Source organism: Mesorhizobium sp. ZC-5 (assembly GCF_025753855.1).
Taxonomy (GTDB): domain Bacteria; phylum Pseudomonadota; class Alphaproteobacteria; order Rhizobiales; family Rhizobiaceae; genus Neomesorhizobium.
This window is the reverse complement of record NZ_JAOWPT010000021.1, coordinates 1-48,504: the sequence shown is the minus strand read 5'-3', so window position 1 is coordinate 48,504 and position 48,504 is coordinate 1. Positions and strand designations below refer to the sequence as shown.

Below are 48,504 nucleotides of genomic sequence, written 5' to 3'. Positions count from 1 at the left end.
CCAGGCGGAGGATCCTGCCAATCGGAGAAGGTTCGGATCGGAATGCTGCGCCGCAGCGCGGTGGACGCTGTACTGCGACGGCGTCTCGGCCCACCAGCGATGTCTCGAACCTCGCGAAGCGCGCGGTCGATCGTGGCCGCGCTCATCGCCAATAGCCGAGTGCGGATCTCGGCGGTTAGATGCAGATGCCCGTGACGCTCCATCGCCTCCACCAAAATCGGAATCAGCATCTTCAGACGCTTGCCGCAGATGCGATCTGAAGCTTCCCAGAGCACGATCAGCGCTTCGCGCACCGCGTCGTCATAAAGCCGGCGCTCCGGTCGCGGGCCCGAACGCTGCGCCGGTGGTCCATTCCGCAGCAACCGCATGGCATGCTTGCGGTGAAAGCCGCTTACCGCCGCAAATTCATCGAGAATGCGCGACTTATCTGCCCGATCGCCTCGGGCGTAGCGCTTTGCTACCACCTTCACCAGCTCATCCCGCGTCGCCATGCTTATCCGCCTCATCTGATTTGCTCCCGCCACCAAACTGCGGGGAGCAAATCAGATGAGGCAACGGCCCAACATCCGGGAGCAGTTCAGGCGATGCAATGCGCCTTAGAGCTTGATCGCCGCGCAGCCGGTTCCCGCCATGACGCGTGCAGCATTGCGGAAGGCCAGCTCGGGGCTTTCCTCGTAGGAGCCGAATGGGATGTCGACGATCAACAGCGCCTGTTCGAGGCCACGGCGCACGGCCTAGCCGTGCATGATCATCATCTCAAGCGTGCCCAGCGTCGACGGCAAGCCGTGGAGTACCATGCCGACGCTGTCGCCAACGAGAACAATGTCACTGCCGATCAACGAGCTTTGCGATCGGCGTAGTATAGGCCGTCAGGCAGACGAGTGCCACCCTTCCGGGAACGAATATCCGGCGGTGTGATCGCCCTCGTATTAGCAACCGCATTCAACAAGGGCTTCTCCCCCAACGTTACCAACCATGGGGTGCCGCGTTTGGCACACTTCTGGAGCCGACGATTATCCGTGGAGAACCAGATCAAGTCGGTTGAGCTGCGTTCTTAGCGGAGCTCTGCCCAATCAGTGCAAACAATCCGGCTCCACAGATCAGGGCTGCCCCCACGACGGTGGTGAATCTCGGCACTTCGTCGAAGAACAGAAACCCCCACAATGGCACCCATAGGATGGCGCTGTACTCGAAGACGGCGACGTTCCCCGCTGGCGCAAGCCGGTAAGCCTGCGCAAGCAATGTCATTCCGGCAGATGCGATTACGCCACAGCCGGCCATCAGCAACGTATCGTTGAGCGTTGGCCAGACCCATGGGCGCATAAGGAAGGCAAGACTCGGGTGACCAGCATCTTTGAGGGCGCTCGAACTCACGAGCGCGGCCAACACGGGCGCGCCAATGAGGAAGGCCAAATTCTGATAGAATGTGATAACTGCGGCGCTCTCGCTGTCGCCAAGTTTCCTCGCCAGGATCTGTGCCGACGAGTAGAGGGCTGCAGCCAAGAGGGTTAACGCAGATGCCCATTCGAAGGCCGCAAGACCCGGTTCCAACGTGATGATCACGCCGATCAAACCCACCACCAGAGCCATAAAGGTGGTCTGGTGAGGTCGCTCGCCGAGGAAAAGAATTCCGAGCCCTGCAATGATAAGTGGAGCGACAACATAGAGCGCGATAGCATCGGCCAAAGGCAGCGCTGCGATTGAAAGATAGTAGCAAAGGTATGCGCCTAGGAGGATCACTGCACGAATGGTCAGCAGCCCGGCACGCTTTGAAAGAAGGAACCGAATACTCCCGGTCGCGCGCACCAACACCACCAGTATGGGCAATGCGACAATTGATCGAACCGTTATCGCTTGGGTGACCGAATACGTGTCCGAGAGCCCTTTCATAATCGCGTCCTGCAGCGAGAAGATGAAAACGCCCAGGCACAGAAAGCCTGTAGCTGCCAGGGAATTCTTGTGCATGGGGTGCTCCGCGTGAGACGACGCAGCCAGCGCCGATTCGGTGGTCTCGATTGGGCTTGTACAACTGCACATGTAATCCACCAGTTTGCGCCACTCCCCGGCCGGGTATATTCTTCGGCGGACCGGTACGCCTCAAGGATTTCATTTCTACGCGTCTTCATTCGGGCGGTTCAGTGTGTAGACGCTATCATTTGCGCCGGGCCCGACAGTTGCGCAAAAAACTCATCTGCCGCATGACATTATTTCGACCTTCGGCTGACCTTGCCAAAGATGTAGTGGGTGGACACCGCAGTTTGAGCTCGCAACTTCGGTTGTCGACTTCGGGTAGCTACGCGGGCCGCAGTTCCAAGCGGGGTGGCCTACCGGTGAACCTCCTACCGGCAGGGCTTTTTGGACCCCGGAAAAGCTGATTGCACCACCACAACGATTTTTTCCCGTGTGAGATCGATCATCGGCATTTTGTGCTATGCTACCGCCGCCGCGTATCATGGCGCATCTAGCGCTATACTGCGATTATTCGTGGAATAGCGATCCTGTTTGAAAGGTTATTTTAATCCAAACTAGGTCCCGTTACCCGACGCCGGTTCCTTATTGCCGTGCCGTTGGCCGCGATGCAGGGACAGCGATTCTCCTTGCTGCGACCTGAACTCTTGAGGCGTCCGCAAGTAACGAGGGCGAAAGACGCGGCTCAGGTGCGAACCGTCGCAGAAGCCGCATTCCAGGGCGATGCTTGAAATCGACCTGTCGGTTCTCAGCAGAAGATGGCGAGCGTGATCGAGCCGTATCTGGGTGTAGACCGTCTGAGGCGAGGTATGGAGTTCCGATCGAAAGCGGCGCTCGACCAGTCGTTTGCTTATGTTGAGCTTGTCGGCTATCCGGCCGATAGTCAGCGGAACCTCAAGGTGGTGCTGCATCAGCAGCACTGCGCGTTTCAGGATTTCGTCCCGGACGACAACCTCAAGGCGCCCGGTCGGCTGCGCCGTCTCACCCTTTGCCGCCTCGTTGAACATCATAATCCGCAAACTCTTGGAGGCCAGGGCTTTGCCGAGGTGCCTGTCGACGAGGAAGGCTGCAAGATGCGCGGCGCTCGCGCCGCCCGAACAGGTCAGCCGGTCTCGATCGACAACGAAAATCTGGTCGGAAATGGCCTGAAGGCCCTCGAAAAGTCGCAGGAAATCCGAATTGTGGAACCAGCTGACGCAACACCTATAACCGTGCATCAGACCGGCACGGTGCAAGATGAACGAACCGGTACACAACCCCACGAGAGGCACGCCAGCCTCGGCAGCGACCCGCAAATGGTTGTCAAACCGGGTGTCGACAAGGAGGCTTTCCTCTTCGAGAACCCCGCCAACGACCACCAGGTAGTCAAAGCGGCGAAGATCTCCGATCCGTTCATGGGGAGAAATCGCAACGCCGCAGCTGGACAGGATCGGCGACATATCGGGCGATATGACACGCCATTGGCAGTGGATTGGGCGGCTTCGGTCCCCATCGTCGGCAGCAAGTCGCAGCACGTCTACGAAATTTGCGAACGCCCCAAGTGTAAAGCGGTGGAGGAGGAGAAACCCGACGGATAACGGGGCAGGCTCGCGCCCTGGCCTTTGAGCCTGATTTTTGGTGAAGAAATCACCGTGTCGCAAATATACCGCCATGTTGACGCAACTATCCTTTCGTGGATTTGCCCCTTCGATCAGATTATGGCGCGGGCGGGTTCTCGCCTGTCGCTCGAAGAACAAGGCGGAGAGTCTGATCATGGTCCATCACTGGTCCCACGGCGCCTGGGCGTCGGCTTCTGCCATTGAACCGATTACTGTCGCCCTCTACTTGGCACCTGGATTCGAACTTCTCGCCGTGTCGTCCGTCTTGGACGTCTTCCGCCTCACCAATAAAGTCGCCGGGCGTGAAGCCTTTCGCTGGCGTATTGTTTCCCACCTGGGTGGAACCGTGAGGGCCAACTGCGGCATCGTTTTCACGGCGGACGCCGACTTGGCACAGGAGCGCAGGTATTTGATGCAGCCTGAACGCCCGGTACTGGCTCTGGTCTTCGGTGATGAGCCTGATGGAGGACCTGAAACCAAGGTGCTGAGCGCATGGTTGCGCGAATGCCGGCAGCGCCGCATTGACACGGGCGCATTCGGGAGTGGTGTCGCTGCTTTGGCGAAAGCGGGTCTGCTGAATGACCGCAAGTGCGCCGTCCATTGGGAAGCATTGCCGGCCTTCAACGAGCGGTTCATGCGCGTCGAGGCTGCGGCGACCATCTACGAGGTCGACAACAACATCTGGAGTTGCGCCGGCGGCACGGCAGCCTTCGATATGATGGTCGAGCTTGTGAAATATCATTGCGGCGAACCTGTCGCGGTGAGTGTTGCGGAGTTGGCCGTTGCGGGCCGTGTGCGCACAGGCGAGGAGCGCCAGCGGCTGCCGCTTCTGCGTCAGCATGGCAGGCTCAACCCCACGGTCGTGAAACTCATCGAATTGATGCAGAGGAATTTGGCAGCCCCGCTGACCATGGCGGACCTTGCGGCGGCTGCAGGGCTGTCGCGGCGGCAGGTGGAACGCCTCTTCCGCAATGATATCGGTCGCTCTCCCTGCCGCTACTTCCGGGAATTGCGATTGGAACACGCGAAGCTCCTGCTTGCCCAGTCGGCGATGCCCGTTCTGGAAATCGCGGTATCCTGTGGCTTCGTGTCCGCCTCCCACTTTTCGAGGTGTTTCCGCCAGGCACATCAGATAGCGCCTCACAAAGCCAGAAATCTTCCGGCCGGAAGATTTCTCGGCGTGCCAACGGCAGCACAACCTGGCACCGTCCATACGCACCCTGATTTGGATCTGCACCAAAATAGGGCGTGATATTATGCCGATAAGTTCAATAGCCGGCTTCCCGGTTGAACAACGGAAAGACCTCAAGTCCGCGCTCAAGACGGCGCACGTTGGTGGCGATCACGGCTACGGCGCTCGATGCAAATGTGGCCCCCGACATATGCGGCGTGATGTACACCTGGGGGTGAGTCCAATAGCGATGCTCGGGAGGGAGCGGTTCCTGGGCAAATGCATCTAACGCGGCGCCGGCGAGATGGCCGCGGTCGAGCGCGTCAAGCAGGGACTCGTCGTGGACGACTGCGCCGCGGCTGATGTTGACAAAAAAGCTGCCCGGGGGCATGACCGCGAATATCTTCTCATCGAGAAAGTGCCGCGTCTTCGGGGATAGCGGAAGGGCGTTGATGACGACGTCGATGCGACTCAGGAAGTCTCGCAGGGTATCCGTTCCGGAAAAGCAGTCGACCCCCTCGATCTGTCGCGCGCTGCGGTCCCACCCGCTGACGGCGTAACCAAAATCGCGGATGCGGCTGGCGACTTCTGTGCCGATGCGACCCAAACCGAACACCCCCGCGCGAAACTCTTTCGTAGGGACGATCTGCTTACGATGCCAGATCCGGTCTTTCTGCTGGGAACGGTAGTCCGCGTAGCGCCGGTGGAACGTCAGCACCCAGTAAAGGGCATGGGCCGCCATGTCTCGGGCCACGGCCGGGTCGGCGAGGAGAATCACCGGGACGTCAGGCAGGCTTGTATCTGCCACGAAATGTTCGGCCCCGGCGCCGAGGGAGAAAATTGCCTTGAGATTCGGATAGCGGTTAAGATCACCTGCGGGGTGGTTCCAGACCATCGCATAGACGACTTCATCGGGATCAATCGGTTCACCGAACACTTTGACAGGCAATTCAGGAAGCTGGCGGCAGAGTTCCCTCCGCCAGCTTTCATTGTCGTAGCCATGATTATTCAACAGGATGGTCATCGGTTCGGGTGCCCCCGGCTGGAAGGAATTCGGCCCGCACGGAAGGGACGGCGGGTCGTTCGACCTCCGTGCGGGGCGTTGAAAAAATGTTGCCACAGGAACCCCGGCCAGTGTCTGCCGAGGATCAAGCTGTCAGTTTAATAGCGGTAAGAAGGATCGACCCGGTCGCATTGGCGCAACAGCGCAGGCCATTCATATTTACCGAGCGGGAAATCGTCATACTGCCGATGTGCTAGCCGCCAGATGTCTTCGCGGCTCTTGTCGAGCTTGAGGCCGGTAGAATAGGCATCGATCAGAACTCGGCACGCTCGGACCGTATAATATAGGTTCATGAAGGCTTCGCCGGCGTTGGCACCAACCGCGAGAAACCCGTGGTTCTTCATGATCAGGCATTTCTTGCCTTCGATGTTCTTGGCGAGACGATCCCGCTCCTCAAGGGTCAGCGACAGGCCTTCCCAGTCGTGGTAGCCGATGTCGCCCCAAAGCATCGAGCCGTCCTGTGTCAGGAATTCCAGGCCATCCTGTAGTGCTGTGATGGCCAGGCCTGCGGGCGCGTGGCTGTGGAAGACCACTTTCATGTCGTGATGGGTGTTGTGGATCGCTGAATGGATGACGAAACCCGCAGTATTGACGTCCGGCGGGCCGTACAGAACCTTGCCCTGTTCGTCGACCTTGATCAGGTTCGACGCTGTGACCTCGTTATAGAGTAGGCCGAAGCGGTTCAGGAGGAACTGGTGATCGGTACCTGGAACCCGCATCGTGATGTGGTTCCAGATCAGATCGTCGTAGCCGTACATGTTGGCGAGGCGATAGAGGGCCGCAAGGTCCACTCGCGCTTCCCATTCTTCCTTGGAGATGTTGGCGTGGCCGCCCTGGACGCTGAAGTCCTCGGCTTTCATCTCGTATGCCATTGGTAATCCTTTCGCTTATATCGTGTCAGGTGGAACGAAGGAATGTGCCGTTCTGCTCTTCCAGGAGCTTCACAGCCATGAGGTGGTTTTGATCGAAACCGTATTTGTCGACAGCTTTTTTGTAGACCGCCTCGACCTGCTCGCACATCGGCAGCGTGGCGCCGACAGATCCTGCGAGCTCCAGGGTCAGGGCCATATCTTTGTGTGCAAGCCCGAGTGCAAATCCCGGGTCATAGCTGCCGTCCAGAATCGCCGGGCCGTATCGATTGGCGACGTAGCTCGCCCCGGTACTGCCCTGGATGATCCCCAGCATGGTATCTGCGGGAACCCCGCCTTTGACCCCGAGCATGAGGGCCTCGCTGAGGGCCACGGAGTTGAGGTAGCATAGCACGACCTGTGCAATCTTGGCGACGTAGCCGGCTCCATGAGGCCCTAGGTGCATGACCCGGTTGCCGATCTTGTCGAGGACTGGCTTGCAGCGGGCAAAGACTTGGGCGTCTCCACCGACCATGATCATCAGCGTCCCGGCTGCGGCGCCTTCAATGCCGCCGGAGACCGGAGCATCAAGGAAATCGATCCCGCAAGCATCGGCGGCCGCGCGGATGCGACGCTCGCATTCGAGGTTGTTCGTTGAGAGATCGATCCATACCGCACCTTTCGGCAACGCGGCAACAATGCCCTTCTCTCCGAGCGCCGCAGACTCGATGATTTTTGGGTTAGGTAGGGAGGTGAACGCGATGTCGGCGCCAGAGGCGGCCTCGGCTGCAGTCGTGGCCGCTGAGATCGCCTGGTTGCCGGCTGCCGCTCCGGTTGATCGGACGGCATCGACCTTATTTGAATCGAGGTCGAAAAGCGCGAGTTCGTAGCCGCCGCGCGCCAAGTTGCTGGCCATAGGCCCGCCCATATTGCCCAACCCGATAAATGCAATCCGCATAGATGTCTCCGTTCAGGGGCAGCCGGCGCTTCGACCTCCGGGGGAGCCCGCCCAAATTTGGCATGTCTCCAGTTGGCGCTGTCATCACTGGATCCCGCAATCCACTCTTTCTCACCCGCATTGACGTGGCAAACGAATATAATTATCGAGTCATATCGAAGAATTCGATTTGAGGACGGCTTTGCGTTGAATATTGAGCACATTCGGGCATTCTTGGAGGTTGGCAGCACCGGCAGCTTCCAACACGCCGCCGATCAGTTGAACGTCACGCAGTCGACCATCAGCGCTCGAATCAAGTCCCTCGAGCGCCGGCTAAACCGCCAACTGTTTCACCGTAAGCGTAACGGAGTGGCTTTGACGACCGGCGGGCATCAGTTCCACTCCAGCGCCATCAATATCGTCCGGGCCTGGGAGCGCGGCCAGCAAGTCGCAACCCTGCCGGAGGGCCTGAATGCCTTCGTCACGCTCGGCGTCGAAGACAATCATTGGCCCCGCGTGGTGCCCGGCTGGCTGGAACGTATGGCCAAGGCCCTGCCGGATGGAGTCGCGAGCGCCATCGCCGAGCGCTCGGATACGCTTATGGAGAAACTCCGAGCGGGACTGCTCGACATTGCCGTGCTTTATGATCCGCGCCATTGCGCGGAGGCGCGCATCGAACCGCTCATCAGCGAAGAACTCGTGATGGTTTCGACAACACCGCGCGCGGTGGAGAGCGGGGTCGTTCCTGGCTACGTTTTCGTGGATTGGGGGGAAACGTTCCGGGCGCAGCATAGCATGCATTTTCCGGGCGTCTTCAGCCATAAACTCACGATCCGCAGCGCCGCGGTGGCCATGGATCACATCCTCGCTAGCGGTGGTTCGGGCTATTTCCTGGCCGAATCCGTGGCACCGCACGTCAAGTCCGGCCACCTGCATGTGGTCAAGGGTGCGCCGCGCTTTCAACGAACAGTCTTCGTAGCCGTTCGTATTGACGTCATTGCACCTGAATTTATGGAAACCGCTGTGAAGGCATTGCGTGAGGCGATCGCCTGAACCTCAACCTGCACAAAGGAATCTCATGAAAATCACCGCGTTGAAGACTCGACCGACAGACGTTCCTTTTGCTAAGCCGATCACAACTGCCATTCACAATATGCGTTCGGTCGGATGCCTGCTTGTCTATCTGGAGACCGATGTCGGGCTCGTGGGCCAGAGTTATATCTTCACGTTGAATGCCGTCCGGCTCAAAGCCTTCGACGAGATGGTCCGTGGCTTTTCGCATCGCATCGTGGGCCAGGACCCTCACTATGTGACGGCGATCAATTCAGCCATCTGGTCCGAAATCAATCCAACTGGCTATGCTGGCGTCACGATCTCGGCGCTTTCCGCGCTCGACACGGCCTGTTGGGATCTGGTCGGCAAAAGCGCGGATCGGCCACTGCATCACCTTTTCGGAGCGTGCCGAGATCGCATCCGCACATACGCCAGCGGCGGACTCTGGCTTTCCCAGAGCATCGACGAACTGGTTGATGAGGCGGCGATCTTTCTTAACCAGGGGTTCCGGGCGATGAAGGTGCGTGTCGGCAACAAAGACCCTAGAAAGGATCTCGAGCGCGTCAAGGCAGTCCGAGAGGCAGTCGGACCCTCCATCGAAATCCTCACGGACGCCAACCAGGCGCTCACTCCAAAGCAGGCGATCCGTCTTGGCAGGATGCTTGAGGACCTCGACATCGGCTGGCTGGAAGAGCCGGTATCTGTGCATGACCTCGTGGGCCAGGCCGAAGTTCGTAATGCGCTCGACATGGCGATTGCTTCGGGTGAGACGGAGTGGACACGCTTCGGCATCCGCAACACGATCGAGGCCCGCGCCGCCGATGTGTTGATGCCGGACCTCCAGCGGATTGGTGGACTTACCGAAATGCGCCGGGTGGCGGCTTTGGCGGAAGCGTACTGCCTGCCCATTTCCACCCATATTTTCACCGAGCACAGCCTGTGCATCGCAGGATCTGCCGCCAATTGCATCTCCGTGGAACACATGCCGTGGTATGCGCCGCTGTTCCGCGAACAGATGGAGATCGTGGATGGCGACATCCTCATACCCACCCGTCCCGGAGCCGGTTTCACGTTTGATGAAACTGCTGTGGAGCGCTTTGCGATCGACTGACGGCTCGTTTGGACATCGAAAAAGTCGATGTCAGGGTCGAATTATATTCGTTAGTTAAATGTTCGGCATTCCTATAATTCCTGATGTGGGGAACCGCTCCGGCGACTTCATAGCTGCTGGGGACATCGCCTGGAATTGGAATACCAACAGGAGAAAACAATGCTCTCACACTCGCTTAAACTCACCGCCGCAGCCTTTATCGCTACCATCGCCGCGACTGCGGCCGAAGCCAAATGCGGTGACGTCACCATCACGGAGATGAACTGGGCCTCGGGATCGATCGTCACCGCTGTCTCTAAGTTCCTGATGGAACAGGGCTACGGCTGTAAGGTCACGGTTGTTCCTTCGGCTACTGCTACTGCGGTGACATCGGTTGCAGAGACCGGCCGTCCCGACATCGTCACCGAACTCTGGCTTAACGGCGCGCCAGCATACCCAGCATTGGTGACCGCCGGCAAAGTTAAGACCTTGGGCCATATCCTGACCCCCGGCGGCATTGATGCATGGTGGGTCCCACAATACCTCGTTGACGAACATCCGGAACTTGCGAAGATTGATGGCATTCTGGCCCATCCCGACTGGGTCGGCGGCAAGTTTCATAATTGCCCCGAAGGCTGGGGTTGTAAAATCACGAACGACCATTTGGCTGAGGCTTTCGATCTGAAAGGCCACGGCATCGAAGTTTTCAATCACGGCTCCGGAGAGACGCTGGCCGCAGCGATCGCCGCTGCCAACGAGAACAAACAGCCTTGGTTCGGTTACTATTGGGGTCCAACATCCGTTCTAGGCAAGTACAAGATGGTCAAGGTCGACATTGGTCCATATGTCCCCGAAATCCATGCCTGCAATGCAGTGGAAACGTGCAAGACACCCGGCAAGTCGGCCTATCCGCCGGCAGAGGTGGTGACAGCAGCGACAACGGATTTCGAGAAGCGCGAGCCCGAGATTGCAGCGCTAATGTCCAAGGTGACGTTCACAACCGAGCAGATGAACGAAATACTGGCGTGGCAGGATGGCAAGAAGGCTTCGGCCGATGAGTCAGCGGTCCACTTCCTGACCACTTATAAAACGGTGTGGGCGGACTGGCTCAGCCCTGAGGCGAAAGAAAAGCTTTCGGCCGTCTTGAAGTGAGATCAACAAGCGCGCTCTCCGGGCACCACCCACGCTGTGTGTGGGTCTAGTGGTTGACTTGGCAAAATGCTTGGCGGCACCTCAAGCACATCGACAAGCACCTCTCGGTCAATTCTGGTGGCCGCGCCTTGACGGGCGTGGCTGCCGGATTGCGGCGATTTAAGGCTCGAAATGTCAGCTTACGAAAAAGCTTTTGACTCCTTGGGGCTGCGGTCCTGGTGCGACGCCGGCGCCATCGGCGGGCCGATGTCGATGGACGATCTACTCGCCAAGGCCGGCGCGGCGGGGACCGAGCAAACCGAATTTTTCCCGTTTCCGTCCCTGGATGTCCTTCACAAGGCGTGCGGCGCCTTCCCACGGACCCGCGACATGACGGCCGGATTGGAACGTCTGTTCCTGGACGTGAAAGACCCCGTCAAAGTCGTTCTGGACCCGGTGACGCAGCCCTTGAGCTGGGCGTTGCGCAACACCATCGATCTGATGCAGTCACTTCCTTGGTGGGCTGCTATCCTGATCCTGGTCGCCATCGCTCATTTCGCCGGGCGTCGCACCGGCGTGACGATCTTCGTGCTGGTGGTGTTCCTAGTCTTGGCGTTCATCGACCATTTTGGTTACGCCATGCAGACCCTCGCCATCATCATGGTCTGCACATTCATCTGTGTCCTGTTCGGCGTGCCGATCGGAATTGCGATGTCACGCAGCAACCGGTTGGAGCGGTGGCTGACGCCTTTTCTCGACCTGCTGCAGACGTTGCCCACTTTTGTCTATCTCATCCCGCTGATCTTCCTGTTCAGCGTCACGGAGCCGAAGCTGTACGGCATCGCGATCATTCTCTATGCGATCGTGCCGTCGATCAGGCTAACGAACCTCGGCATACGGCTAGTGGACAAAGACGTTCTCGAGGCCGGAGAGGCGTTTGGCATGACCTCCTGGCAAAAGCTCTATCGCGTCCAGCTGCCCCTCGCGCTGCCGAACATCATGGCCGGTATCAACCAGACAATCATGTTGTCGTTATCTATGGTCGTGATCGCTTCGCTGGTCTCCGCGCCTGGCCTTGGAACTCTTGTCCTTCGCGGCATCAACAAACTCGAACTCGGCGTCGGCCTTGTCGCGGGCCTCGGCATCGTGCTCCTGGCCATTGTTCTCGACCGAGTCAGCCGAGCAGCCCTCCAGCGCGTCAATAAGATGCATCAGTCGCGGACATGAGCATGACCGAGAGCTTCGTATCCATCCGCAACCTGTACAAGATCTTCGGCAACAACGCGCCGGCCATGGTGTCCTACGCGAAGGCCGGGATGCACAAGAAGGACATGCTGCAGGCCTACGGCCATGTACTTGGGCTGCGCGACATCAATGTGGAGATCAAACAAGGCGAGATCACGGTGATCATGGGCCTTTCGGGCTCCGGAAAATCGACCCTCATTCGACACCTCAACCGCCTCGTCGACCCCACGGCGGGTGAGGTCATAGTCAACGGGACGGACATCATGAAACTCGATCGGGCGAGGCTGCAGCAGCTACGCCGGACCCAGATGTCTATGGTTTTTCAAAAGTTTGCGCTGCTGCCCCATGAAACGGTCCTCCGCAACGCCGGCATGCCATGCTCTGTGCGTGGGGACGGGCGGGCCAAAACCGACGAGACGGCCCGCAAATGGCTCAGCAGAGTCGGCCTCGCGGGCTCGGAGGGGCTGTATCCTCACCAACTGTCGGGAGGCATGCAGCAGCGCGTCGGCCTTGCGCGGGCGCTAACTTCAAACTCCGAGCTCATGCTCATGGATGAAGCCTATTCGGCGCTTGACCCGCTTATCCGCTCAAGCATGCAGGACCTCCTCTTGGAATTACAGAAGGATCTCCAGAAGACCGTCGTCTTCATCACGCATGACCTAGATGAGGCCCTCAAGCTCGCCGACCATCTGGTGATCCTGAAGGACGGCGAAATCGTGCAGCAAGGGGAACCGCAATACATCCTCCTCAACCCGGCCGACCCTTACATCGAAGACTTCGTCAGCGATATCAACCGCGCCCGGGTGCTTCGCGTCCGATCCGTAATGGAAAAGACTATCGTCGAGGATGATGGCTATGAAGTCCTCGACGGGGACGAAACCCTGGAGCGAGCGATCCTGCGATCCCACGGTGCCGCCGACAAGTCATTTGCGGTGCACTCGAACGGGGCCCGGGTGGGCACTCTCAAGATGACTGACGTTTTGAAGGCGCTCGTACCCACGGCGACGACAGGACGGAACCACAGCAACGTTTAGGTTAGGACCACGACGATGGGTTTCCCTTGGCGCTCTTCAACCGAATGGACCTCGCTGTTGCCGAACAAATGCCGTAGGCCATGGCTGCGAGGATTTTTGCAAAGGCTTTTCAGGCGTCCCGGAAAGTGAATCCATGAGTCCTCTGATCACAGGTTACGGGGCTCCGGTTTTGGGCATTGTCTCAGAAGTCATCGGCTCATCTCTGTTGCCCAGAACACAGCAATTTACGAAGCTTGGACCCACTGCCGCTGCCATTTGGAACGACGAGGCCTATTCGGCACTTGACCGACTAATCCGGTCCAGCGTGCAGGACCTTTTGTTGGACCTGCAAAACGATCTTCATAAAACGGTCGTTTTTATCACCCACGATCTCGACGAAGCCTTGAAGCTCGCGGATCATCTCGTGATCCTGAAGGATGGCGAAGTCATCCAACAGGGTGAGCCCCAAGACATTCTACTGAACCCGGCGGACCCTTACATCGATAATTTCATGAGCGATATCAACAGGGCGCGCGTACTTCGCGTTCGATCCGTCATGCAAACGGGGCCCGTGTCGCACGACGCAGACGAGGTTATCAGTAGCGATCAGACGCTCGAGGCAGCTTGAAGGCCGGGGGAGCGGCCGACAAAGTTCTCTCGGTTGAGGTCGACGGTGAGCGTGGTGGGACACTTAGAATGACGGACGTGCTGAAAGCACTCGTGCCTAGGATTTCCAGTAAAGCGACTTAAAGTGCGTGGGAGGAATGCAGATGATGGATTGTCTTAACGGTAGGTCGGCGGGAAGGAACCCGGGACCACTAGTACCTCTTGTCACGCGTCCAGCCGCGGGATAGCCTTCAACGCAAACAGCCCACGGCTGTGGGCGCTTTTGATGGTTTCATACTATGGTTCGTCGCTACTATGACCTGCCGTCCTTGACCTCACTGGCGGTTTTCGAGGCGTCCGCGAGACATCTCTCGTTCAAGCTCGCCGCGTCAGAATTAAATGTCACGCCAGGCGCCGTCAGCCGACAAGTAAAGGCTGTCGAAGAGGAAATTGGCGTTCCCCTATTCCACCGTGTGCATACCGGTGTGATGCTCACTTCCGCCGGCGAGGAACTCTACTCGGTTTTGGCGAATGGTTTCACAAGAGCGTCGGAGGTTGTGAAGAGCGTCAAGCGCGGCGATCAGGCTAGTCAGCTAACGATCGCGTGCACCGACAATTTTGCATCGCTATGGCTGATGCCACGGATGCCCGACTTCTGGCAGCGATACCCCGACATCTCAGTCGACCATCTTGTGTCGGATGATCCTCGCGACTTCAGGAACGCGGAGGTTCAGCTGCGCGTTCGCTACGGGAATGGCTCATGGCAGGCGGAGCGTGCCGAGCATCTTTTCGACGATGGCATGTACCCGGTATGCGGACCGGGATTCGCGCAGCAACACTGCGATGTGACACCCAAGTCATTACCTGAGCTACCGCTTTTGCATTTCAGTTGGGTTGACTCCTATTGGACAGGGTGGGATGAGCTGTTCACGAAAGCAGCAATCCCACATGATACGCCTAGGGGTCGAAGGTTCGGGAAGTTTTCGGCGACGATGCAGGCTGCGCAAGCCGATCAAGGCGTCGCAATCGGATGGCATCGTCTCATTCACCCTCTGGTCACTGCGGGTAAGTTGGTCAGGCTTACCGATTTGCGTCTGCCCGCACCCGGAAACTTCTACCTGACGTGGAATGAGAACCGGAAGCTGTCAGGGGCAGCTCAGCTGTTCAGAGACTGGATGATGGAGCTCGCAGCGAAAGAGCCCGCGATCTAGGCTGCTGCATTCGTCACTATGACGACCCGCGTTATCCTGCCAGCAGCCGGGGGTATCTCCTTGTTCGCGGTGGAGGTTCTCGCAGAAAGGACGACCGTAGCTCTGCGATCGGGATATTCGCTCCAATCGCGGCGCGAAGGCGGACTCTCTATTTCCCTTGTCTGCTGCTCTCAAAGTTCTACATCGTGTCAGCATGATCCTCAGGACATGAGCCAGACGTGCCACGTGACGCATTAATAGGGAGCACTGAGTTCGTTCACCGATACTAACACCGTCTTCATCTCGGTGTAGTGCTGGATCGCAGCCTTTGAATTCTCTCGGCCAACGCCCGATAGCTTTGAGCCCCCGAACGGAGTTTCCGGCGGCGAAACGTTATATGTGTTGATGTAGCAAGTCCCGGACTCAAAGGCTTTTGCGACACGATGCGCCCGTGCGAGGTTGGCTGTGAAAACTCCCGCAGCCAGACCAAATTCCGTTGCATTGGCTCTTCCGATCACTTCTTCTTCCGTGTCGAAGTCCAAGACGGACATCACCGGACCGAATATCTCCTCACGCGCGATCGTCATCCGATCGTCGACTTCCGTGAAAACGGTTGGATACAGGTAATAACCGGCACGGTTGAGCTGGATACCGCCATGTACCAGGTTCGCCCCCTCACCTATACCCTTCTCGATATAAGACCTGACGATCTGTAGCTGTCGCTCGCTTATCAATGGACCAAAGTTCGTTTCGGGATCCATCGGATCACCGATCTTTGCCAATGAAAGCCGTTGCAGCAGACGTTCCGTGAAGGCAGTTTTTATGCCCTTCTGAACGAACACCCTCGTTCCATTGGAGCAGACTTGGCCGGATGAATAGAAGTTGCCGAGAATCGCGCCGCTGACCGCGGTCTCTAGATCTGCGTCGTCAAAAACAATAAGCGGTGATTTCCCACCGAGCTCCATAGTCACACGTTTCATACCCTCGGCTGCTGCGGCGTAGACCCTTTTGCCTGTGGCTACGGACCCCGTGAGCGAAACTTTCGCGACGCGAGGATCTGCTATCAGCGTAGCGCCGACCTCACCGTAACCCTGGACGACATTGAATACGCCGGGCGGGAGACCCGCTTGATGGAGTACCTCCGCCAGCTTAAGGGCCGTCAGCGGCGTGATCTCCGATGGTTTGAAAATCACGGTATTGCCGCATGCCAACGCGGGCGCCGCTTTCGCGCAAGCGATCTGCAGGGGATAGTTCCAGGCGCCGATTCCCACACAAAGCCCGACTGGCTCTGGCACTGTGTAGGCAAAGTCTCCGTTCGCCAGTGGGATGTAGTCGCCCGTAATGCTCGCCGCGACACTTCCAAAGTACTCCAGTAGGTCGGCGGCAGCGCCAGCATCCGCTACGATCGTCTCCTGTATGGGCTTTCCGGTGTTCTGCGTTTCGAGTTCAGCGAGTTCAGCTGCACGCTCGCGCAATATCCGCGAAGCTGCGCTCAACACACGGCTACGCTCGGCGCTGGTGGCCTCTCGCCAGATGACTTTCGCGGCGTCCCCTCCCCGCAGAGCCTCCTCAACGATGGTGTGCGTGGCCGAGTGGAGCGTCGCGATCACCTTACCGCTACCCGGATAGATGACCTCGATGGGCTTTCCAGACGTATCGTCGAGATACGCGCCATTGATGAAGTGGCTTGCCTCAGGTTGATATTTCATTCCGCGACGCCTTTTCACTCAATAGGTCACTGTGACTTCGCCGCACCGCTGCAAAAGCGCTCATCGATGACGTTTCGCGTGTTGCGATATCGGCAGCATTGGGAAGAAGTTGATGCTTTCTGGATCCGAGCTGTCTGCTGCTGGAGATCAGAATCGCCAGATACCATTCACCGCGTCGCAAAATCTGGGGCAACAAGGTGACTAACAGCTGTGTATCTCCCTGCGAGCAATTCGAGGAGTTGATAGATCATCGCGGCTGTCGGGGCGTGCAAGTGATGGTCGAAGAGAGGAAGTCTTATCAGATTGGCGCCGCCCCCCAGCTCGTCAGAAAACTGTGCTCCACGCTCACCAGTTACATCCGACAACTTAATCCGAAACATCTCTGTGACCTCTTCAGGATTGATGTTGAAGGCCGCGTCGGACAACACAACAAAAACCACGGGCGTGATCACGTAGCCAGATTGGCTGACGTAGACGTCAAGAGACCCTATCGCCTGCTCCTCGCGAAGCTTCAGACCGATTTCCTCATCACACTCACGAATGACCGTCTCTATAGGCATCTCGCCGTCATTTGCGCGCCCGCCGGGCAGAGCGTATTGGCCAGCATGCGATCTCATCTTCGAATTTCGCAGCGTTAATAGGAAAGCAGGTTCGCCAGACCCATCATCCGCCTCGATCAGAATGATGCCGACGGCTGCACGCTTCAAAGATTCGCCGCTCTCCGTCTTCCAAGGCGCTACCGCTTGGTACTGCGATCGAAGATCTGCGACCAATTCCGGCGTCAGCTTTGATACGTGCAAGTGCCGCCTCCGCTCCGTTTATTCAGTTCCCACTTGATGCCGGTCGCGCACCACAGGTTGCTGTGGTGCGCCGGTTGAGTTAGTCCAGACCCTTGTAGCGAGCTTGAGCGTGATCCAGAGCCGCGCGGAGGCCCTTCTCCACCGTCATGCGGGTGAGCTCCTCATACTCCGGAACCGGCTGCTGCCCGAGCACGGCGACGAGTTCGAGGTAGTAGTCGGTCGCGCTACGAAGTCCCTGCATCTCGTACAGACGGTTCAGGTACATCTTGTGCATCTGCTGCATGTGGCGCGGAATGCGCGCCATGAGCGTCGCCTTGCGCTTCGTAACTTCATGAAGCTGTTCAGGAGCGCAGACTTCCGAGATCAAACCAAGGGTCTTCGCCTCTTCGGCCGGAACTTCGCGACCTGTTAGAAGCAGGTCCTTCGCCGTCTTCATATTCACCAGCCAAGGCATGAATAGGCAGTGCGCGGACAAGCCATAACGCACTTCGCTGTACCCCATCTTCGTGTCCGACGTGGCGATCGTGTAGTCGCAGAACAGCGAGAACTCGAACGCCTTTCCGATCGCATACTTATGGATCGCGCAGATCACTGGCTTACTCAGGAGCCACGGCGTGATGAACTCTTCGAACTGCCTAATGTACTTTAGGCGGTATGGGTAGATGGAGGAGCGGTCATCCTGGCTGTCGCCATCCAGATCGTAGCCACCCGAAAAGCCCTTGCCGGCGCCACGCACTACAATCACGTGCACCGAGTCATCCTGGTCTGCACGCAGCAAGCCGGAGCGCAACTCAAGAATGAGCGCTTCGCTCATAGCATTGGCCTTCTCCGGGCGATTTAGCGTGATCCAGCAGATGTGCTCCGCATCCACTTCATAGAGGATATTCTCGTAATTTGTAGTCTCGCTGGTCATGTCCAATGGGTCCTCTGTCGGTAAAATCCATCTCGTCAGCCGTGTGCGCCTTGCGAGATCGTGAATCGGATATCAGCAATCCGCACTTCATGTGTCAGCAAAAAAGTAACCTGACCGGTGACTTTGCTTCCAAAAGCCCTCTCGTCAACATTAGCTGAAGTGTGCTAAGTATGTTGAGAGGCACACTGATGACGACGAGCAGTTATCTCCGGTCGCTCCCCTGATGATAGGCGCGCGAAGCCGCTATAATCGCTGCATTGCAGCAAACATTTATCTAGGTTGGAATATGTGTAATTGGTCGGGAACGAGATGAGATCTGAATTGTATCAGACTGGGTGAAACTGGATCGGTATCGTAACGATCTATGTAATTCGGCGAGATAAGCGCTTGCGAGATGCCCGCTTGATTTTGTCCAGGCAGTCGCTCGTGTTCGAGAGAACCAAGGAGATGGCCTGATACATCTCCCTGCCAGGCACCGTTAGCAAAACATCCGCATCGTGCGCAATAATCAGGCAAACGCCTAACTCATCTTCGATTACCTTCATCTTCTGCCTGATCTCGGATGCGCTCAGCCCGAGTTCTCTGGCAGCCGCGTTGATCGAGAGGTTTCTCGCCAGCGACTCAAACAGTTCCAAGGCATCCAGGCTCGGCAGGCTGTGGTAGCGATGTTCCATCGGGGTATCCAATCAGATCGACCATCGCGCTCGCATCGGGTGCCGATAACTGCACGACGCGGAGCCTCTGGCCTCGGCGCTGGCTTTTGCCGATGGCTCTAGATCAAAGTGCTGAAAAGAGACGACGTACACGGGCCGAATACGCAGTTGCCGTGGAATAGGACATTGGAAAAGCTCTCTCTTAGGTCCTGACAGAACGTATGGCCTGATTTGGCAAATTTCACAGCAGCTATCACCTGTCAGGTGAGCCGATCGAAGCGAAATAAAGTCATCCTCCGCATGACTTTATTTCGCGCTCTCGCGAACTGCGGCCATGTTAAGCGTTCATCAACGTTGGGCGAACAGGCCGCTTACCAGCCGACAATTCGAGATTGCTCAGCGCGGCCACGCGATCGGCCGGAAAAGAAACGTCACCGAATGATGTTCAGAGAGGAGAACGGAATGTCTAAAGATTACGACGTCACAAAAAGTTGGGAAGCCAATCGCCGCCGGTTCCTGCAGACGGCTGGAATGTTGGGCCTAGCAGCCGCAGGCGCCACTTCAGGTATTTTTGCCGCGCACGCGCAAACGGCACAGCCTAAGAAGGGCGGTCACTTCAAAATCGGCGTGGGTTCAGGCTCCACATCGGATTCGCTGGACCCAGGAACGTACGCTGAGACATTTATGTATATTCTTGGCCACGGGCTGCACAGCTACCTAACGGAAGTGGATGTGAACGGAAATCTGGTGGGTGAACTAGCCGAATCTTGGGAGCCGTCAAAAGACGCCAAGACATGGACTTTCAAGCTTCGCAGCGGCGTCGAGTTTCACAATGGCAAATCACTGACGGCCGCTGACGTCATCGCGTCTATCAATCACCATCGCGGAAAAGACTCCAAGTCTGCGGCAAAAGACATCTTGAAATCCGTGACAGATGTCAAAGCAGACGGAAATGAGACCGTTGTCGTGAACCTCACAGAGGGCAACGTCGATTTCCCTTACCTTATGGAGTATTATCAACTCCCGATCATGCCCGAGAAGGACGGCAAGGCTGATGCGTCTGGAGTAGGATGTGGCGGGTACGTGCTTGATACTATCGACTTCGGTGTAAAGGCATCAGCAAAGAAGTTTGCCAACTATTGGAAGCCGAACGCCGCGTGGTTCGACTCTATAGAAATCTTGGCTATTCGGGACGTTACCGCCCGAACGAATGCGCTCACGACGGGGCAAATCGATGCGATGGACCGTTGCGATCTTAAAACGATCCACCTGCTGGAACGTAACAAAATGCTGGAGATCGCATCGGTAAGCGGAACCCAGCACTACGTTTTCCCAATGCTGGTTGACGTGGCCCCATTTGACAACGTGGACGTTCGCCTTGCGCTGAAGTACGCTATCGATCGAGAACAAATACTCAAGACAATGCTCAGCGGGTATGGGCAGATTGGCAACGATCATCCAATCGCCTCGACCAATAGGTTTTTCGCGAAGGACCTGCCGCAGCGGGTGTATGATCCCGAGAAGGCAAAGTTCCATCTCAAAAAGGCGGGATTGGGCGACCTCAACATACAGCTCTCGGCCTCCGACGCTGCGTATACCGGTGCTGTGGATGCAGCCACGCTGTATCAACAGGAGGCCTCGAAGGCGGGTATATCGATTGATGTGGTGCGTGAGCCTGCGGACGGCTACTATGACAATGTCTGGATGAAGAAGCCCTTCTCCACCAACTACTGGGGCGGTCGCCCGACGGCGGATTGGATGTTCACCACTACCTACGCTGCGGAAGCTTCCTGGAATGAGACCCACTGGAAAAACCCGCGTTTCAACGAGTTGCTCGTGGCCGCCCGAAGTGAACTCGACGACGGAAAGCGGTTGGAAATGTATACGGAAATGCAGAAACTCTGCAGCGACGAAGGTGGTGCCGTCATCCCTGTCTTCGCGAATTACATCAATGCGCTTTCCAGGAATGTCGGTCACGACAAGATTGCCACCAATTGGGACCTGGACGGCTTCCGCTGCTTCGAGCGCTGGTGGCGAGCTGATAGCTAAGAGATACTTCAGCGAAACATGTACCAGATTGGTAAAATCATCGGTCAACGCGTCGCCCTCGGCGCGTTGACCCTATGGATCGTCTCGATCGTAATCTTCGCGGGAGTACAATTTCTTCCAGGTGACATCGCCACCGAAATTCTCGGACGATCCGCTACGCCGGAGGCGGTCGCAGCAATCCGGAAGAGCTTGGGGTTGGACGTGCCGGCGCACATCCGCTACTTCCAATGGCTGGGATCCATCCTTCAGGGAAATTTTGGCACGGCGCTCGCGAACGGCAGAGACATCGCCGAGCTTATTCGGCCGAGATTTATCAACACCCTGCTGCTTGCACTGAGCGCCGCGGTAATCTCGGTACCGCTTGCCTTGTTAGGGGGCATCGTTGCGGCGTTGTACCGTAATACGATCGTCGATCGTTCCATCAACATCGTCACTCTCGCCTCGATCTCGTTCCCAGAGTTTTTCGTAGGCTACGTGCTCATTCTTTTCTTGTCTGTGCAGGCAGGTATATTGCCGAGCATGTCGGACGTGGACTCGTCGACCGCTCTCGTTGATCGGCTGATCGCAATGGCCCTGCCCTCCCTGACGTTGGCGGTGGTCGTCCTCGCACACATGATGAGAATGACCAGGACCTCGATCATCAATGTGCTTGGGAACCAATACATCGAAACAGCTCGCCTCAAAGGCCTCCCGGAGCGGCGCGTTCTAGTTGGGCATGCTCTCCCCAATGCACTCGCCCCTATCGCGAACGTCATCGTGATGAACCTAGCGTATCTTATAACGGGCGTGGTCGTCGTTGAGGTCGTGTTCGTTTATCCAGGTCTCGGTCAGTTGATCGTCGACTCGGTACAGAAGCGCGATATCCCTGTCGTACAGGCGTGCAGCCTCATCTTCGCCGCAACATACGTCGTCCTGAATCTAATCGCGGACATCCTGTCCATCGTCACGAACCCCCGGCTTCTTCATCCAAAATAGAAGTCGGTCTCACTAGGCTACGTATCCGGCATACTTGGACTTAACTGACCATGATCAAGCTACGCGACATCCCGCTAAGCGCCAAATTCGGGATTATTGTGATCATCATGTACGTGCTGACGGCGATATTCGCGGCGCAACTCGCTCCCTATGGCGAAGCAGACATCGTTGCTACGCCCTTTGAAGCATGGAGCTCACAATTCTGGCTGGGGACCGACAATCTCGGGCGGGACATGTTCACGAGACTCCTTTTCGGAGCTCGCAACACCTTGGGCATAGCGTTTGTGACGACTGTGATCGCGTTCGCGCTGGGCGCGACCGGTGGCCTGGTAGCGGCGACTTTCGGTGGTTGGACAGACCAGATCCTGTCCCGCTTCGTGGACGTGCTTATGTCGATCCCGCAGCTGATCTTCGCATTATTGCTCCTCTCAATCTTTGGCATCTCCATCCCCTCTCTAATCCTCGTGATCGCGGTTCTAGATTCCACTCGCGTTTATCGCCTGACCCGCGCGGTGGCGATCAATGTTACGGTCTTCGACTATGTCGAAGCTTCGAGACTTCGAGGCGAAGGTGCTATTTGGATCATGACGCGGGAGATCCTGCCAAACATCGTTCCGACGCTGATCGCGGAATTCGGGTTGAGGTTCTGCTTCGTGTTTCTGCTGATAAGCGGACTTTCGTTTCTAGGCCTGGGTATCCAGCCCCCTACAGCCGATTGGGGATCCATGGTGCGCGACAGCGCGACGTTGATAACCTACGGCGACGTGACGCCACTCCTCCCGGCCGCTGCCATCGCGCTGCTGGCGGTTGCGATAAATCTGGTTGTGGACTGGTTTCTGCATCGGGCCAGCGGACTTAAAGACGACTGACGCATTCAAGTCTGCTCGAACCCCTACCCTTGGAAGCGAAGCCTTGTGGTGTCAGCACTAAACGGCTGCCACACTGACCACGTTGGAGGTTCCAATGTCCGAAAGAGGAAAGATGTCCACAGAGCAATGCGCTGGCATCGCTACGGCAGGCGAACTCCTGACCATCGAGAATTTGCGTATCGAGGCGCCGGCGTCAAACTCGGTCCGTGGCGGAGTTCCGTCCATCCTCGTAGACGACGTTTCGTTGAGCGTGCGACGCGGCCGGGTTATGGGCTTGATTGGCGAATCCGGCGCAGGGAAGTCAACCATCGGCCTCGCAAGCATGGGCTACGGGCGTGGTGGTATTAAAATCACAGGTGGATCGGTCGTTGTCAACGGTCGCGACATACGTAAGCTCAGTAAGGCCGGATTGAGAAAGCTGCGCGGCAAGGAAATATGCTATGTCGCCCAATCGGCGGCGGCAGCGTTCAATCCTGCCAAAAGGCTGATGGACCAGGTTGTCGAGGCTGCCCTGATGCACGGCGTTTCCAGCCGAGCGGACGCTGAAGCGCGCGCTGTCATCCTGTTCAAGAAGCTCGGGCTGCCGGATCCGGAGAAAATCGGCCGACGTTTTCCGCATCAAGTGTCAGGCGGTCAGCTTCAGCGCGTCATGACCGCAATGGCGCTGTGTTCGGAACCTGACCTCATCGTTTTTGACGAGCCTACTACCGCTCTCGACGTCACCACGCAGATCGATGTGCTGGCGGCGATACGCGACGCAATGCGGGAAACGTCGGTCGCGGCGATCTACATTACTCACGATCTGGCTGTGGTCGCCCAAGTTGCCGACGAGATCATGGTCCTGCGCGGCGGAAAAATGGTCGAACAGGGCACGACGCGTCAAATCATCCACCACCCCAGGCAGGACTACACAAAGGCGCTGGTCGCAGTTCACGACATCCAGCACCCTGAGAAACCAGCAGCCGCGTCGCCAATCCTTGCCATAGACAGGCTCACCGCCGGTTACGGAAACGGCACCATCAAGGTTCTAGAAGACGTCGCGTTAGTACTCGAGAAGGCTCACACCCTTGCGATAGTTGGCGAGTCTGGTTCGGGCAAATCGACACTGGCTCGTGTCATCACCGGGTTGCTCCCGCCTATGAGCGGCAGCTTGAAATTTGACGGGAAGGCACTCCCTGCGAGGCTGGCCGAACGGTCAAAGAATGAGCTTCGTCAGCTGCAGATGATCTACCAGATGGCCGATGTCGCTATGAATCCCCGGCAGACGGTCGCCACGATCATAGGACGGCCCATCGAATTCTACTTCGGTATCAAGGGTGACGAACGAGATCGTAGAGTTGCGAAACTGCTCGACCAGATCGAACTAGGCAAGGAGTTCGCAAATCGATATCCCTCGGAGCTTTCGGGAGGTCAGAAGCAGAGAATATGCATCGCGCGCGCTCTAGCAGCCAAGCCGCGCATCATCATCTGTGACGAGGTCACTTCCGCGCTGGATCCGCTGGTTTCCAACGGCATCTTGAAGCTCCTTCTCCAGCTGCAGAAGGAAGAGGAAATTGCGTACCTCTTCATTACTCATGACCTCGCGACCGTCAGCTCGATCGCGGACTCGGTAGTCGTTATGCACCGTGGTCGGGTCGTAAGATCAGGCGCGAAATCGCAGGTTCTAAATCCGCCGTTCGACCCGTACACGGAACTGCTGCTCTCTTCCGTTCCGCAGCTGAACGAGGGTTGGCTCGATGGAGCTATTGCCTCACGGCGTATGCAGCCCGCCGGAAACTAGCGGGGCAAAGCCGGCGCGTATAGGAGGTGCAGTATTGCGCGGAGGAAGGCGGGATGCCCTACTTCCTTTTGATGGCAATCTGTTTGCCAGCGCGAACAGGCCGCCCTCGCATGGAGTGGCGTGCCAACACCTGATCGAGCTCAAAAAAAATGTCGTCAGGAAAAGGAGCCACTCGCGGGCCCGTCAGGTCGATGTGGAGGCATAGCTGCTCGGAAGTTGCCGAGAGCCAACCATCAGCATGGTAAAGTTCCTGGAACAGGTGCAGTCTTTTCTGGTCGAAATCCAGAAGCTGGAGTGTTGCGAATACGTCGTCACCAAGGTGCAGTTCGCGAACATAACAAACATGAGCCTCTGCGGTGAAAGTCGTCAGCTTTCGCTCTGCGACATACCCACCCCCAAGCTTCATCTCTCTGAAGGCGAACTCCCCCGCTCGATCGAAGAGAACATTGTAATAAGCCATGTTCAGGTGGCCATTATAATCGATCCAGGACGCGTCCTCGACCTTCATAATGGGAGAAGAGAAAATATCTGACATGACTTACAATGCTGAAATGCGGAAACTGACAATTGTCAGGCTGCACGAAGGCGGTTGTCCCAGCGCTGGAGCAGCCTAGCCTTGGAGCGATTTAGGTAGCAAACCACCAACGCTCAGCGCAACGAAAGCCATCGAGATCGCGGCTCGATCCGATTTTCCCGTGTCCGATCTTTCGAGAAACGGCGTTGACGTAGTTTGCGAAGAGCGGAATTACAGAGCCTCCGTCGTCCCTGCAGATTGCCTGCATCTCCGTATACATCTCAGCTCGCTTTTTGACGTCGAGTTCCGGTCGAGCTGCCACCAGAAGCTTGTTGAAACGAGGATTTTTCCAGCGGGTCTCATTCAAGCTGACACCTGCAGCGTAGAATTGGGAGAACATCCAGTCCGCAGTCGGCCGCCCGCCCCAGTAGCTGAGGCACCAAGGCTTTTTCAGCCAGACGTTCTCCCAATATCCATCTGCGGGTTCTCGCACCACATTGATGGAAATTCCGGATTTCTGAGCGTTCTGCTGGTAGATGACCGCCGAATCCACTGCACCTGCGAAGGCAGCGTCTGACGCTGACAGGTCAACGCTGAGGCTCGACAGGCCAGCCTTGCTGAGATGGAATTTAGCCTTGTCCGGATCGTACTGGCGCTGAGGCAAGTCGACCGCGAAGTCACGTGTGCCCGGAGCAATCGGGTGGTCGTTGCCCAGTTGTCCATGCCCATAGAGGACAGTGTCGAGGAGTTGCTGGCGGTCGATGGAACATTTGAGAGCCAGCCGAACATCGACATTGTCGAAGGGAGCCACGTCCACCAGCATCGGCAGCGTGTAGTGCTGAGTTCCCGCCACAGAAGCGATTTCGACGCGCCGATCGCGTTCCAGCAGTCGAACCGTTTTCAGGTCGCATCGATCCATGGCGTGGATCTGGCCAGTTGTCAGCGCATTTGTCCGGGCGACCGTGTCGTGGATGGCCAGAGTTTCAACTGAATCGAACCAGGCGGAATTTGGCTTCCAGTAGTTCTCGAAACGCTTGGCAATTGCCTTCACGCCAAAATCGATGCCGTCGAGCTGATATCCGCCACAACCTACGCCGGACACGTCGACCTTGCCATCCTTCTGGGGAAGGATCGCCAGCGTGTAGTCTTCCATCATGAACGGAAAATCTGCGTTTCCTTCCTTGAGTTTGATGACGACAATGTGCGGGCCATCAGCGCGAATATCCTCAATGGCGTCGACGATACCCTTCGCACCTGACTGTGACTGATCTCCCCGGTGGTGATTTATCGAGGCGACGACGTCGTCCGCGTCCAAGGTCTTACCGTTGTGGAATACGACATCCTTGCGAAGCTTGAAATTCCAGGTCTTGGCGTCCGATGACGGCTCCCACTGCACGGCCAGTTCGCCAACCAACTCGCCCTCAGCGTTGATGTCCGCCAGGTAGCCATGAAGGCTGCGGCCAAGCGACATCATGAATGTGTCATGATACAGCGCCGGATCGAGGGAGTCCGTCGAGGAGCCAGAGCCGATCCCTATCCTGAAATGACCACCTCGCTTGGCGTCGGTTGTCTGGGCTCTCGCTACGTTTGGAAACCCTGATGAGCCGACCATCATAGCGCCTGCGGCAGCTACTCCCGTCAAGAATTGGCGACGGGTAGAATGAGGACCTGTTCGTGAAAAATCGTAGTTAGCCATGACACCCTCCCCTTAAGCGCTTCTAACAGCACCGGCGGCGCTTCTGCATTTGCAGTACAGCTACCGCTGCATGTGAATTATCACGGGACTGATGCTGAACCGTCTGAAAAAAACTCATCCCCGGCATGAGTTGTCAGCGTTCAAACGTGCGCCGATTTTCACGAGTTCGCGTAGGTACGGCCGTCAATGAGGGCCGATAAAGGCAGCCTGTCAGGACTTCGATGGTAACCGCTAAACCCCAGCCGCGAACGCTGCGGTTTAGCAGCGCTCGCGGCGCGGTCGAGGCCTTGGGAGCCATTACTTGAGTGGTAGTGGTGCTGAAATTTGGTCTGTCCTGCTCCTGGGACTGTTAGACTGGACCGAGTGCTCCCGTGCGCCGGAGATCTGCAATCTGGCCGTCGCCAAGTCCAAGCTGAGAAAGTATTTCGCCAGTGTGGGCGCCTCGCGCCGGCACCGAACGCAATTCGGGGGATTCAGTAACCGAGAATCTCGGAGCCGCGGTGGCCTGCAGTATGCCGTCTACGGTCCGGTACACGTCGCGTGCCTTCATGTGCGGGTGTTCAGCAGCTTCCGGCATCGTCAGCAGCGGAGCGAAGCATGTGTCAGTGCCCTCCAGGAGAGCACACCATTCATCCCTCGACTTCGTTTTGAACAGTGCTGCCATCTCCTCGCCGAGTGGCTTCCAAACGGCAGGATCGTCACGCCGCTCTTCTGCGAACCGCTCATCCCCGCCCAGCCCAAGTCGCTTCATGAGATCGATGTAGAACTGCGGCTCCATCGCCTGCAGGACAACCCACTCTCCGTCCGAGCAAAGGTACGTCCGGTCGAAATGCTTCTTCAATGCTCCGGGACGGGCATTCGCATAAACCATGTTGTAGTCGACAGGGAGGAACGAGACCAAGAGGTTCAGCAAGTGGGCTGAGCCGTCGACCATAGCGGCGTCGATGACCTGTCCGGTTCCTTCATTCTTGGCCCTTAGGATTCCTGCGAGAATGCCAATCGCAAGGTAGAGCGCTCCACCCGCCACATCGCCCAAGATCGTCGGGGGTGATTCAGGCGCGACATCAGGCTGAGTGGCAAAATAGAGAGCACCGGACAGAGCAAGGTAGTTGGCATCGTGCGCTGCTGCCTTAGCCAAAGGACCGTGCTGGCCCCACCCAGTCATACGCCCGTAGACAAGCGATGGACGACGGGCAAGACAGACATCTGGTCCAATTCCCAGCCGTTCCATCACTCCTGGCCTATTACCTTCGATTAGCGCGTCGGCTCCCTCGACTAGATCGAGAAATGTGGCGACGGCCTCGGGCTTTTTCATATCAAGCACGATTGAACGTTTGCCGCGGCTGCAGACGGACCATGGTCGTTCGGTTCCGATGTCTGCAGCCGGGCGCTCGACTGCGATCACATCCGCACCGAGATCTGCGAGCAACATCCCGCAAAACGGGCCGGGGCCCATTCCGACCATTTCAATGATCTTAACGCCGCTAAGTACGCCCATGGACGGTTCCCTGTGCTTGTCTCCGCGTGGCACCCCTATGCGGAGACGGGTGAATGAGGCCGATGTCGGTTACGCGATAGTTCAGCGCACATCTTCTGATGTTGTTGATTGAATGAGATTGGGCGGTTGGCCTACGCGCCGTGCGCTCGCATGAGCTCACGGCTAATTATGAAACGCTGGATTTCAGATGTGCCTTCCCATATGCGTTCCGCACGGGCATCTCGATAAATGCGTTCGAGGGGAAGATCGGTCATCAAGCCCATACCACCGCAAGTCTGGATTGCTTGGTCAGCAACACGCCCCAGCATCTCGGAGCACCAAACCTTTGCCATGGCGCAATCTTGCGCAACCGTTGGAGCTTTTTGATCAACTTTCCAAGCAGTATTCATAAGCAGTAGATCGCCCAGACGAATGTCCGTCGCCATATTCGCGAGTGGAAAACCTATGCCTTGAAAGTTGCCAATGGCTTGGCCGAATTGCTTCCGACGAGCGGCATACTCCACAGCCACTTCGAAAGCTCGCTCGGCACGAGCCTGACAGACGGCGGCAACTGAAAGCCGCCCTTCTCCCAGCCACTTTGTAACGACCTTAAAACCTTCTCCTTCTTCACCGACCATTTGCCAGCCACCGACTCGAACATTGTCGAAATGCAGAATGTCGTTGGAATGACCCCGGTGACCAAGCTGTTCGTAACCCTTGGCAACAGTCACGCCAGGTGCATCCAAATCGACCAAAAAGCACGAAATGCGCTTCTTAATGCCCTTTGGAGTGTGCTCTTCGCCAGTCACCGCGAATAAGATAACAAACTGGGACCGTTGAGCGTATCCGATGAAATGCTTGGTCCCGTTGATGATCCAGTCTGAACCGTCTTTGACCGCTTTAGTCTTCATGCTGCGCAGATCGGAGCCGGCGTCAGGCTCGGACATAGCGATACACTCACGCTTCTCACCTCGCATGACGGGCTCGAGGAAATGAGCTACCTGCTCCCCTTCACATGCGGCGAGGATATTATTCGGCCGCCGCACACACTCTGCCAACGCAGTTGACGCGCGGGAGAGGCCGCGCTCCACGAGAGTTAACGAGACGCAGTTCAACCCGCCTCCGCCCACGCTTTCTGGCAGATTGCAGGCATGAAGACCGATTGCCATGCCTTTCTTGCGTATCTCCAGATCCAGTTCAGGAGGGAGGACTCCAGTCCGTTCCAGCAGCTCCTCATGTTGGATAAGCTCTTTCTCGCAGAACTCTCTGGCAGTATTGTAAATTAATTTTTCTTCTTCGTTTAGTTCGAAGTCCATACCGATTTACCTCCCAATTCAAATGTAGAATGCTGGATGAACTGACCGCTGCTTAATTCTGAAAGCGGCCGTGGCTGCCTTCGGGTGCCGCGATCAGCGCGTAGGTCTGTGTTATCGCCCCTTCCACACGGGTTTCCGCTTTTCAGCGAAAGCAAGCAGACCTTCTCGCTCGTCTTCTGAGCCATTCACCCTTTGAACGATCGGTAGCTCCTTGAGCCGCTCTTCGTCTGGCTGTTTATCGAAAGACTGGAACATCATTTCCTTGCTCGCAGCCATCGCAAGCGGCCCATTTTCGAGGAGTACTTCGGCAAGCTTGATTGCGCCTTCCAGCGCCTTCCCGGGTTCCGTGATCTGATTGATCACGCCGAACCGCTCGAAGTACGGCGCTTCTTTGAATGCGCCCGTGAGCGCAATTTCCATTGCAAGGTGATACGGCATGCGTGTCGGAAGCCGGACAAGGCCGTTTGTCGCTACTAGGTTGTGGCGCACCTCAGGAAGCCCGAACTTCGCATCGCGCGCTGCAACGATTAGATCGCAAGAAAGCGCTGTCTCGAAACCACCAGCAAGAGCGTACCCTTCAACAGCCGCAATTAACGGCTTGCGTGGAGGACGACCCATTATGCCGAAATCACCACGCGCTAGCGGCGGCGGGATGCCATCCTTGGCAGCAGCCTTCAAATCCATACCCGAAGAGAACGTGCCGTTCGCACCGGTTAGAATTCCGACGAACAGGTCCTCTTCATTATCCAGCACGTCCATGGCCTTCTCCAGCGCCTTGGCCATGTCCAGATTGAAAGCGTTCCTGGTATGCGGGCGATTCAAAGTCGCAATCAGGATCGAGCCTCGGCGCTCGATCAGAACGCAGTTGGATTCTTCGCTCATTTCAATCTCCCACGAGTCACTGTTTTGCGCCAGGATCGCTGGCGCTTTGCGGTTACCAAGGAGATGCAGAGACTTCGTCACGCCACCGCTCAAGTCATTCGAGTGTGGCGGGGAAGAGCACTTCCTCGCTTGTATAAGAAGCGGCATATATGATTGGAGTGGACACCAAAATTCGAAATAAAATCATTCAGCTGGTGACTTTTTTACGCGCCGCCGTGTGTGTACGGCCATGGTAATGTCTGCAACTAAGGGCAGCGACCTCTCTCTCTAGCGGTCCGGTGAGAATTGTGATCGATCTTAAGATCGGGTAACGCATGCCAAAGCCCAACGGTCTGCCCGTCGCGAGAGAATGGTACCGCGTCGCAGCGGTGTCTGACGGTATAAGTCAGATCATCGAGAAACATGTCGTGCCGTGGATGCGCTGCAATATTTTTCTTATCCGCGGACGGTCAAGCAGCCTTCTTCTCGATAGCGGCATGGGCTTCCGACCGATCCGGAATGAGATCGAGGCCCTGAGAGACATTCATATCAAATGCGTCTGCACACACTGCCATTTCGACCACACCGGATGCGCGCACGAATTTGATGTGCGGCTCGGGCATGCATCGGAAGCGCAAATACATGCCGAACCAGATCCCGACAGCACATGCGCTCGTGCATGGCTCAGCGAGGAAATCATCACCGCCCTGCCAAATGACGGCTTCGAAATCGCCAACTATCGGCTCACGCCGGCGCCGCTCACAGGGTATCTCGACGAAGGCGATGTGATTGATCTTGGCGACCGTGCCTTCCAGGTGCTGCATCTGCCCGGGCATTCCCCCGGTTCGATCGCGCTGTACGAAAAATCGACAAAAACATTGTTCAGCGGGGACGCGATCTACGATGGCGATCTCGTCGACAACGCGTGGCATTCAGACGCTGAAGCTTTCCGCGAGTCTCTTCGCAGATTGCGGGAGCTTCCTGTCGAGACAATTCACGCGGGCCACTTTCCGTCGTTCGGAAGACAACGTCTGCTCGAACTCATAGATCTGTATCTCGCAGGCGCCATCAGCATCGGTGATGTACATGCGTGGAAAGCGGCCAAATCTGACACCTAGCTTTTGCTCCGACTCCTTTAGGAGGATCAGCGCCAGTCGTTAGAAGGCCGTGCTCACCGGCCCCTACCTGTTATGTTCGCGAACGGGATCTGCTTCCAGCCTGAGTTAGCTTCTGCGCAACTGGGAGGTTTGGACAATCAGCTAGGGCCAAGAGCGCCAGCAAGGCGGAGCTCTTGAATTTGCGCCGCGCCGACTCCCAGTTCAGCCAAAATCTCGGCTGTGTTCGCGCCACGGTGCGGGATGGAAGTCGGATTGGCAGATGGTGTTACCGAAAAACGTGGGGCAGGATTCGGCTGCAGCACGCCATCTACGTTGCTGAAAACGTTGCGGGCCATCATATGCGGGTGGACCGCTGCTTCCTCCATCGTGAGCACCGGTGTGAAACAGGTGTCCGTATTCTCCAAAAGTTCGCACCATTCCTTCCGCGTCTTGGACTTGAAGATTGCTGCGAGCTCTTGGCTGAGAGGTCCCCAGGACTTTGGATTGTGCCTGACTTCCTCGGAGAATCGCTCCTCCTGTTCCAGCCCGAGGCGATGCAACAATTCTGCGTAGAATTTCGGCTCTTCCGCCTGCACGACGACCCATAGTCCGTCCCCGCAGACATATGCGCGATCGTAATGCCGTCCGAGCGCGCCGGGTCGCGCATTGGCAGTCGAGTAGTTATAATCGCTGGCGAGGAACGACAGCAGAAGGCTCATGAGATGCGCGGAACCATCCACCATCGCGGCATCGATAACTTGGCCGACCCCGTCCTTTCTCGCTCGCAGAATGCCAGCAAGAATGCCAATCGCTAGGTAGAGTGCTCCCCCAGCCGAATCGCCGAGGATAGTCGGGGGCGCCTCTGGAGCTATTCCGGGTTGGGTAGCCAGCCAAAGCGCGCCGGAGAGTGCCACGTAATTCGCGTCGTGTCCCGCTGCATTCGACAGCGGTCCGAACTGCCCGTATCCAGTCATGCGCCCGTAGACGAGCGCTGGCCGCCTTGCGATACAGGCTTCAGGGCCGAGCCCAAGACGCTCCATCACGCCGGGCCTGTTCCCTTCGATGAGAGCGTCGGCACCGTCGAGCAGTTCCAGAAACAGATTGACCGCCCCTGGCTTTTTCAAATCGAGTACGATTGAGCGCTTTCCGCGATTCACCAACGACCAAGGCCGAGGTGCTCCATGGTCCGCACCTGGACGCTCAACGGCGATCACGTCGGCCCCTAAGTCTGCCAGGATCATTCCGCAGAATGGTGCTGGTCCTAGTCCAACCATCTCGATGATGCGGACACCGCTTAGAACGCCCATGTACCTATATCCTCACTTGCGGCGCCCCGGCACGCTGATGCGAGGAAGCCTTCACATTCTCAATTCGAAACGAGCGGGCCTAAGATCAGATACCCTGCTCGCGCATCAACTCACGGCTGATGATACGTCTTTGGATTTCCGAGGTGCCTTCCCAAATGCGCTCAGCGCGCGCGTCACGGTAGATGCGCTCTAGTGGCAGGTCGGTCATCAACCCCATGCCGCCGCAGGTCTGGATGGCTTGATCAGCCACTCGTCCAAGCATTTCAGAACACCACACTTTCGCCATTGCACAATCTTGTGCGACGGTCGGAGACTTTTGATCCACCTTCCAGGCGGTGTTCATCAACAGAAGGTCGCCGATGCGGATATCTGTGGCCATATCCGCAAGTGGAAACCCTATGCCTTGGAAATTACCGATCGGTTGCCCGAACTGCTTGCGCCGCGCAGCATATTCAGAAGCATACTCGAAAGCTCTTTCTGCACGCGCTTGACAGACAGCTGCTACTGAAAGGCGCCCCTCTCCAAGCCATTTCGACACGAGGGCAAACCCCTGCCCTTCCTCTCCAACTAACTGCCAGCCGCCGATCCGACAATTGTCGAAATGAAGAATACTGTTGGAGTGGCCGCGGTGACCCAACTGCTGATATCCCTTTGCGACCACGAGCCCAGGCGTGTCGAGGTCGATCAGGAAACAGGAAATCCGCTTCTTGACGCCTCGTGGTGTCTCGTCCTCTCCAGTGACCGCGAAAAGGATCACGAATTGGGACCTTTGCGCGCTCGAGATAAAATGTTTCGTGCCGTTGATGATCCAATCCGCACCGTCACGCACCGCTCGGGTTTTCATGCTCCGCAGGTCGGAGCCCACGTCGGGTTCAGACATTGCGATGCAGTCGCGTTTTTCACCACTCATAACCGGCTCGAGAAAGTGTGCGACTTGCTCCCCTTCGCACGCTGCCAGAATGTTGAAAGGCCTGCGAACCGCCTCAGCAAGAGCGGTCGAGGCGCGGGAAAGCCCTTTCTCAACCAAGGTGAGGGAAACGCAGTTCAGTCCACCGCCGCCAACACTCTCTGGCATGTTGCAGGCATGAAGTCCTACGGCGATGCCCTTCCGCCGGATTTCCAACTCTAATTCGATTGGAAATTCGCCTGTCCGCTCAAGCAATTCCTCGTGCGGCATAAGTTCCTTTTCGCAAAAATGTGTAGCGGTCTTGTAGATGAGGCTTTCGTCTTCCGAGAGAGCAAAGTCCATGTCTTCTTCCTATCTGTGTCTGGGTGCTAGGTGGGGCTTTCTCCCGGTTCGGCGGATTGCGCGTTCGGAGCGCAGCAATTCGCCAAACCGAGCGAGATCTCACTTCTAGGCTAGGCTAAAAGTTGTTCCCGTTGCGTCGGAGCGGCCTTTTTTGAAAGCCGGGTGACAGCATCTACCGCAACCACACCTTTCGGGCGGACGATCAACGGGTTGATCTCAGCTTCGACAAAGGCTTCACCTAACGAGATCGCCCAATCGGACATCTTTTTGATGGCCGAGACGGCTGCTTCGACATCGCCAGCGATACGCCCGCGCCATCCGGAGAGCAGTGGATAGAGCCGCAGGCTTTGAATGGCCTCGGAAATCGTGTCCGAGGACGCTGGCAGAAGCACCGTCTTCGTGTCTCGGAGCAACTCAGCCTCCGTTCCCCCGAAGCCGACAGTCAGCGCGAGGCCGATCCCGTCAACATGGCGGATGCCCACGAGCAGCTCACCGACGCCATCTCTTACCATTTCCTCGACCAGGAAGTGCTGGATGTCGATATGTGGAGCGGTTTGCTTGAGCTTCGCAGCCATCAGGCGAACAATCTGCCAAACTTCTTCTGCAGACTGGATCTTCAGGGCAACGCCACCGAGCTCGCTCTTGTGGGCGAGCTCGGAGCTGAGAGCTTTGACGACGACCGGGAACTGCAGCTCCTCCAGGGAAACACGGGTTTCCGGTTGGACAACGATGTTTCGCGGCACACTTACACCGTGTATTGCGAGTTCCGCCTTCGCTTCGGCCTCGTCGAGAGACATGGGCTCGACTTGGCCAGTAAGGCGTGGTTCAATCAGGATTTCGTCATCGGATTTGCGAGCCAATTCTTCCGCAAGTTCGGACGCCCGCATTGCGTTCGAAACCGCGCGAATGCCGTCTTCCAGGCTTTGAAGCGGAACCAGGCCGTCCGCAATCATCTTTTCTCGGTCCGCTTTTGGAAGCAGCTCGGGAACAGTGTTGACGAACGCTGCCGGTATCTCCCGTTCTGCGGCGGCCTTTGCGAATGCGGCAGTAGTGGTTTGCCACGTTATCGGATCCCAGCCCTTCTCCGGTGGGAAGCACATGACCATGAGCGCCATATCGGGCTGATCTGAAAGATACGCACGGTAAAGATCCAGATTGTGGTCATAGCCCTCATTCTGCGCGGAAGAGATGTCCAGAGGGTTTGCCGGGTGGATGAACGGCGGCAGATACTTTTCGGTCTCGGCTGCCGCTTCGGCTGACGGCGGCTGAAGGTCCAAGCCGTTGAACTCCGAAACGTCGCTACCGAGCACCGCATAGGTTCCAGAACTGGTTACATACGCCGTGCGACGCCCCTTCACAGACGGTGCGTAAACAAGCATTTTCAGCGTTTCCAACGCTTCAAGTGGTGTACCAACCTCGACGAATCCAAGACGACGGAAGAGGGCCGATGCGACAACATCATCGCCTGCAAGTGAGGCAGTATGTGACTGTGTGGCTCGTTGACCTGCAGTTGTCCTTCCACCCTTGATAACAACCACCGGGATGTTCTTGCGAGCTGCCTTCAGCGCTGCGGCGGAAAGAACGGAGACTTCCCTGATGCTTTCAAGATACAGATTGATGGCCTTAACGCGTGGATCATCGAGAACGACGTCCATCAAATCGGCGACACTCAACATCGCCTGATTGCCAAGCCCAATCGAATAGGCAATCGGAATAGAACGATCTGCACAGCCAAGGTCTGACAGATAGGAACCACCGTTGCTTATTAGAGCTACGCAACCACCGACGTCTTGATCGCCGAAGTGATCCATCATGAAGCACGCACGGTCGGCGAAGTTCGCTACGCCCGGGCAGTTGGGGCCAATGATCGGCATTTCTCCGGCCGCCTCGACCAGTTGCCTCTGAGACTCTTCGCCGCCATGCATTTCGGAGAACCCGGAGGTGTTGCAAATTGCACCACCGGCGCCGATGCTCGCCAGCTCCCTGACAACGCCGATTAGACCGTCTCTCGGAACGGCTAAGAAAGCGACGTCCGGGTCGATCGGGAGTTCGGAGATGGTGGGAACGCACTTCACCCCAGCCAACTCGTTCCGGCGTGGGTTCACGACAAAGATTTCACCCTGAAATCCCCGGGCACGGCAGTATTCAATCGCAGGAATCATTGCGGCCCCACCGATGAAAACGGCGCTTTTTGGGGACAGCATCCGCTTGATGCGCCCGCGTCTCAATTCTCGCGCGTCTTGGTCGCTCAACATTGTGCTCCATTGATCTGGTTTGCGGTGATACTACGGCCGCTTGATTAGCCTCCATATCGCAAGCGGGCTGCTCTAGAGATCCGAAATAAACTCATTCAGCTCGTTACTTTTTTACAGCGTGAGAAGAGCTAGGCTGCGCGCACGAGTAGCGGAATGCGAAGCTCGTCTTGTCGTCGATAGGTGCCAGGGCGCACAATGGTCGAAAACGCCAGAATGCTTGCAAACTAGCGGGAGAGCAGGCCGCGGGTGCGCTCGGTCGCCTGATGATATTCCGAAGCTATCTCAGCGATCAGCTCTGCTGCAGGACGTATCTTCTTGACTGCCGCGACCGTGTGACCCGCACTCCAGATATCGCGCCATCGTTTCGGGCCCTCGCCTGCCATGTCCGCGCTGAACCGCCTTCGCGCTTCCTCGACGCTCAGCGGAATGTCGAGCTCTGCGAGGTCGAGGCCGGTCTGCAGTATGGATCTGGTAAGATAGTTGGCATCGAAGCCATTGATCGCCTTTGTGAGACGTATCTCGTCTATGCCAGAGGCGACGACCATTTCCTTATGGCCGTCTGAAGCCATGCTTTCGTGCGTCGCTATGAACGGCGACCCCATCAACGAGAAATCGCAGCCCACCACCTGGGCCGCCCAAAGGGCGTGACCATCCGAGATGCCCCCGGCCAATCCGATTGGCCCATCATAGATCGCACGAACCGCTCGAGCGAACGATAGGCCGTTCAACCATCCGGTCTGACCACCTGCGCCGGCGCTTAAAAGAACGAGGCCATCTGCACCAACCTTGATCGCCTTTTCGGCGTGCCGCATAGAAGCGACGTCCGTCAAGACTGTGCATCCGATATCGTGCAGTTGGGGAATGATCGCTTCCGGCGACCCTACGCTTGCGAGGACGATTTTGACTCGATGCTTCACCAAGATATCGACCTCAGTCTGCAGGGCTTCCGCAGACCTTCTCATCACGATGTTCGGGCAGCAGGGAGCTGATGAAGGCTCGGCACACGCCTGACCGATGATCGTCAACCAGTAGTCGAGCTGCTCGGGCGTTCGAGCATTGAAGGTTGGGAAGGCGCCTATAACACCATTACGGCAGATGGTTGAGACGAGTTCTGGCCCGGACACGCCCTGCATTGGCGCTGCGATCAATGGGATCCGCATCCGCGAGGCAATGGAAATGGGCAAGCCCATGAAATGACACTCCACGAGTGCGCCTCGATCGGCAAATCGCTCAGATCCGTTCAGCGAGCTGCAGATCTTCGCGACAGAATTCGAGGGGGCATGCTCGAGCGCAACGTGACTAATTCTCACGTGCACGTCGAAAATTTTTCTGCCACTGAATTTGACAAGCGACAGCCTATCAACGCGGCACAGCTATCGTAGAGTGAATGCTGTCGTTGTTTAGCGTTTGTGCAGCGCGCCAAAGGCTTCTCTTATCGCTGCCGCCATACCCGATACTGCTTCGCTATCAGACCGAGCGTTCCGATGCAGTACCACGCGGGACGCATCGATCTGCTGGAACCCATCTTCCTCGGTCAGTTCCCTGGCCCCAGCCGGGATGTTGCTCCGAGAGAGAGGTGCCACCGCCAAGCCTGAAAGGACTGCGAGCTTGAGTCCGCTGCTCGTATCGCTGGTGTAGACCGTCCGGAATTTGACCTTTTTTTCTTTCAACGATCCGAGGGCGTATTCAGTGCACCAGCCGGAGTTGACGTACAGGGCAATCGGCAATGGAGAGCGCACATGCGTGTTATGCTCATCGGAGGTCGCCCAAACCGTAGGGTCGATCATCAGAAGTTCGCCGCCGGAGTCTTCCTGCCAATCGAATACCACCGCCAAGTCCAGTTCTCCGGATACCACACGGTTCAGGTTCTCGGAGGAGTGCCCGTATCTGGCTGTGCAATCCACATTCGGGTGGAGCTTCGAGAATGTGTTCAACGCACGGCCTACAACGATATGTCCGTACTCTTCCGGCAATCCTATGCGAACCAGCCCTCCGAGTTGCGGTGTCTGAAATGCTGCAACCGTCTGATCCAATAGAGCTACGACGCGACGAGCATTGACAAGCAACTCTGTTCCTGACCGGGTCAGCTCCACTCCGCGACCGCCACGAGTGAACAGAGGTTGCCCGAGTATTCCTTCGAGGCGCTTTATTTGAAGGCTTACCGCCGACTGAGTTCGGCCAACTGTGTCAGCCGCGCGCGTGAAGCTGCGGGTCTCATGAACCGCCAGAAACGTACGCAAAAGATCGCTGTCCAGAGCCGCACTCATAAAATTCACTCATTGCTGCCAGAAGTTATATTCGTTTGATTCATACCCATGGCACGTGCATCCTGGGTAGGCAACGAAAGAAAACTTGGATGTCATTCCTCTCCAGAACTCAGTCAATCGGATCAAGGTATCTCCAGCACTGGAATCTGGTCGGCCGAGACACCGCCTTGGACACAGTTCTTGCACGGCACGACGACAGGCTTCTAGCTGACGCTGGACTTACCCGCGAGGCGCTCGGATTTCCCGACGCCGGTTCGCGGTCGAAGTGGAATCGGTCGAACATACCCTGGCTACTCTAACGAGTACCCCACGCCGAGGTCCTAACTCAGACTTTTTGAAGTGGCTAGCCATTACTGTGTTTGCGTCTCCGGTGGCGCGACCTCGCTCTCCAGATCCCAGTGAACTTCATCCAGCCGGAAGGCTCTAACTCAGCGGACCGAAATGCAGAATCGAGTGTTGCTGGGGGTTGCGAGCCTTTGTCTAGGCGTCTTTGTGTTTTCCCTACAGGATCCATTGGTCAAGTCGGTATCGTCCGCGTACCCTGTTTCCGAAGTGATGGCGATAAGGGCCTTGGCCTCATTTCCGATCCTCGTGGTTCTTGTCCACCTCGACGTCGGACTGGGTGCGCTGCTTACAACAAGATACATAACTCTGACCATCCGAGGATTCACGCAGTTCTTTTCGTACGCGCTTTATTACCTAGCCATCGCAGCGTTGACGCTCGCCGATGCCGTATCTCTCTTCTTCATGGCTCCGCTTTTCATAATGGGGCTCGCAAGCCCATACTTGGGAGAGCGGATTTCCATCGGAACCTTGGCTGGCGTTCTGCTCGGTTTGGTGGGGGTTCTGATAATGCTCCGCCCTGGAGCAGGTTTGCTGGACTGGGCCGCGTTTCTCTCCCTTGGATCAGCACTTCTCTATGCATTTTCACAAGTGATCGCGCGTCATATCAGCGAAACCGAATCCGCGACTACGATGGGATTCTACCAGAACGTAGCGTATCTGGCAGGATCGATCGTGTTCGCGGTTGCGTTTCGCGTGGCAGGCTTCACGCATGCAGAACACCCCAGCCTGGCATTCTTGGTTAGGCCCTGGGTATGGCCAACATCGATCGATCTGCTGAAGATGACCGCATGCGGCGTAGTTGCTTCTGCAGGAATGGTGCTTCTCTCTCAAGCCTATCGTCTAGCGCCGGCAAACCGTGTTGCAACTTTCGAATACACTGGCATGATTTGGACTCCGCTGTGGGGATATGTGTTCTTCGCGGAGTTGCCGCGCGCCACGACCCTGGCAGGCGCTCTGATCATTATCGTGGCCGGCTTGTTCGCTCTCCACGGTTCGCAGCATGTTGAAAAACGTCGACATCGAGCCATTGTTCGAGCGAAGGCTTTGGAGTCTGGTTGTCGATGCCAGCTAGACCCGCCTTAACTGTCGCTTGGGAGACCCGCGCACGGTCGTTGACGATGCTTCTGACGTCGGGAAGCGATTTCGGCGAATCGAGGTCGGAGCAATGATGATGATTCGACTTGCATGTCCTGGCGCTGCCGGCGATCGAAATCAGCAGATCGTGTATGGCAGTTCGCCGCGTCGGTCGTGATCCACGGTAATCGTGCTCTTGAGCGGCGGAACGGCGCGTTGGATGCAGTTTATCCGCTCGCAAATGCGGCATGAAACGCCGATGGGCTCGAACGCTGAGCTGTTGGCAAAATCCAGCCGGTCCGCGTAGACGAAATCGCCGGCGTCGGAGATCTCGCATCCGAGCGCGATCGCATAGCGTCGATGAGGAGAACCGTATCCACCGTCTGCCTTGGTGATTTCTGTCGCGATACTGAGATAACACACGCCGTCTGGTGTCTCGGCCAACTGGCAATCCATGCGGCCTGGGGTTTCGAACGCTTGATGAGCGTTCCACAACGGGCAAGCTGCACCGTAGCGGGCGAATTGCAACTTCGCGGCGCTATGGCGCTTGGTGATGTTGCCGGCCCGGTCGATGCGCGCGAAGAAGACGGGCACGCCCTTCAACCGAGGCCTTTGCAAGGTCGACAGGCGATGCGCCACCTGCTCAAGGCTGGCGCCGAAGCGCATTGCGAGCAGGTGGAGGTCGTGCCTTAGTTCTTTTGCGGCGGCCAGGAAGGGACGGTATGGCAACATGAGCGAACCGGCAAAATAATTCTGGAGGCCGACCCTGCATATCTCTGCCGCTTCCGGGGTACGGAAGCCCGTGCGCTCGATGATCGCATCGATTTCCGCCCGCTGCTCCAAGGCGCCGATCTGGAGTGCCATCTGAAAACTGCGCGTCGATGCAGGCGAGTAAGAGTTCAAATACAGCACGCGCGCGGAGGCGTCGAAGCGCCTGATTACCCGCTCGCCACTGGCAGCACGCGCAATGCGAACGCGATGATGCTGTTCCAGATGATCCGCCAAAGCCGTACCGACATCTCGGTCCGGCAAGCCCAAGGCCTTCGCCAGGTGCTCGGCCGCGGCGTCGAGCTCGTCAATGTAGTTGTCGACAAAATGAAAGAAGTCCCGCACTTCCTCGTAGGGTGTCGGCCCGGCAAAGGCATTGGTTCGGATCAGCTGGTCGTCGAAGCTGGCAAGCTGCTCGCTGTTTCGTCGATATGCCTGGTGACAGGTGATCAGCGCATGAGCGAGAGACGGTGCGTTTTGGGCAACGAGCTTGAGTTCCTGAAATCCGGCTGAAACACCGCCGAACACCGGATCAGCAAGTGCCTCGCTCAGTGCCGAGAGCAGCCGGTCGGCCTCGCTGCCACCGATTGAAGCGATATCCACATGGAACTTTTCGGCGAGCGCAAGAAGCACTGCGGCTGACACCGGTCGTTGGTTGTTTTCAATCTGGTTCAGATAGCTGGTCGAGATCCCCAGCCGCTCGGCGAATGCCGCCTGGGTGGCCTTGTTGGCCTCGCGCAATTCGCGTACGCGGCGTCCAATGAAGAGCTTGCCGTTTGCCATTTGCAATTTCGCATGTTGCTGTTCGCAATTTCATACATTTTGCAAGCGCACACGGTCAAGCCTTTCCCGTCCATTGCTGGCGAACTAATGCAGCGTAATTCCAGTGAGGAGCTCATGCGATTGTCCAGCAAAGCAAACCCGCATTTGAAGCAAAGCCGGCTCGCCGCGACGCCATTGCCGACGGCTTTGAACTTTGCACCGAAGGCTGACCGCTGATGCGGGCCGTTCTCGAACAACTCGAGGTGCGTCGTGCGCAGGCCCGCCTGGGCGGCGGGCAGAAGCGTGTCGATGCCCAGCATGCCAAAGGGAAGCTGACCGCCCGCGAGCGCCTCGTGGTGCTCCTCGATGAAGGCTCCTTCGAAGAATACGACATGTATGTCACCCATCGTGCCACAGACTTCGGCATGGCTGACCAGAAGGTCGCTGGCGACGGCGTGGTCACGGGCTGGGGTACGATCAACGGCAGGCTTGTTTACGTCTTCTCTCAGGACTTCACGGTGCTCGGCGGATCTCTGTCTGAGACACACGCCCAGAAGATCTGCAAGATCATGGACATGGCGGTGCGCAACGGGGCGCCGGTCATTGGCCTCAACGATTCTGGCGGCGCGCGCATCCAGGAGGGTGTCGCCTCACTGGCCGGCTACGCCGATGTCTTCAAACGCAATGTCGATGCTTCCGGCGTCATTCCGCAGATTTCGGTGATCATGGGGCCCTGCGCCGGCGGTGCGGTCTACTCCCCGGCCATGACCGACTTCATCTTCATGGTTCGGGATTCCTCCTACATGTTCGTGACCGGCCCCGACGTGGTCAAGACGGTCACGAACGAGATCGTGACCGCGGAGGAACTAGGCGGCGCGGCAACGCACACGCAAAAGTCCTCTGTCGCCGACGGGGCTTTCGAAAACGATATCGAGGCCTTGGAAGAGGTCAGGCGCCTCTTTGACTTCCTGCCGCTGAACAATCGGGAAAAGCCGCCCGTGCGGCCATTTCATGACGATCCCGAGCGGATCGAGTTGCGTCTCGACACGCTGGCGCCGGACAGCGCCAACAAGCCCTACGACATGAAGGAACTGATCACGGCAATCGCCGATGAAGGCGACTTCTTCGAGCTTCAGGCCGCCTTCGCCCGCAACATCATCACCGGATTTGTTCGCATCGAGGGCAGGACGGTTGGCGTGGTGGCCAACCAGCCCATGGTGCTGGCCGGATGCCTCGACATTGATTCCTCCCGCAAGGCGGCACGTTTCGTTCGCTTCTGCGACGCCTTCGACATCCCGATCCTGACGCTCGTCGACGTGCCAGGTTTCCTGCCGGGCACCGCCCAGGAATTTGGCGGCGTCATCAAGCACGGCGCCAAGCTGCTGTTTGCCTATTCCCAGGCGACCGTGCCGATGGTCACGTTGATCACGCGCAAGGCTTATGGCGGCGCCTACGACGTGATGGCTTCCAAACATATCGGCGCCGACATCAACTACGCCTGGCCGACCGCCGAAATCGCGGTGATGGGCGCAAAGGGGGCGGCCGAGATCCTCTACCGGTCAGAACTCGGCAATCCCGAGAGGCTTGCTGCTCGCACCAGGGAATACGAGCAGCGTTTCGCCAACCCCTTCATTGCCGCCGAGCGGGGCTTCATCGACGAGGTGATCATGCCACATTCTTCACGCAGGCGGATTGCGCGTGCCTTTGCCGCTCTGCGCGGAAAAAGCGTCGAAACGCGCTGGAAGAAGCACGACACGATCCCACTTTGAGTACGCAAAAAATGTTCAAGAAGATCCTGATTGCCAATCGTGGCGAGATCGCGTGCCGGGTGATCAAGACGGCACAGAGGCTTGGCATAGCCACCGTCGCGGTCTATTCCGACGCTGACCGCGACGCCTTGCACGTCCGGCAGGCCGATGAGGCGGTCCATATCGGTCCCGCCGCCTCGGCCCAGTCCTATCTTCGCTTTGCAAACATCCTCGATGCCGTCACCGCTACGGGCGCTGATGCGGTTCATCCGGGCTACGGTTTCCTGTCCGAGAATTCGAATTTTGCCGAAGCGCTCAAAGCCAAGGGCATCGCCTTCATCGGCCCCTCGCCCGTCGCCATCGAGGCGATGGGCGACAAGATCACCTCAAAGAAGATCGCGGCATCCGCCGGTGTCTCCACCGTACCCGGCCATATGGGCCTGATTGAGGATGCCGAGGAAGCGGCGCGCATCTCCTCGGAGATCGGCTTTCCCGTCATGATCAAGGCATCCGCCGGCGGTGGCGGCAAGGGCATGCGCATTGCCTGGAACGAGATCGAGGCGCGCGAAGGATTTCAGTCCTCACGAAACGAAGCCAAGAACGCCTTTGGCGACGACCGCATCTTCATCGAGAAATTCGTCACCGAACCACGTCACATCGAAATCCAGGTACTCGGCGATCAGTACGGCAACATCGTCTACCTGGGCGAGCGGGAATGCTCGATCCAGCGCCGCAATCAGAAGATCATCGAGGAGGCCCCCTCCCCGTTCCTTGACGAAGCAACCCGGCAGGCGATGGGAAGGCAGGCCATCGCTCTTGCCAGGGCGGTCGGCTACCACTCGGCAGGTACGGTTGAATTCATCGTCGACCGCGACCGCAACTTTTACTTCCTCGAGATGAATACCCGGCTTCAGGTCGAGCATCCGGTCACCGAACTGGTAACCGGCATCGATCTGGTCGAGGAAATGATCCGCATCGCCGCCGGCCAAAAGCTGCGCTTTGCCCAAGAAGATGTGAAGCTGAACGGCTGGGCGATCGAAAGCCGACTCTACGCCGAAGACCCGTGTCGCAATTTCCTGCCCTCGATCGGTCGTCTGACACGTTACCGGCCGCCCATTGAGGGTGCACGTGCAGATGGTTCACTGATTCGCAACGATACTGGGGTGGTCGAAGGCTCGGACATCTCGATGCACTATGATCCTATGATAGCGAAGCTCTGCACCTGGGCGCCCGATCGGCTGGGCGCAATCAACGCCATGGCTGCTGCATTGGATGATTTCGAAGTGGAAGGCATCGGCAACAATCTGCCGTTTCTCTGCGCTGTCATGGACCATCCGCGGTTTCGCGAGGGGCGGCTGAGCACAGCCTTTATCCCCGAGGAGTTTCCGGACGGCTTCACAGGTGTGTCCCCAACCGACGCGGATGAGCGCAAGCTCGCTGCGGTCGCGGCGCATATCAACTGGAAACTTCAGCACCGCAATGTCCTGATCTCCGGCGCGATGGACAATCATCGTCGCAAAGTCCCTAGCGATTGGATCGTCACACTTGGCAGCCATGCCTTCGCAATCGCGGTGCGCGATCAGGAAGATGCTACCGCGGTTTCATTCGATGACGGCTCGGTTCTCAGTGTTGTCAGCGATTGGCTGCCGGGACGGCATATCGCGCACTTTCAAATTGGCACCGAGTCCGCGTCTATCAAGACGTCAAAGTCAGGAACCGGCTACCGACTGCGCTGTCGCGGAACGGATGTTGTCGCCCATGTACGCAGCCCACCTATCGCCGAGCTTGCGCGATTGATGCCGAAGAAACAGCCGCCGGACACCTCCAGGCTGCTGCTTTGCCCGATGCCTGGTGTGGTCACCGCGATCGCCGTGTCCGAAGGAGAACAGGTCGAGGCTGGACAGGTGCTCGCCACCGTCGAGGCCATGAAGATGGAGAACGTGCTTCGCGCCGAACGGCGGGCCGTTATCAAACGGATCGCCGCCAAGGCGGGCGCAAGCCTTGCCGTCGACGAACCCATTCTGGAGTTCGAATGATGGCCGACGCCAAACTCGCCGACTGGCGCGCTCTCGCCGAACGGGAGCTGAAGGCCTCCCCAGACGCCCTGGTCTGGCGCACACCCGAAGGCATCGACGTCAGGCCGCTCTATACGGCAGATGATCTTGATGGGGCCGACCACCTCACCACGCTGCCCGGCCTGAAGCCATTCGTCCGCGGACCGCGTGCCACGATGTATGCCGGCAGGCCGTGGACGATCCGGCAATATGCGGGCTTCTCGACGGCCGAGGAGTCGAACGCGTTCTACCGCAAGGCGCTCGCCGCCGGCCAGCAGGGTGTGTCGGTCGCTTTCGATCTTGCGACGCACCGCGGCTATGACAGCGATCATCCGCGTGCCGTCGGCGATGTCGGCAAGGCCGGCGTGGCCATCGATTCCGTCGAGGACATGAAGGTTCTGTTCGAGGGCATACCGCTCAAGGATATTTCCGTCTCCATGACGATGAATGGTGCGGTCATTCCGATTCTTGCCTGCTTCATTGTTGCCGGCGAGGAGCAGGGCTGCTCGTCGTCCGAGCTTTCCGGGACCATCCAGAACGACATCCTGAAGGAGTTCATGGTCCGCAACACCTACATCTATCCCCCCGAACCCTCGATGCGGATTGTCGCCGACATCATCGAGTACACCGCAAAGGAGATGCCGAAGTTCAACTCGATCTCGATCTCCGGCTATCACATGCAGGAGGCCGGCGCGACGCTGGTGCAGGAGCTCGCCTTTACCCTGGCCGATGGGCGCGAGTATGTCCGCGCGGCGCTGAAGAAAGGCCTCGATGTCGACGATTTTGCCGGAAGGCTCTCGTTCTTCTTTGCGATTGGAATGAATTTCTTCATGGAGGCCGCCAAGCTGCGGGCAGCGCGACTTCTGTGGTGGCGTATCATGGAAGAGTTCGAACCGAAGAAGCCTTCATCGCTGATGCTGCGCACGCACTGCCAGACATCGGGCGTGTCGCTGCAGGAGCAGGACCCCTACAACAACATCGTGCGCACCGCCTATGAGGCGTTGGCCGCAGTGCTTGGTGGCACGCAATCGCTCCACACCAACTCCTTCGATGAGGCGATCGCGCTGCCGACGGAGTTTTCGGCGCGGATCGCGCGCAACACCCAGCTTATTCTTCAGCACGAGACCGGCGTGACCAAGGTCGTCGATCCGCTGGCCGGCTCCTATTACGTCGAAAGCCTGACCGCCGAGCTTGCCGAGAAAGCGTGGGCGCTCATAGAGGACATCGAGGCCATCGGCGGCATGACTAAAGCCGTCATTGACGGTTTGCCAAAACGTCTGATCGAGACGGCGGCGACCCGCCGCCAGGCGGCGATCGATCTCGGCGATGAGGTGATCGTCGGCGTCAACAAATACCGGCTGGAGACCGAAGCCGCGATCGATGCCCTTGAGATCGACAATGCGGCGGTGCGAGAGGCGCAGATCCGCCGTCTCGAACAAACAAAGCGTCAGCGCGACCCCAAGCGCGTCGACGCAGCCCTTGCCGCGCTTGGCAAGACCGCGGCCAGCGGCAAGGGCAACATACTTCAGGCCGCGGTTAAAGCGGTGCGCGCTCGCGCGACGGTGGGGGAGATTTCCGACACTCTGCGTAGCGCCTTCGGCGATCACGTGGCCGTTCCTGAGGTGACCTCGGAGGTTTACGGCGCCGCCTTCCAGAATGAGCCGGAATACCAAACCCTAACGTCCCGCATCAGGGACGTTTCCATGTCGCTTGGCGGCCAGCCGAAGCTGATGGTGGCCAAGCTCGGCCAGGATGGCCATGACCGTGGCGCCAAAGTGATCGCATCGGCGTTTGGCGATCTCGGCTTCGATGTGGTCGCCGGCCCGCTCTTCCAAACGCCGGAAGAAGCGGCAAGCATGGCCGTGGCTTCTCACGTTCATGTCATCGGAGCGTCCTCGCTCGCGGCCGGACACAAGACACTACTGCCGCAGCTCGTCCAAGCGCTGAAGGCACAAGGCGGCGAAAACATCATCGTTGTGTGCGGTGGCGTGGTGCCGCGCCAGGATTATCAGTTCCTGATGGACCACGGGGTCGCCGCTATATTAGGCCCTGGAACACACATCTTGGATGCCGCGCGCGCGGTCATCGATCTCCTGGAAGGAAGGCGTCGTAATCAATGAAGGGCCCCGTCGTCAGCGACTGCAGAATCCGGTCAAGCTGCCCCATGCTTGCATGTTTGATGCGGCCATGTCGGTAAGGACCTTCGAAATTACTCGAGCGTCCAGGGCTCTGGTCGCGATAGCCAAACGCCCGAATAATCCCGGGCGCGCGTCAAATGTAACCAGTAGGCGATCGACGCAGGGCACCACGAATTCGCCATTCGCTCGCGCCCTCGACGCCGACACTGGAAAATCGATCAGAATGCCGAACGCCGGTCTGCTTAGGCACGATAGAGGGCAAACAATGGATCGGTTCGAAGAAGTCTCCCGCGACCGGCGTGCCGCCGCGCTGATTGTCGAACCGCTCGTGCTTGGCGCCGGCGGCATGCTGATGTACCCGGCCTGGGTTCTGGCCGAACTGAAGAAGATTGCCGAAGCCTCCGGCACGCTGCTGATCGCCGACGAAGTGATGACCGGTTGGGGACGAACCGGAACCATGTTCGCCTGCGAGCAGGCGGCCATCTCTACCGACATACTGTGCACCTCGAAGGGCCTGACCGGTGGCGCCATCCCGCTGGCGGCCACGCTCGCCACCGATGCCATCTTCCAGGCCCATTATTCCGAAGACCGTAAGAAGACCTTCTTTCATTCGAGCTCATACACCGCCAATCCGATTGCCTGCGCGGCAGCGCTCGCCAATGTCGAGATCTGGCGCGACGAACCAGTGGCCGAGCGGATCGCGGCCTTGAGCGGGATGCAGGCCGCCGGGCTTCAGCGCTTTCGCGACAATGCCAACTTCACCGACAGTCGGGTGACCGGCACGATCGCGGCCCTTGATCTGCACGCCGGCTCAGCCGGCTATCTGGCCGAGATCGGGCCAAAACTGCGCGCTTTTTTCCTCGAGCGCGGACTGCTGGTGCGTCCGCTCGGCAATGTGCTCTATCTTCTGCCGCC

Annotated in this window: 37 protein-coding genes and 4 pseudogenes; 19 read left to right on the top strand and 22 right to left on the bottom strand. The window is 57.7% G+C overall.

Annotated elements, in window-relative coordinates; all coding sequences use genetic code 11:
* The 4 genes and pseudogenes from OHD58_RS29260 to OHD58_RS29245 all read right to left on the bottom strand — a co-directional run.
* A pseudogene (locus OHD58_RS29260) lies at positions 1-506 on the bottom strand (transposase); the annotation flags it as partial.
* A 93-nt stretch (positions 507-599) separates the two neighbouring features.
* Positions 600-946, bottom strand: a pseudogene (locus OHD58_RS29255) (3-methyl-2-oxobutanoate hydroxymethyltransferase); the annotation flags it as partial.
* 86 nt (positions 947-1,032) lie between these two features.
* Complete coding sequence (locus OHD58_RS29250; protein WP_263807133.1) at positions 1,033-1,965, bottom strand: DMT family transporter; 933 nt, start codon at positions 1,963-1,965, stop codon at positions 1,033-1,035.
* 560 nt (positions 1,966-2,525) lie between these two features.
* Entirely contained in the window at positions 2,526-3,407 is an 882-nt protein-coding gene (locus OHD58_RS29245; protein ID WP_318528306.1) for a GlxA family transcriptional regulator, read from the bottom strand.
* 313 nt (positions 3,408-3,720) lie between these two features.
* On the opposite strand from OHD58_RS29245, the gene OHD58_RS29240 reads away from it, so the two are divergent.
* Positions 3,721-4,818, top strand: coding sequence for a GlxA family transcriptional regulator (locus OHD58_RS29240; RefSeq protein ID WP_263807132.1), 1,098 nt, complete (start codon positions 3,721-3,723; stop codon positions 4,816-4,818).
* Between the two features lie 16 nt (positions 4,819-4,834).
* Here the strand turns inward: OHD58_RS29240 and OHD58_RS29235 are convergent, their stop codons facing one another.
* The 3 genes from OHD58_RS29235 to OHD58_RS29225 all read right to left on the bottom strand — a co-directional run bounded on the left by OHD58_RS29235 (position 4,835) and on the right by OHD58_RS29225 (position 7,606).
* The gene (locus OHD58_RS29235) at positions 4,835-5,761 is read right to left on the bottom strand and encodes a 2-hydroxyacid dehydrogenase (RefSeq protein WP_263807131.1); all 927 of its coding nucleotides are present in this window, start codon (positions 5,759-5,761) and stop codon (positions 4,835-4,837) included.
* A 137-nt stretch (positions 5,762-5,898) separates the two neighbouring features.
* Positions 5,899-6,672 (bottom strand): class II aldolase/adducin family protein, encoded by a 774-nt coding sequence (locus OHD58_RS29230; RefSeq protein ID WP_263807130.1) that lies wholly within the window; start codon positions 6,670-6,672, stop codon positions 5,899-5,901.
* A 25-nt stretch (positions 6,673-6,697) separates the two neighbouring features.
* Positions 6,698-7,606 (bottom strand): NAD(P)-dependent oxidoreductase, encoded by a 909-nt coding sequence (locus OHD58_RS29225; protein ID WP_263807129.1) that lies wholly within the window; start codon positions 7,604-7,606, stop codon positions 6,698-6,700.
* Between the two features lie 186 nt (positions 7,607-7,792).
* Here OHD58_RS29225 and OHD58_RS29220 point away from each other — a divergent pair, with 186 nt between their 5' ends.
* The 7 genes and pseudogenes from OHD58_RS29220 to OHD58_RS29190 all read left to right on the top strand — a co-directional run bounded on the left by OHD58_RS29220 (position 7,793) and on the right by OHD58_RS29190 (position 14,934).
* Positions 7,793-8,638: a LysR family transcriptional regulator gene (locus tag OHD58_RS29220; RefSeq protein ID WP_263807128.1), complete on the top strand. Its 846-nt coding sequence runs from the start codon at positions 7,793-7,795 to the stop codon at positions 8,636-8,638.
* A 25-nt stretch (positions 8,639-8,663) separates the two neighbouring features.
* Positions 8,664-9,749, top strand: coding sequence for a mandelate racemase/muconate lactonizing enzyme family protein (locus OHD58_RS29215; RefSeq protein WP_263807127.1), 1,086 nt, complete (start codon positions 8,664-8,666; stop codon positions 9,747-9,749).
* A gap of 159 nt (positions 9,750-9,908) precedes the next feature.
* Entirely contained in the window at positions 9,909-10,880 is a 972-nt protein-coding gene (locus OHD58_RS29210; RefSeq protein WP_263807126.1) for an ABC transporter substrate-binding protein, read from the top strand.
* 246 nt (positions 10,881-11,126) lie between these two features.
* Positions 11,127-12,086, top strand: coding sequence for an ABC transporter permease (locus OHD58_RS29205; RefSeq protein ID WP_263807125.1), 960 nt, complete (start codon positions 11,127-11,129; stop codon positions 12,084-12,086).
* Complete coding sequence (locus tag OHD58_RS29200) at positions 12,083-13,138, top strand: quaternary amine ABC transporter ATP-binding protein (RefSeq protein ID WP_263807124.1); 1,056 nt, start codon at positions 12,083-12,085, stop codon at positions 13,136-13,138. Before OHD58_RS29205 ends, OHD58_RS29200 begins: the two co-directional genes overlap by 4 nt.
* 262 nt (positions 13,139-13,400) lie before the next feature.
* Positions 13,401-13,679: pseudogene (locus OHD58_RS29195) on the top strand (glycine betaine/L-proline ABC transporter ATP-binding protein); the annotation flags it as partial.
* A 343-nt stretch (positions 13,680-14,022) separates the two neighbouring features.
* Positions 14,023-14,934, top strand: a complete 912-nt coding sequence (locus OHD58_RS29190) for a LysR substrate-binding domain-containing protein (RefSeq protein ID WP_263807123.1) — start codon at positions 14,023-14,025, stop codon at positions 14,932-14,934.
* A 233-nt stretch (positions 14,935-15,167) separates the two neighbouring features.
* On the opposite strand, the gene betB is transcribed toward OHD58_RS29190, so the two are convergent.
* From betB to OHD58_RS29170, 4 genes are all read right to left on the bottom strand, one after another.
* The gene (gene betB, locus OHD58_RS29185) at positions 15,168-16,622 is read right to left on the bottom strand and encodes a betaine-aldehyde dehydrogenase (RefSeq protein ID WP_263807122.1); all 1,455 of its coding nucleotides are present in this window, start codon (positions 16,620-16,622) and stop codon (positions 15,168-15,170) included.
* A 167-nt stretch (positions 16,623-16,789) separates the two neighbouring features.
* Entirely contained in the window at positions 16,790-17,422 is a 633-nt protein-coding gene (locus tag OHD58_RS29180) for an NUDIX hydrolase (RefSeq protein ID WP_263807121.1), read from the bottom strand.
* A 79-nt stretch (positions 17,423-17,501) separates the two neighbouring features.
* Positions 17,502-18,335 carry an enoyl-CoA hydratase/isomerase family protein gene (locus OHD58_RS29175; protein WP_263807120.1) on the bottom strand — a complete coding sequence of 278 codons (834 nt, stop codon included), beginning with the start codon at positions 18,333-18,335 and terminating at the stop codon, positions 17,502-17,504.
* Positions 18,336-18,697: 362 nt separating this feature from the next.
* The gene (locus tag OHD58_RS29170) at positions 18,698-19,009 is read right to left on the bottom strand and encodes a LysR family transcriptional regulator (protein ID WP_263807119.1); all 312 of its coding nucleotides are present in this window, start codon (positions 19,007-19,009) and stop codon (positions 18,698-18,700) included.
* A 441-nt stretch (positions 19,010-19,450) separates the two neighbouring features.
* Between OHD58_RS29170 and OHD58_RS29165 the strand changes: the two genes are divergently transcribed.
* From OHD58_RS29165 to OHD58_RS29150, 4 genes are all read left to right on the top strand, one after another.
* On the top strand, positions 19,451-21,037 hold the full coding sequence (locus tag OHD58_RS29165) for an ABC transporter substrate-binding protein (protein WP_263807118.1): 1,587 nt from the start codon (positions 19,451-19,453) through the stop codon (positions 21,035-21,037).
* Positions 21,038-21,055: 18 nt separating this feature from the next.
* Positions 21,056-22,012 (top strand): ABC transporter permease, encoded by a 957-nt coding sequence (locus tag OHD58_RS29160; protein ID WP_263807117.1) that lies wholly within the window; start codon positions 21,056-21,058, stop codon positions 22,010-22,012.
* Between the two features lie 50 nt (positions 22,013-22,062).
* Positions 22,063-22,881, top strand: a complete 819-nt coding sequence (locus tag OHD58_RS29155; protein ID WP_263807116.1) for an ABC transporter permease — start codon at positions 22,063-22,065, stop codon at positions 22,879-22,881.
* 94 nt (positions 22,882-22,975) lie between these two features.
* Complete coding sequence (locus OHD58_RS29150) at positions 22,976-24,661, top strand: ABC transporter ATP-binding protein (RefSeq protein ID WP_263807115.1); 1,686 nt, start codon at positions 22,976-22,978, stop codon at positions 24,659-24,661.
* 58 nt (positions 24,662-24,719) lie between these two features.
* On the opposite strand, the gene OHD58_RS29145 is transcribed toward OHD58_RS29150, so the two are convergent.
* From OHD58_RS29145 to OHD58_RS29125, 5 genes are all read right to left on the bottom strand, one after another.
* Positions 24,720-25,196: a thioesterase family protein gene (locus tag OHD58_RS29145; RefSeq protein ID WP_263807114.1), complete on the bottom strand. Its 477-nt coding sequence runs from the start codon at positions 25,194-25,196 to the stop codon at positions 24,720-24,722.
* A gap of 91 nt (positions 25,197-25,287) precedes the next feature.
* Positions 25,288-26,871, bottom strand: a complete 1,584-nt coding sequence (locus OHD58_RS29140; protein ID WP_263807113.1) for an ABC transporter substrate-binding protein — start codon at positions 26,869-26,871, stop codon at positions 25,288-25,290.
* A gap of 349 nt (positions 26,872-27,220) precedes the next feature.
* The gene (locus OHD58_RS29135) at positions 27,221-28,369 is read right to left on the bottom strand and encodes a CaiB/BaiF CoA transferase family protein (protein ID WP_263807112.1); all 1,149 of its coding nucleotides are present in this window, start codon (positions 28,367-28,369) and stop codon (positions 27,221-27,223) included.
* Positions 28,370-28,500: 131 nt separating this feature from the next.
* Positions 28,501-29,664 (bottom strand): acyl-CoA dehydrogenase family protein, encoded by a 1,164-nt coding sequence (locus OHD58_RS29130; RefSeq protein ID WP_263807111.1) that lies wholly within the window; start codon positions 29,662-29,664, stop codon positions 28,501-28,503.
* A 111-nt stretch (positions 29,665-29,775) separates the two neighbouring features.
* Complete coding sequence (locus OHD58_RS29125) at positions 29,776-30,546, bottom strand: crotonase/enoyl-CoA hydratase family protein (protein ID WP_263807110.1); 771 nt, start codon at positions 30,544-30,546, stop codon at positions 29,776-29,778.
* 314 nt (positions 30,547-30,860) lie between these two features.
* Between OHD58_RS29125 and OHD58_RS29120 the strand changes: the two genes are divergently transcribed.
* Complete coding sequence (locus OHD58_RS29120; protein WP_263807109.1) at positions 30,861-31,643, top strand: MBL fold metallo-hydrolase; 783 nt, start codon at positions 30,861-30,863, stop codon at positions 31,641-31,643.
* Positions 31,644-31,780: 137 nt separating this feature from the next.
* Here OHD58_RS29120 and OHD58_RS29115 read toward each other — a convergent pair whose 3' ends face one another.
* The 5 genes from OHD58_RS29115 to OHD58_RS29095 form a co-directional block, all read right to left on the bottom strand.
* Entirely contained in the window at positions 31,781-32,929 is a 1,149-nt protein-coding gene (locus OHD58_RS29115) for a CaiB/BaiF CoA transferase family protein (RefSeq protein ID WP_263807108.1), read from the bottom strand.
* A gap of 85 nt (positions 32,930-33,014) precedes the next feature.
* Complete coding sequence (locus OHD58_RS29110; protein ID WP_263807107.1) at positions 33,015-34,178, bottom strand: acyl-CoA dehydrogenase family protein; 1,164 nt, start codon at positions 34,176-34,178, stop codon at positions 33,015-33,017.
* Between the two features lie 110 nt (positions 34,179-34,288).
* Entirely contained in the window at positions 34,289-36,430 is a 2,142-nt protein-coding gene (locus OHD58_RS29105) for an acetate--CoA ligase family protein (RefSeq protein ID WP_263807106.1), read from the bottom strand.
* A gap of 227 nt (positions 36,431-36,657) precedes the next feature.
* A complete protein-coding gene (locus OHD58_RS29100) occupies positions 36,658-37,623 on the bottom strand; it encodes an NAD(P)H-dependent flavin oxidoreductase (protein ID WP_263807105.1) in 966 nt (321 codons plus the stop codon).
* Positions 37,624-37,833: 210 nt separating this feature from the next.
* A complete protein-coding gene (locus OHD58_RS29095; RefSeq protein ID WP_263807104.1) occupies positions 37,834-38,700 on the bottom strand; it encodes a LysR family transcriptional regulator in 867 nt (288 codons plus the stop codon).
* Positions 38,701-39,141: 441 nt separating this feature from the next.
* Here OHD58_RS29095 and OHD58_RS29090 point away from each other — a divergent pair, with 441 nt between their 5' ends.
* Complete coding sequence (locus tag OHD58_RS29090) at positions 39,142-40,128, top strand: DMT family transporter (protein WP_263807103.1); 987 nt, start codon at positions 39,142-39,144, stop codon at positions 40,126-40,128.
* A gap of 129 nt (positions 40,129-40,257) precedes the next feature.
* Here the strand turns inward: OHD58_RS29090 and OHD58_RS29085 are convergent, their stop codons facing one another.
* Positions 40,258-41,670: a helix-turn-helix domain-containing protein gene (locus OHD58_RS29085; protein ID WP_263807101.1), complete on the bottom strand. Its 1,413-nt coding sequence runs from the start codon at positions 41,668-41,670 to the stop codon at positions 40,258-40,260.
* Positions 41,671-41,682: 12 nt separating this feature from the next.
* Between OHD58_RS29085 and OHD58_RS29080 the strand changes: the two genes are divergently transcribed.
* The 5 genes and pseudogenes from OHD58_RS29080 to OHD58_RS29060 all read left to right on the top strand — a co-directional run.
* Entirely contained in the window at positions 41,683-41,886 is a 204-nt protein-coding gene (locus OHD58_RS29080) for a hypothetical protein (protein ID WP_263807100.1), read from the top strand.
* Positions 41,886-43,418, top strand: a complete 1,533-nt coding sequence (locus tag OHD58_RS29075) for an acyl-CoA carboxylase subunit beta (RefSeq protein WP_263807099.1) — start codon at positions 41,886-41,888, stop codon at positions 43,416-43,418. Before OHD58_RS29080 ends, OHD58_RS29075 begins: the two co-directional genes overlap by 1 nt.
* 11 nt (positions 43,419-43,429) lie before the next feature.
* The gene (locus OHD58_RS29070) at positions 43,430-45,433 is read left to right on the top strand and encodes an acetyl/propionyl/methylcrotonyl-CoA carboxylase subunit alpha (RefSeq protein WP_263807098.1); all 2,004 of its coding nucleotides are present in this window, start codon (positions 43,430-43,432) and stop codon (positions 45,431-45,433) included.
* A complete protein-coding gene (gene scpA, locus OHD58_RS29065; protein WP_263807097.1) occupies positions 45,433-47,571 on the top strand; it encodes a methylmalonyl-CoA mutase in 2,139 nt (712 codons plus the stop codon). Before OHD58_RS29070 ends, scpA begins: the two co-directional genes overlap by 1 nt.
* Before the next feature lie 277 nt (positions 47,572-47,848).
* A pseudogene (locus OHD58_RS29060) lies at positions 47,849-48,504 on the top strand (aminotransferase class III-fold pyridoxal phosphate-dependent enzyme); the annotation flags it as partial.

Coding starts and splice junctions, on each gene's coding strand:
- OHD58_RS29250 (WP_263807133.1), bottom strand. CDS start 1,965: ATGCACAAGAATTCCCTGGCAGCTACAGGCTTTCTGTGCCTGGGCGTT.
- OHD58_RS29245 (WP_318528306.1), bottom strand. CDS start 3,407: ATGTCGCCGATCCTGTCCAGCTGCGGCGTTGCGATTTCTCCCCATGAA.
- OHD58_RS29240 (WP_263807132.1), top strand. CDS start 3,721: ATGGTCCATCACTGGTCCCACGGCGCCTGGGCGTCGGCTTCTGCCATT.
- OHD58_RS29235 (WP_263807131.1), bottom strand. CDS start 5,761: ATGACCATCCTGTTGAATAATCATGGCTACGACAATGAAAGCTGGCGG.
- OHD58_RS29230 (WP_263807130.1), bottom strand. CDS start 6,672: ATGGCATACGAGATGAAAGCCGAGGACTTCAGCGTCCAGGGCGGCCAC.
- OHD58_RS29225 (WP_263807129.1), bottom strand. CDS start 7,606: ATGCGGATTGCATTTATCGGGTTGGGCAATATGGGCGGGCCTATGGCC.
- OHD58_RS29215 (WP_263807127.1), top strand. CDS start 8,664: ATGAAAATCACCGCGTTGAAGACTCGACCGACAGACGTTCCTTTTGCT.
- OHD58_RS29210 (WP_263807126.1), top strand. CDS start 9,909: ATGCTCTCACACTCGCTTAAACTCACCGCCGCAGCCTTTATCGCTACC.
- OHD58_RS29205 (WP_263807125.1), top strand. CDS start 11,127: ATGTCGATGGACGATCTACTCGCCAAGGCCGGCGCGGCGGGGACCGAG.
- OHD58_RS29200 (WP_263807124.1), top strand. CDS start 12,083: ATGAGCATGACCGAGAGCTTCGTATCCATCCGCAACCTGTACAAGATC.
- OHD58_RS29190 (WP_263807123.1), top strand. CDS start 14,023: ATGGTTCGTCGCTACTATGACCTGCCGTCCTTGACCTCACTGGCGGTT.
- betB (WP_263807122.1), bottom strand. CDS start 16,622: ATGAAATATCAACCTGAGGCAAGCCACTTCATCAATGGCGCGTATCTC.
- OHD58_RS29175 (WP_263807120.1), bottom strand. CDS start 18,335: ATGACCAGCGAGACTACAAATTACGAGAATATCCTCTATGAAGTGGAT.
- OHD58_RS29170 (WP_263807119.1), bottom strand. CDS start 19,009: ATGGAACATCGCTACCACAGCCTGCCGAGCCTGGATGCCTTGGAACTG.
- OHD58_RS29165 (WP_263807118.1), top strand. CDS start 19,451: ATGTCTAAAGATTACGACGTCACAAAAAGTTGGGAAGCCAATCGCCGC.
- OHD58_RS29160 (WP_263807117.1), top strand. CDS start 21,056: ATGTACCAGATTGGTAAAATCATCGGTCAACGCGTCGCCCTCGGCGCG.
- OHD58_RS29155 (WP_263807116.1), top strand. CDS start 22,063: ATGATCAAGCTACGCGACATCCCGCTAAGCGCCAAATTCGGGATTATT.
- OHD58_RS29150 (WP_263807115.1), top strand. CDS start 22,976: ATGTCCGAAAGAGGAAAGATGTCCACAGAGCAATGCGCTGGCATCGCT.
- OHD58_RS29145 (WP_263807114.1), bottom strand. CDS start 25,196: ATGTCAGATATTTTCTCTTCTCCCATTATGAAGGTCGAGGACGCGTCC.
- OHD58_RS29140 (WP_263807113.1), bottom strand. CDS start 26,871: ATGGCTAACTACGATTTTTCACGAACAGGTCCTCATTCTACCCGTCGC.
- OHD58_RS29135 (WP_263807112.1), bottom strand. CDS start 28,369: ATGGGCGTACTTAGCGGCGTTAAGATCATTGAAATGGTCGGAATGGGC.
- OHD58_RS29130 (WP_263807111.1), bottom strand. CDS start 29,664: ATGGACTTCGAACTAAACGAAGAAGAAAAATTAATTTACAATACTGCC.
- OHD58_RS29125 (WP_263807110.1), bottom strand. CDS start 30,546: ATGAGCGAAGAATCCAACTGCGTTCTGATCGAGCGCCGAGGCTCGATC.
- OHD58_RS29120 (WP_263807109.1), top strand. CDS start 30,861: ATGCCAAAGCCCAACGGTCTGCCCGTCGCGAGAGAATGGTACCGCGTC.
- OHD58_RS29115 (WP_263807108.1), bottom strand. CDS start 32,929: ATGGGCGTTCTAAGCGGTGTCCGCATCATCGAGATGGTTGGACTAGGA.
- OHD58_RS29110 (WP_263807107.1), bottom strand. CDS start 34,178: ATGGACTTTGCTCTCTCGGAAGACGAAAGCCTCATCTACAAGACCGCT.
- OHD58_RS29100 (WP_263807105.1), bottom strand. CDS start 37,623: ATGGGCTTGCCCATTTCCATTGCCTCGCGGATGCGGATCCCATTGATC.
- OHD58_RS29095 (WP_263807104.1), bottom strand. CDS start 38,700: ATGAGTGCGGCTCTGGACAGCGATCTTTTGCGTACGTTTCTGGCGGTT.
- OHD58_RS29090 (WP_263807103.1), top strand. CDS start 39,142: ATGCAGAATCGAGTGTTGCTGGGGGTTGCGAGCCTTTGTCTAGGCGTC.
- OHD58_RS29085 (WP_263807101.1), bottom strand. CDS start 41,670: ATGGCAAACGGCAAGCTCTTCATTGGACGCCGCGTACGCGAATTGCGC.
- OHD58_RS29080 (WP_263807100.1), top strand. CDS start 41,683: ATGTTGCTGTTCGCAATTTCATACATTTTGCAAGCGCACACGGTCAAG.
- OHD58_RS29075 (WP_263807099.1), top strand. CDS start 41,886: ATGCGGGCCGTTCTCGAACAACTCGAGGTGCGTCGTGCGCAGGCCCGC.
- OHD58_RS29070 (WP_263807098.1), top strand. CDS start 43,430: ATGTTCAAGAAGATCCTGATTGCCAATCGTGGCGAGATCGCGTGCCGG.
- scpA (WP_263807097.1), top strand. CDS start 45,433: ATGGCCGACGCCAAACTCGCCGACTGGCGCGCTCTCGCCGAACGGGAG.